Source organism: Adhaeribacter radiodurans (genome assembly GCF_014075995.1).
GTDB classification, from domain to species: Bacteria; Bacteroidota; Bacteroidia; order Cytophagales; family Hymenobacteraceae; genus Adhaeribacter; species Adhaeribacter radiodurans.
Genome location: NZ_CP055153.1, coordinates 692,057 through 749,727, shown reverse-complemented (window position 1 = coordinate 749,727; position 57,671 = coordinate 692,057). Strand labels below are relative to the sequence as shown.

The 57,671-nt window shown below is 43.4% G+C and carries 42 protein-coding genes (2 of these 42 running past the window's edge); 11 read left to right on the top strand and 31 right to left on the bottom strand.

Annotation, left to right across the window (positions count from 1 at the left end; translation table 11 throughout):
* From nuoL to HUW48_RS03530, 3 genes are all read left to right on the top strand, one after another.
* Window positions 1–739 carry the end of an NADH-quinone oxidoreductase subunit L gene (nuoL, locus tag HUW48_RS03540; protein ID WP_246343682.1) on the top strand. 1,214 nt of this gene lie to the left of the window's left edge, so the window shows 739 of its 1,953 coding nt (coding positions 1,215–1,953); its start codon lies beyond the left edge, outside the window; it ends in the stop codon at window positions 737–739.
* Between the two features lie 10 nt (window positions 740–749).
* Window positions 750–2,198, top strand: a complete 1,449-nt coding sequence (locus tag HUW48_RS03535; protein WP_182414360.1) for a complex I subunit 4 family protein — start codon at window positions 750–752, stop codon at window positions 2,196–2,198.
* Window positions 2,199–2,306: 108 nt separating this feature from the next.
* Window positions 2,307–3,686, top strand: coding sequence for an NADH-quinone oxidoreductase subunit N (locus HUW48_RS03530; RefSeq protein WP_182414359.1), 1,380 nt, complete (start codon window positions 2,307–2,309; stop codon window positions 3,684–3,686).
* A gap of 75 nt (window positions 3,687–3,761) precedes the next feature.
* Here the strand turns inward: HUW48_RS03530 and moaA are convergent, their stop codons facing one another.
* Entirely contained in the window at window positions 3,762–4,769 is a 1,008-nt protein-coding gene (gene moaA, locus HUW48_RS03525) for a GTP 3',8-cyclase MoaA (protein ID WP_182414358.1), read from the bottom strand.
* A gap of 107 nt (window positions 4,770–4,876) precedes the next feature.
* Between moaA and HUW48_RS03520 the strand changes: the two genes are divergently transcribed.
* Both HUW48_RS03520 and HUW48_RS03515 read left to right on the top strand, forming a co-directional pair.
* Window positions 4,877–5,119, top strand: coding sequence for a MoaD/ThiS family protein (locus tag HUW48_RS03520; protein WP_182414357.1), 243 nt, complete (start codon window positions 4,877–4,879; stop codon window positions 5,117–5,119).
* Between the two features lie 152 nt (window positions 5,120–5,271).
* On the top strand, window positions 5,272–5,682 hold the full coding sequence (locus HUW48_RS03515; protein WP_182414356.1) for a molybdenum cofactor biosynthesis protein MoaE: 411 nt from the start codon (window positions 5,272–5,274) through the stop codon (window positions 5,680–5,682).
* Window positions 5,683–5,757: 75 nt separating this feature from the next.
* Here HUW48_RS03515 and HUW48_RS26925 read toward each other — a convergent pair whose 3' ends face one another.
* Together HUW48_RS26925 and moaC are read right to left on the bottom strand one after the other, a co-directional pair.
* On the bottom strand, window positions 5,758–6,939 hold the full coding sequence (locus HUW48_RS26925; protein WP_246343681.1) for an NTP transferase domain-containing protein: 1,182 nt from the start codon (window positions 6,937–6,939) through the stop codon (window positions 5,758–5,760).
* Window positions 6,920–7,405, bottom strand: a complete 486-nt coding sequence (gene moaC / locus HUW48_RS03505) for a cyclic pyranopterin monophosphate synthase MoaC (RefSeq protein ID WP_182414355.1) — start codon at window positions 7,403–7,405, stop codon at window positions 6,920–6,922. The genes HUW48_RS26925 and moaC overlap by 20 nt, the downstream gene beginning before the upstream one ends.
* Window positions 7,406–7,675: 270 nt before the next feature.
* Between moaC and HUW48_RS03500 the strand changes: the two genes are divergently transcribed.
* Entirely contained in the window at window positions 7,676–7,999 is a 324-nt protein-coding gene (locus tag HUW48_RS03500; RefSeq protein WP_182414354.1) for a DUF7009 family protein, read from the top strand.
* Window positions 8,000–8,158: 159 nt separating this feature from the next.
* Here HUW48_RS03500 and HUW48_RS03495 read toward each other — a convergent pair whose 3' ends face one another.
* The 9 genes from HUW48_RS03495 to nirB form a co-directional block, all read right to left on the bottom strand.
* Entirely contained in the window at window positions 8,159–9,097 is a 939-nt protein-coding gene (locus HUW48_RS03495; RefSeq protein ID WP_182414353.1) for a Nif3-like dinuclear metal center hexameric protein, read from the bottom strand.
* 187 nt (window positions 9,098–9,284) lie between these two features.
* Window positions 9,285–10,496, bottom strand: a complete 1,212-nt coding sequence (locus HUW48_RS03490) for a molybdopterin molybdotransferase MoeA (RefSeq protein ID WP_182414352.1) — start codon at window positions 10,494–10,496, stop codon at window positions 9,285–9,287.
* Window positions 10,497–10,734: 238 nt separating this feature from the next.
* Window positions 10,735–12,192: a rubredoxin domain-containing protein gene (locus tag HUW48_RS03485; protein ID WP_182414351.1), complete on the bottom strand. Its 1,458-nt coding sequence runs from the start codon at window positions 12,190–12,192 to the stop codon at window positions 10,735–10,737.
* A gap of 333 nt (window positions 12,193–12,525) precedes the next feature.
* Entirely contained in the window at window positions 12,526–16,053 is a 3,528-nt protein-coding gene (locus HUW48_RS03480; RefSeq protein WP_182414350.1) for a nitrate reductase, read from the bottom strand.
* A gap of 465 nt (window positions 16,054–16,518) precedes the next feature.
* Window positions 16,519–17,892 carry a NarK family nitrate/nitrite MFS transporter gene (locus tag HUW48_RS03475; RefSeq protein WP_182414349.1) on the bottom strand — a complete coding sequence of 458 codons (1,374 nt, stop codon included), beginning with the start codon at window positions 17,890–17,892 and terminating at the stop codon, window positions 16,519–16,521.
* A gap of 39 nt (window positions 17,893–17,931) precedes the next feature.
* Window positions 17,932–19,389: an alginate export family protein gene (locus HUW48_RS03470; RefSeq protein WP_182414348.1), complete on the bottom strand. Its 1,458-nt coding sequence runs from the start codon at window positions 19,387–19,389 to the stop codon at window positions 17,932–17,934.
* 71 nt (window positions 19,390–19,460) lie between these two features.
* Window positions 19,461–19,586, bottom strand: a complete 126-nt coding sequence (locus tag HUW48_RS27175; protein ID WP_262891488.1) for a hypothetical protein — start codon at window positions 19,584–19,586, stop codon at window positions 19,461–19,463.
* Window positions 19,587–19,638: 52 nt separating this feature from the next.
* Window positions 19,639–20,010 (bottom strand): nitrite reductase small subunit NirD, encoded by a 372-nt coding sequence (gene nirD / locus HUW48_RS03465; RefSeq protein WP_182414347.1) that lies wholly within the window; start codon window positions 20,008–20,010, stop codon window positions 19,639–19,641.
* Between the two features lie 97 nt (window positions 20,011–20,107).
* Entirely contained in the window at window positions 20,108–22,618 is a 2,511-nt protein-coding gene (gene nirB, locus HUW48_RS03460) for a nitrite reductase large subunit NirB (protein ID WP_182414346.1), read from the bottom strand.
* Window positions 22,619–23,382: 764 nt separating this feature from the next.
* On the opposite strand from nirB, the gene HUW48_RS03455 reads away from it, so the two are divergent.
* Window positions 23,383–24,861: an ATP-binding protein gene (locus HUW48_RS03455; RefSeq protein ID WP_182414345.1), complete on the top strand. Its 1,479-nt coding sequence runs from the start codon at window positions 23,383–23,385 to the stop codon at window positions 24,859–24,861.
* A complete protein-coding gene (locus HUW48_RS03450) occupies window positions 24,854–25,504 on the top strand; it encodes a response regulator transcription factor (RefSeq protein ID WP_182414344.1) in 651 nt (216 codons plus the stop codon). The genes HUW48_RS03455 and HUW48_RS03450 overlap by 8 nt, the downstream gene beginning before the upstream one ends.
* A 257-nt stretch (window positions 25,505–25,761) precedes the next feature.
* Here the strand turns inward: HUW48_RS03450 and HUW48_RS03445 are convergent, their stop codons facing one another.
* The 6 genes from HUW48_RS03445 to HUW48_RS03420 form a co-directional block, all read right to left on the bottom strand.
* Complete coding sequence (locus tag HUW48_RS03445; protein ID WP_182414343.1) at window positions 25,762–34,086, bottom strand: T9SS type A sorting domain-containing protein; 8,325 nt, start codon at window positions 34,084–34,086, stop codon at window positions 25,762–25,764.
* Between the two features lie 38 nt (window positions 34,087–34,124).
* Complete coding sequence (locus tag HUW48_RS03440) at window positions 34,125–35,093, bottom strand: fibronectin type III domain-containing protein (RefSeq protein WP_182414342.1); 969 nt, start codon at window positions 35,091–35,093, stop codon at window positions 34,125–34,127.
* Window positions 35,094–35,321: 228 nt separating this feature from the next.
* Complete coding sequence (locus HUW48_RS03435; RefSeq protein WP_182414341.1) at window positions 35,322–36,104, bottom strand: response regulator; 783 nt, start codon at window positions 36,102–36,104, stop codon at window positions 35,322–35,324.
* Window positions 36,105–36,109: 5 nt separating this feature from the next.
* Window positions 36,110–37,228, bottom strand: coding sequence for a sensor histidine kinase (locus HUW48_RS03430; RefSeq protein WP_262891520.1), 1,119 nt, complete (start codon window positions 37,226–37,228; stop codon window positions 36,110–36,112).
* Window positions 37,229–37,261: 33 nt separating this feature from the next.
* Entirely contained in the window at window positions 37,262–37,933 is a 672-nt protein-coding gene (locus HUW48_RS03425; RefSeq protein WP_182414339.1) for a tetratricopeptide repeat protein, read from the bottom strand.
* Between the two features lie 235 nt (window positions 37,934–38,168).
* Window positions 38,169–38,669, bottom strand: a complete 501-nt coding sequence (locus HUW48_RS03420) for a cupin domain-containing protein (RefSeq protein WP_182414338.1) — start codon at window positions 38,667–38,669, stop codon at window positions 38,169–38,171.
* A gap of 337 nt (window positions 38,670–39,006) precedes the next feature.
* On the opposite strand from HUW48_RS03420, the gene HUW48_RS03415 reads away from it, so the two are divergent.
* On the top strand, window positions 39,007–39,363 hold the full coding sequence (locus HUW48_RS03415; RefSeq protein WP_182414337.1) for a hypothetical protein: 357 nt from the start codon (window positions 39,007–39,009) through the stop codon (window positions 39,361–39,363).
* A 475-nt stretch (window positions 39,364–39,838) separates the two neighbouring features.
* Window positions 39,839–40,834 carry an SMP-30/gluconolactonase/LRE family protein gene (locus tag HUW48_RS03410; protein WP_182414336.1) on the top strand — a complete coding sequence of 332 codons (996 nt, stop codon included), beginning with the start codon at window positions 39,839–39,841 and terminating at the stop codon, window positions 40,832–40,834.
* A 410-nt stretch (window positions 40,835–41,244) separates the two neighbouring features.
* Here the strand turns inward: HUW48_RS03410 and HUW48_RS03405 are convergent, their stop codons facing one another.
* From HUW48_RS03405 to HUW48_RS03355, 11 genes are all read right to left on the bottom strand, one after another.
* A complete protein-coding gene (locus tag HUW48_RS03405; protein ID WP_182414335.1) occupies window positions 41,245–42,459 on the bottom strand; it encodes a cupin domain-containing protein in 1,215 nt (404 codons plus the stop codon).
* A 107-nt stretch (window positions 42,460–42,566) separates the two neighbouring features.
* The gene (locus HUW48_RS03400) at window positions 42,567–44,816 is read right to left on the bottom strand and encodes an outer membrane protein assembly factor BamB family protein (protein WP_182414334.1); all 2,250 of its coding nucleotides are present in this window, start codon (window positions 44,814–44,816) and stop codon (window positions 42,567–42,569) included.
* Between the two features lie 233 nt (window positions 44,817–45,049).
* Window positions 45,050–45,187, bottom strand: a complete 138-nt coding sequence (locus tag HUW48_RS03395; protein WP_182414333.1) for a hypothetical protein — start codon at window positions 45,185–45,187, stop codon at window positions 45,050–45,052.
* A gap of 351 nt (window positions 45,188–45,538) precedes the next feature.
* Window positions 45,539–45,850: an AtuA-related protein gene (locus HUW48_RS03390; protein ID WP_182414332.1), complete on the bottom strand. Its 312-nt coding sequence runs from the start codon at window positions 45,848–45,850 to the stop codon at window positions 45,539–45,541.
* Window positions 45,847–47,169 carry an acyclic terpene utilization AtuA family protein gene (locus tag HUW48_RS03385; protein WP_182416258.1) on the bottom strand — a complete coding sequence of 441 codons (1,323 nt, stop codon included), beginning with the start codon at window positions 47,167–47,169 and terminating at the stop codon, window positions 45,847–45,849. The genes HUW48_RS03390 and HUW48_RS03385 overlap by 4 nt, the downstream gene beginning before the upstream one ends.
* A gap of 57 nt (window positions 47,170–47,226) precedes the next feature.
* Window positions 47,227–48,522, bottom strand: a complete 1,296-nt coding sequence (locus HUW48_RS03380; protein ID WP_182414331.1) for a CitMHS family transporter — start codon at window positions 48,520–48,522, stop codon at window positions 47,227–47,229.
* A 133-nt stretch (window positions 48,523–48,655) separates the two neighbouring features.
* Window positions 48,656–50,278, bottom strand: a complete 1,623-nt coding sequence (locus HUW48_RS03375) for a carboxylesterase/lipase family protein (protein ID WP_182414330.1) — start codon at window positions 50,276–50,278, stop codon at window positions 48,656–48,658.
* A 129-nt stretch (window positions 50,279–50,407) separates the two neighbouring features.
* Window positions 50,408–51,304: an alpha/beta hydrolase gene (locus HUW48_RS03370; protein ID WP_182414329.1), complete on the bottom strand. Its 897-nt coding sequence runs from the start codon at window positions 51,302–51,304 to the stop codon at window positions 50,408–50,410.
* 59 nt (window positions 51,305–51,363) lie between these two features.
* Window positions 51,364–52,230: an alpha/beta hydrolase gene (locus HUW48_RS03365; RefSeq protein WP_182414328.1), complete on the bottom strand. Its 867-nt coding sequence runs from the start codon at window positions 52,228–52,230 to the stop codon at window positions 51,364–51,366.
* Between the two features lie 58 nt (window positions 52,231–52,288).
* Window positions 52,289–52,945, bottom strand: a complete 657-nt coding sequence (locus HUW48_RS03360; RefSeq protein ID WP_182414327.1) for a 3-oxoacid CoA-transferase subunit B — start codon at window positions 52,943–52,945, stop codon at window positions 52,289–52,291.
* A 9-nt stretch (window positions 52,946–52,954) separates the two neighbouring features.
* On the bottom strand, window positions 52,955–53,668 hold the full coding sequence (locus HUW48_RS03355; RefSeq protein WP_182414326.1) for a CoA transferase subunit A: 714 nt from the start codon (window positions 53,666–53,668) through the stop codon (window positions 52,955–52,957).
* Between the two features lie 276 nt (window positions 53,669–53,944).
* On the opposite strand from HUW48_RS03355, the gene HUW48_RS03350 reads away from it, so the two are divergent.
* Complete coding sequence (locus HUW48_RS03350) at window positions 53,945–54,841, top strand: helix-turn-helix domain-containing protein (RefSeq protein WP_182414325.1); 897 nt, start codon at window positions 53,945–53,947, stop codon at window positions 54,839–54,841.
* A 322-nt stretch (window positions 54,842–55,163) separates the two neighbouring features.
* Here the strand turns inward: HUW48_RS03350 and HUW48_RS03345 are convergent, their stop codons facing one another.
* Both HUW48_RS03345 and HUW48_RS03340 read right to left on the bottom strand, forming a co-directional pair.
* A complete protein-coding gene (locus tag HUW48_RS03345) occupies window positions 55,164–57,080 on the bottom strand; it encodes an alpha/beta hydrolase-fold protein (RefSeq protein WP_182414324.1) in 1,917 nt (638 codons plus the stop codon).
* Window positions 57,081–57,172: 92 nt separating this feature from the next.
* A protein-coding gene (locus tag HUW48_RS03340; RefSeq protein ID WP_182414323.1) for an esterase crosses the window boundary here: on the bottom strand, window positions 57,173–57,671 show its 3' portion. Its footprint extends 581 nt past the window's final position; the window shows 499 of its 1,080 coding nt (coding positions 582–1,080); its start codon lies beyond the right edge, outside the window; its stop codon occupies window positions 57,173–57,175.

The following is a 57,671-nucleotide window of genomic DNA, read 5'->3' as shown; positions in this document are numbered from 1 at the left end:
TTTCTTCTCGAAAGATGAATTGTTGGCGCACGTGTGGGAGCACAGTAAAATCATGTGGGCCTTTGGGGTATTTGCTTCATTCATGACCGCTTTTTACATGTTCCGGTTGTTGTATTTAACCTTTTTTGGTTCTTTCCGGGGCACCGAAGAACAACGCCACCATTTGCATGAGTCACCAGCCAGCATGACCTTACCGCTTATTATTCTGGCAATATTATCTACGATTGGTGGCTTTATGGGTATTCCGGCAGTATTTGGTGCCCATCATTATCTGGCAGATTTTCTCTCTCCGGTATTTAATAATGCCCGAATAGCGAATCCAAGCATGTTCGAAGCGGCAGAGTTATCCCACTCAACAGAATACATTCTCATGGCCATTTCGGTAGGTGTAGCAGTATTAGCCATTATTGTCGCTTATGTTACTTACGTTAAAAAACGTACCGTACCTGCTGATGAAGATACCCGCCTCTCTCCTTTGCACAATTTGATTTACCACAAATATTACATCGACGAGATTTATAATGCTCTAATTGTACGACCAATAATGTGGCTCTCGACCAATGTGTACCGGTTTGTTGAGCAAAGTATTATTGACCCAGTAGTAAATGGCTTTGGAAAAACTGTTCTCGGTGGCGGCCGTTCCTTGCGCTTACTACAAACTGGAGATATTGGCTTCTATATTTTTGCCATGGTTCTGAGCATTGCCCTTATTATACTATTAAACTTTAGATTCTGGTAGCAAGAAAAAGATGATAACAGCTTTATTACTTTTCTGGCCCGCGGCGGCGGCCTTATTGGTTCTGCTTTTAAAAGGTAACACCGCCAAAAAATTTGCTTTCGGGGCTGCCATTCTGGAGTTTTTGTTGGCTATATACGCCATGCTGCAGTTTGAACCTTCCGTGGCTCCCCAATTTACTTTAGTAAAAGACTGGATTTCTTCTGCGGGTATTACGTTTAGCATCGGCATGGATGGCATTAGTTTGCTTATGGTTTTCCTGACGACCTTTCTGGTACCGTTAATTATCTTAGCTTCCTTTCCGCATTCGTATAAGAATCCATCGGCTTTTTACGCGCTTATTCTACTCATGCAAACTGGTTTGATTGGCGTGTTTGTTTCTTTTGATGCTTTCTTATTTTACTTTTTCTGGGAGGTAGCTTTAATTCCGATTTACTTTATTGCGGCCGTTTGGGGTGGTGAACGAAGAATTGCCATTACGTTTAAGTTTTTCTTGTATACCATTATTGGCTCGTTGTTTATGCTGGTAGGGTTTATCTACCTGTATTTCCAAACGCCAGGCAATCACTCTTCAGATATTAACGCTTTTTACCAGTTAACCTTAGATGCTAGCAGCCAAAGCTGGATATTCTGGTTCTTGTTTCTGGCTTTTGCCATTAAAATGCCAGTATTCCCTTTTCATACCTGGCAACCCGATACTTACACCGAATCTCCGGCACCAGCCACTATGTTACTTTCCGGTATTATGCTGAAAATGGGTATCTATGGAGTTATCCGCTGGTTACTGCCAGTAGTTCCATTAGGCGTAAGTCAATGGGATGAGTTGGTTTTGATACTTTCGGTTATTGGTATAATCTACGGTTCTATTATTGCTATTCGCCAGCGCGATTTGAAACGCTTGTTAGCTTACTCTTCTATTGCGCACGTAGGCTTAATTGCCGCTGGTATTTTTACTTTAAATGAGCAAGGCCTACAAGGCGGAATGATTCAGATGTTAAGCCACGGGATTAACGTAACGGGTTTATTCTTCATTGTTGATATTATTTACCGCCGTACCCATACCCGCGATATAGAGAGTTTAGGTGGTATTACGCAAAGTACGCCAGCTTTATCCATCTACTTCATGATTTTGCTACTGGGTGCCGTAGCCTTACCTCTCACTAACGGGTTTGTGGGCGAGTTTTTATTGTTAATGGGTGTTTATAAGTACAATGGCTGGTTAGGTGCAGTGGCTGGCTTAACTATAATACTGGGAGCCGTTTATATGCTGCGGATGTTCCAGCGTGTTATGTTTGGTGAACAAAACCCGGCAACAGCTAATTTCAAAGATTTAACCAAAATAGAAAAAGCGGTTTTAATTCCGCTGGTGGTAATGGTATTCTGGATTGGTTTACATCCCAACACATTCTTAAGTATTTCAGAACCATCAATAAATCAGTTATTAAATATTATAAATAGATAGTTATTCATTTACCATTTACCAACTACCATTTACCAATTATTAAAAAATAAAAAATAAAAATTGGTAAATGGTAGTTGGTAAATGGTAAATGTTAAGAACAACTGTAATATGGTATCAATTATTTTACTCACTACTTTCGGTATTATAAACCTATTTTTAGGCTTCCTGAAATCTAACCGGATTCTGCTGCCGCTGGTTTTATTGTTCCTAGTAATCGTATTTGGAGCAAATCTGGCCGATTGGAACCAAACCGAAAGTTATTTCAACAATATGCTCACCGTTGATAATTTTGCGGTAGCTTTCACCAGTATAGTAGTATTAACCACTCTCCTTATTTTACCTTTTTCTGCTCGTTATATCCGGATAAATGATGACAATTTACCGGAGTACTTTGCCTTGCTTTTATTCTCCCTTGTTGGCGCTATTATGATGGTTGCCTACGAAAATATCCTGATGCTATTTATCGGAATAGAAATATTATCTATCAGCATGTATGTTCTGGCTGGAAGTGAAAAGCGAAGCTTGCGTTCTAACGAAGCCGCCCTGAAATATTTTTTAATGGGTTCGTTTGCTACCGGAATTTTATTATTTGGTATAGCTTTAATTTACGGTGCAACCAGTACTTTCTACATTACCGAAATAAGTTCTGCTGCTAACTCCAATACCGAAGGAATGTCGCCGTTGTTAGGAATGGGATTGTTGTTGGTTTTAGTTGGTATTTCGTTTAAAGTTTCGGCGGCTCCTTTCCACTTCTGGACACCCGATGTGTATGAAGGCACTCCAGCTATGTTTACCGGTTTTATGTCGACGGTAGTGAAAACGGCGGGGTTTGCTGCTTTTTATAAATTACTTTCCGTTTCTTTTTCCGGAGCTTATTCTTTTTGGTTCCCCACTTTAGTAGCCATGACCGTAATTACCTTAGTAATAGGTAATATTGGCGCTGCCGCTCAGGATTCCTTTAAGCGGATGATGGCTTATTCCAGTATTTCTCACGCTGGATACTTAATGTTAGCTCTGCTAGCCCTGAACGGTCGTTCCGAGAACGCAATTTTCTTTTACTCCTTAGCTTACTCCGTAGCTACCGTAGCCGCTTTCGGTATTTTAAAAATTGTATCAGACCAACGCGATGGTGACGAAAGTTATGCTGGCTTTAATGGTTTAGGCCGAACTAATCCGCTCTTAGCTTTTGTTATGACAGTTTCAATGCTTTCGCTGGCAGGAATTCCGTTAACAGGTGGTTTTTTTGGTAAGTTCTTCATTTTTGGTAGTGTGCTGGAAAAAGATTTATTGTGGTTAGTGGTAATAGGAATTTTAATGTCGATGGTTGGTATTTATTATTACTTCCGGGTAGTAATTGCCATGTACATGCGCGAGCCTAGTGGCGAACGTTTAGAGGTAGATTCCTTTACAACTTTTACCTTAATTTTTATTGCGGTGCTTACCATAATATTAGGCATCTTTCCAGGACTGTTCAGCGATATATTGTAAAAAAGCTTAATATAAAAGAAAAGCGGCTCTGGTAACAGAGCCGCTTTTCTTTTATATTAAAGTTAGTAGAGGTCTTTAACCTCCTATCATCGACATAGATTCAAAAACTGATAATAATTTAGGTCGTTGGGCTTCAGCTTCGTACCCATCTTTAGCCCGACTATCAAAGGCTTTCAGTAGCTCTTCGGTGAGGGCGGCATCAGAAGCCCCGCTCCGTAGAATATTTTTTACGTTCAGCACATCATTCCCGTAAAGACAAGTTTTTAATCCGCCTTGGGCAGTTACCCGAATACGATTACAGGTGCCACAAAAAGTTCGGGAGAAGGCGGCAATCACTCCAATATTGCCTTTATATCCTGGAATAGCGTAATGGTTGGCCGTAGAGTGCACATCATCTGAAACTTTGTATAAATCCGGAAAAGCAGTTTGTAATTCAGTAATTATCTTGCGGTAATTCCAGGTTAGTACCGGATAGTGCTGGCCTTCACCGTTGAAGGGCATTTCTTCGATAAACCTGACCGAAACCGGATGATCTTTGGTTAAAGCAGCTAAAGGAACAATATCTTCAATATTTTGTCCTTCCATTACTACCGCGTTGATTTTTACTGAAATCTGATTAGCCAGCAAAGCATAATACGTTTGCATTACTTTTTCAAATTCATCCCGACGGGTAATTTTATGGAACCGCTCCCGGTCTAAAGTATCCAGGCTCAGATTAACCGACTTAATTCCTAAATTTACTAAATCCGGAATATATTGTTCGGTAAGTACACCGTTAGTCGTAATATGTATTTCTTCAATACCCGGAATGGCTTTTACCTGACGCAGAAAGTAAGTTAAATCTTTACGCAGAAATGGTTCGCCACCTGTAATACGTACTTTACTAATACCTAACCCAGCCAGCACCTGCAGCAATCGTTCCATTTCTTCGTAGGTAAGCAATTGCTTTTTGGGAAGGTAATCAATGCCTTCGGCGGGCATGCAATAAAAACAACGCAAATTGCACCTATCGGTAACAGCCAATCGCACGTACGTTAAAGGACGGCCGTGATTATCTACTATTTGCGGGCGTGATTTAGTCATAATCTGGTGCTTACTACCGAAAGTACGAGAAAATTTCGAGATTGTAAATAGATAACTAATTCTATTATAAATTAGTTAACTTTAACAAGGATTTATTATTGAAACCTATGCAATTAAAAATTCGCTTATTTGGTATTACAAAAGACATTATTGGTCAGACTTGGTTATCACTGGACATTCCAGAAGCTTCTAAGGTTCAGGATTTGCTTCATAACTTACAAACTACTTATCCGGGTTTAACAAAACTACACTCAGTTCTAGTAGCCGTAAACGACGAATACGCAAAACCTGAAATAACTTTAAAACCCAACGACGAAATTGCTTTAATTCCACCGGTAAGTGGCGGATGATAGTAGCAGGTAATAAGTTTCAGGTATTAAGATTTAGTTTACCTGTTTATTCTTACTACTGCTATTTGCTTTGACTAATTAGGACTTGAAGTTATTACTTATCCTTTAACGTTCAATATCCTGCTACTTAATACTTAATACCTGGTACTATCATGATTGCTTTAACCGATCAACCCATTAATACAGAAGAAATAATTGCGACCGTACAATCGGATGGTGCCGGAGCAATCAATGTATTCATTGGCACCGTCCGGAATAATACCCAGAAAAAAACAGTAGTGCGGTTAGAATTTGAGGCTTACGAATCCATGGCCTTAAAGAAAATGCAGGAACTGGCAGATTTGGCTTCTGAACGCTGGCCGGTGCAAAAAGTAGCTATTGTGCATCGTACCGGCTTATTGCCTATTGGCGAAGCAGCCGTAGTGATTGCCGTTTCTACGCCGCACCGCAAAGCATCTTTTGAGGCATGCGAGTTTATCATAGATACTTTAAAAGAAATTGTGCCTATCTGGAAGAAGGAAATTTTTGAAGATGGCGAAGTCTGGGTAGCCGCCCATCCTTAATTAGTTGAGGATTACAGGTTACAAGGGGCAGGTTTTATTCAATATTAAAATTTATCCTACAAACCGCTATCACTGTTATCTTTTCTGATGTAGGTCGGTTAATACTTCTTTATAAGCCGCTTGGTCATTTACATTACGCAGTTCTGTTACATTTGGAATAGTAAGCAATTTCACATCGGAGTTAATTAAAGCTTTGCGCGGACAGGAATAACCTAAACTTAAAAACTGCAGCAACAAAGCATAGCTACGCGGCTCCCAGATAGTTAATAATGGCTCCGGAAATTTGCCATCCGAGTCATAAAAAGCGGTGGCCATTTTGGTGTGATCGCGGTGCTGTACTAAATAGTCGAGGGTTTCTTTACTTAAAAAAGGCAGATCGCAGGCTACTGCTAACCAAGCCACATTAGGATCGTGCTGCAAAGCCGTTAAAATGCCGCCTTTTGGTCCTAAATTTAAAAAACGATCCTCCAGGTAAGGTAATTTATCTTCTAAATCCGCTGCTTGCGTAGAATTGCACGATACAAATGCTTCCACACATACAGTGCTTAGCAATTGGTGTACGTGCGTACGTTGGTCTTGGTCATGATACTGCAATAAGCCTTTGTCACTTTGCATGCGGGTACTTTTGCCACCCGCTAAAACCAATCCATTTAAAACAGGTATGTTCTGTTGGTAAAATCCAGCTATAAAGTCTGTAATTTTCTCGATTTCGGTGATGGATAAGACTGGTATTTGAGTTATATCTGTTACATGTTTTTGAATAAAATCGGGCACTTCCGTAACGCCTTCTTGTAATAATATCAGTCGTACGTTGGTGAGCTTATCTAGTTTTTTCTCTAATGGCTTTGCCGGATCAATCACGATTATCTGGGCTTGGGCCGGAAAATGGTTACCATTTACCAAAACCAAATCAGCCGACTGGAAGAATGTTTTTTGCTGATATTCGTTCCAGTTAGTCCGGTAATCCAGCCGTTGAAAAGTAATTTTATCGGTATACTCCAGAAAACTACCGTAGGCTAAGGCGGTATTTACATCCGGACCGTTACTTGCTTCGGCATCCGCACTTTTATGATCGGCATCAACGTAAGCAATTTTTAATTTTCCGGATAATTTTGCCGTGATAGCAAAGGCTAACTTTTTGATATTACCGCAGGGTGTACCCAGAATAGCCAATTCTGTTCTGCCGAAATGTCCTAACTTGGGTCGACTTAAAGCAACATGCTTCTGGTGCGCGGGTTTATTTTCGAATGAAGTCACTTTTACCTCCGGTTTTACTAATTAATCTGGTTTCTTTAATAACAATGTCGTGCGAAAAAGCTTTGCACATATCGTAAATAGTTAAGGCGGCAACGCTGGCCCCGGTTAATGCTTCCATTTCAACGCCGGTTTTGCCGGTTAAGCTGGCTGTGCATTGAATAACCACTTCGTTGGCTTCGTTTACCTGAATCTGAAATTTACAGCTTTCCAGACCCAACGGGTGACATAAGGGAATCAAGTCCGAAGTTTTTTTAGCGCCCATGGTACCGGCAATAATCGCCGTTTGAAACACCGGCCCTTTTTTGGTTTGAATATCGCCATTGCTTAAATGCTGCATTATTTCATCGCCCAACACCACAATACTCTGGGCAATGGCTGTTCTTTTTGTTTCGCTTTTCGCACTTACATCTACCATTGCCGGATTTCCGGCCGCATCCAGGTGCGAAAAAGTTTTCTCTGGTTCCATTGTTTAGTTGCAGGTTACAGGCTGCAAGTTACAGGTTGAAATTTAGTTGAAGGTTAGAAAGTTGTAAAGTTAAAAAGTTATCTTGGTGAAAGGTTTTAAGTAATACCTCTAGCGTTTGCGAAAAGAGGGCTTAATGAATTTTATTGATAGCCTAAAAGTAGAACTCTAGTTCTTTTCGTATTTGGTTAACTATAAACTTCAAATTACAAAAATTTAAAAAATTAAGCTATGGTCTATGAACATCGACTCTCGACCATAAACTAAATAACTATGAAACTCAGAATCCAGGGAAACAGTTTGCGTTTGCGCCTCTCCGAAGCCGAAGTTACTCAATTTGCCGATGCAGGTCAGATAGAAGAAACGATTTCCTTCAGTCCCGACAAAACCAATGCTTTGCGTTATCTTTTACAACAAACTTCTGATAAAGAAGTTAGCGTTCAATTTAACCACAACACCATTGTTGTTTCTATTCCTGAGACAATGGCGCAAAAATGGGTAGATACAGATTTAATTGGCTTTGATGATCTAATTGACTTAGGTAATGAAAAACAGCTGAGAATTGTAGTGGAAAAAGATTTAGATTGTAAACATTAAATAACGTGTTGTGTAAAATCTTTTCTCCTTCCGTAAGTTTATACTTATAGTTGGATAGGAGCGCAAGTGTTCAGCGCAACTTCACTCCTACTAAAAGACAAAAGCCAGTCTACCGACTGGCTCCAGTAAAATCTTCATCCACACCAAATTTTTAAAATTTTACATAAATGACAGCGGGTTCCGAGATGCCACATGCGTTACTTTCAAGCCGGGCACCTTTGCTTTGAGCCACGAAGCCATCCATTCGGCTCCGGGCTCTTCGCTCACCGCATGACCCAGTAATACCAACGACAGCTTATCGCCTTTGGCTTGAGCATCCCGCACGTATTCTACCGTTTCCCATTCCTGAGCTTCCCCCACCAGCACTACATCGGGCTTCTCCTTTTCAATTTCCGCTATGTGTCTTTTGGCTCCGGATGCACCGGGCAAAAGTAAAACTTTCCGGCAGGATTGCGTAGGTTCTCCCATGTAGCGCACCATCTGGATGTTTAATTTTGATTTCACATGCGCGACTAAGTCTTTAAAAGAAGTGGCCGGCAAAACAAAACGGGCTTGGGTTTCCGGCTGCACGTATTTTTGCCAACCCAAAGCAGCAATCAGCCCAGCCATTACACCATCGGGTTTGTGGGTGTGCAGGTAATCGTGGTTGCGCCAAACGGCAATATTATGCTGTTTTAGCAAATTAGCTTTGTACTGGTAAACCTCGTCTTTTTGTAGCCAATCCGTATCATCCTGGTGGCTATAAAAAGTAGGTTCATGCGCAATTATAAAGTTAGCTTTTAAGTCAATGGCTTTCCGGATAACTTCTATGGTAGCAAACATCGTAGTAATTATGCCGGTGACCTTTGTATCAGCACTACCTGATTTTAAAGTATCTACGGTTTTATCAAAAGGGGCTTCCGGTATTTCCTTCAGAAACAAGTCAATAATTTGCTTTACCGTATACGATTGCTGCGGATAATTTGAATTTTCCGCCTGAGACACAAACGGACTGGTCAACAATACCGAAGCCCCGACGGCTTTAGTTAACGCATTTATGAAGGCTCTTCTATCGGTAACACTGGTTAAAAAGCTGGAGTTATTTTTCGGTAGGTTCATCTATTTTTTAACAGATTGGAAGCATAAAACAATACTGCATTTTAACTATTAAATTCTAGATTTAGAGACATTCCTAATCCCATTTTTTAAATTTATTTAATCCGAAAGAGTAGTAATATAAGTAACTCTACTTCCTCTATTTACCGTTATGCCTACAAAAAATAGAATTTTTAAAAAATTCAAACAACTACCGTCTGAACCCTATAAACGGGAAGGTGTCACCCGCCGAAAACTTGATTTGATCCGGCGGCAGTTCTAAAAACCCATCGGCGGTTAGTAAGCCCGCAAAATCGCCGGAGCCGCCAATAGTAACCGGTTGAGCCCGCCAGATTCCGGTGGATGCCACGAATAGTTTCACCGGTAAAAAATAAGTAAGCTTGGGGTTGAATGTAACTTCGGTGGTTAAATGCGCTTGCAGCGACCACGTTGGCGCGGCACCCAAAACAGACCGCAACCAAGGTTGGATATATTTATAATAACAAACAAACGTAGAAACCGGATTACCCGGCAACGCAAAAACCACCGGACCAGCCGCATGTTTCCCAAACCAGAATGGTTTTCCGGGACGTTGGGCTACTTCGTGGAAAAGCTGTTGCACGCCTAATTCCTGTAACACCTCCGGAATAAAATCGGCTTTGCCTTTACTAACGCCCCCGCTTAACACCAGCACGTCGTATTTTTTTAATTTTTCCTGGAGTTCGCTTAATAATAAGGCCTTATCATCTATTAAATGAAAAACATCAGCTAACACGTTTTGTTCGCGCATAGCTGCCTGCAACATGTAGCTATTTGATTTCCGAATCTGGTGCGGTAAAGGAGTCTGGGTAACTTCTACCAGCTCATCACCAGTAGAGATAATGGCCACCCGGGGCGCTTGCGTGACTTTTAAACTGGATTTACCAATAGTAGCTGCCACCGCTATTTCAGCAGGAGAAAGTAGGGTACCTTCCGATATTAGTAAATCAGTAGCGCGTCGGTCGGAACCTTGCTGGTGTACATTCTGCAGGCGCATTTTAGGGGCAGCCAGAATATGCGCATAGCGTTTACCTCGCCGTTCGGTAATGGTTACATCTTCGTAGCGGATTACGGTGTCGGTATGGCGGGGCAAGATGGCCCCCGTCATTACTTCCAGACACCCGTCTTTGTTCGTTAAGGTTTGGGCAGGTGCCCCGGCTAATTGCAGACCTTCTATCGGGAAAGTATCTTCCCCAGCTTGGTATGCCTCGTACCGGATCGCAATGCCATCCATAGTTACGCGGTGGAAAGGAGGAAAATCCCGATCGGCGTAAATAGGTTCGCGTAATACTTTTCCAACGGCTTCCGCTAAGCTCACCTCCGTAACAGGCAGCTCCACTTTGTTAGCATTGATTCGGGCAAAAGCTTCTTCTACTGTTATCATAATAAATTAAAAAGCCTCTAACTTACACAAATTTCGGCGAAATTTAGAAGTTTACCCTTTTCAACCTTTTTACGATCAACCGCAAAAGTACCGCATTAATAATTATAAGAAACAATGTTTGCGCTAAGTACTAGATAATCCAGACAAGCTTTGATCAGGATTTTACAGTTTATCTTATACCAACAATTTTTAAAATCAGGGTAGCCTTTTATTAAATAGGGAAGAAATTTTTAAATTTTTAATGCGACGCCTTCTCTAAATGTAGCTTTACAAACTCTTTTTTAGGCGCTTCGCACAGCGAACAAGCGTAGGTTTGGGGCAGCTCTTCAAAAGTTACCCCGGCCGAAATACCTGCACTTTCATCGCCGAAAGCTTGGTCGTAAACCGTTAAGCAATGCGAACATTGGTAAACCGGGTGCAACGATTTTTGCTCTACAGCCGGTTTACTGATTTTTACTTCGGGCTCGTAATCTAATTGTTCGTAGTACAGGCGGCTTAATTCCATGAGCAAGGGTGCCAGGTCTTCCTGCAACACATCTTTGGCGTAAGTCTGGTAATCGCGTTTGTTTGGGTTGAAATCGCGGCAGTACAGCACATTGTAAGTCGGCAGCAGTTCGTACTTATCGGAATATTTCGAAGCTGGTTTTTTTTCGATTACCATGGATGTAAACAAACTCATGGGCACCGTTTTAATCGCGAAAGTTAAACCTTCGGTGCTGATGTCGTTCTGGTCGAAGGTGCGTACCAGGTAACGCTTTAACTGCAAAGCTTCTTCGTCGAGCACCGGCAAGTGCCAGTTTAATTCCAACGATGAATGCCGCATGTTTATCCCGAATTTACCCAGCAGTTTTTCAAATTTAATCTTATCGCGTTCGGCAATACCCTTGATAATAAATGATTTCCAGGGCGTAATGCTGATTTTACCAATATTGGTTTGCACGCATAAATCGCAAAGCGCCTGCAAAAAACTAATGGTGTATTGGTTATTACGCCAGTACAATCCCAGCCAGTATTTATCCCCGGCCATTTTGTTCATGCCTTCGTAGGTTGGGAAAGGGACAGTTGGCAATTCCAGTTCACTTTGCAAAGGCCGGTTATTTGCCTTTATGCTGGCGTTGGTTTGGTCGTACAAACCGGTAATGGGTAGATTAGGTTGATCCTGGTAAACTGCTTCCAGAGCCTTAACCGTACGCACCACATCAAACGTATAAATTAAGGCCGGCCAGCAAACTAATTTATTGTTGTACTCGGGTAAACTCAGATACAAGTACCAGTAATTTTCCTGCTTGGAAGCCACAAAATTTAAATTTCCGGTAAACAACGGCACCAACGTTTGCCGGGGATCAGCAATATTTACTTTTAGTTGAGGCCGATACTTATCAAAATCATCCAGAATATACAAATAGGTATCGGAGTGCAGCCAACTGGTAGCGGGTAAAATATCAGCGGCTACGTACGAGCTAACTATATTTTCGTAATGCTTGCCGCCAAAGTCATAATCCGTGCGAATGTCCTGAAAAGTACTATCCAGAATAGTTTTGCTGCGAATACTTACCGGAAACAAAATATCCTGCCGTGACCCAAAATGAATAACCTCGTTCCCAAACTCATTGGCGGTCGTCAAGATCTGCTTTAAATCTCCCGGCGACACTACTCCACCCCGCGCAAATACCCGCACTAAATCTCTTTTTTCCATATTTTGGTTGCAAGTTGCAAGTTTCAGGTTACAAGTTGTTTTGGTTGGAAAGTTGGAAGGTTTGAAGGTTTAAAAGTTGAAAGGATAGTGATCCAACGATTCTTCTTTTCTCCATTCTCATTTCTATTTTCTATTTATATCGCGAGCGTCCTCGCTCGTGATGATCATCGTCCGGCCTCTGGCCGGTAGTAACCTTATGTGTTGTTTACTACTAATTCAAGTTTAACCGTTCACCCGGCCAGAGGCCTACCAGATAGTAGACACGAGCGAAGACGCTCGCGCCAGCAATAGGAACCAGCAACTGGCCATCTTAGCCACCAAAATTTTAAAAAATCACACCGAAATAGGCTCAGATGGTAGAGCTCGTTCCAGGATAGCTTTTACTTCGGGTTTGCAGGACCCACAGCCCAGACCCGCACCGGATTGCTGACATAGTTGCCGGAAATCGGTGCAGCCGCCTTTTACCATAGCGGTTAAGTTTCCTTCACCTACGTTGTTGCAGGAGCACACCAGTTTACCCATTACCGGCGCAATCGGCTTACCCGACCGAAGCAGTTCCATGCGCTTCTCCGATAATTCAATTTTATTTTCGATGAGGGTTTTAAACTCGGCAAATTCGCTTTTATCGCCCATCAAAATAGCCCCAACTAGCTTATCCTGATGAATAATGCATTTTTTGTAATAGCGCTTGGCTTTATCGGTGAATATTACTTCTTCGTAATCCGGACTGTTATCCGGCACTTCTACCAGCCCTAAAGAACACAAATCCAGATCGGCTAATTTTAAAATATTCATAAAAATAGAGCCGGAATAATAGCTACTAAAATCACCGGCCAGGAACCGAGCGGCGACATCGGCTTGTTGCTCAGCGGCAGCTGTAATTCCGTTTACCACGCCTTTAAATTCAGCTACTTCGCCCATGGCAAAAATGTCGGGATCGGTGGTAGTTTGCAAATAATCGTTTACCTGAATTCCCCGGCCGCAAGCTATTTCGGCGTCCAGCGCCAATTCTACATTAGGTCGCGTGCCTACGGCGTAAACTACGGCATTACACGGCACCGTTTTACCGCTTTTTAAATTTACTACCAGCCCGGGTTCATTTTTATTAGGGAAAATGGTTTGTACCTGGTCGTTGAAATAAACTTTTACGTCCATCTCGTCGATGTGCTCGCGCAGCAAATCGCCGGAAATTAAGTCGAGTTGCCGCTCCATAAGCCGTGAACTCAGTTGCACAATAGAAACCTGGGTATCTATTTCGCGCAGGGAAGCTGCCAGTTCTAAACCTAGCAATCCACCACCCACAATTACCACGTGGCCCTGGTGGTTCAGGAAAGTTTTTAAGCGGTCGGCATCGCCTCGGTTCCGCATGGTAAAAATACCTGGCAGTTCCATGGGTACATCTTTCGGCACAAAGGCCCGGCTTCCGGTGGCAATAATTAGTTTATCGTAGGTATGTACTTTGCCGTGCGTATCGGTAACGGTTTTGGCTACCCGGTTAATAGAACGGATTCCCGTTGACTCGTGCAGGTACACGTCTAACTTAGCCAGTTCACCATTTTTAAATTTTTCGAGCTGTTCCCAGTTCAGGTGGCCGTTCAGGTATTCGGGCAATAACACGCGGTTGTAAAACGGAAAAGCCTCCTGCGAAAACACGTGAATGTCGTCGGTAAGATTTTTCTCCCGATAGGTATTGATAAACCGGTAAGCCGCTGCTCCGGCACCAATAATTACTATTTTCTCGAAGGGCTTCTGATATTTTTGTACTTGTACCGCCGAAAATTTAAAATCCGGCTCTTTCGATTTTGGGTCGACGAGGGTATTGGTTAAGTTATTGGTGCGGCCGAAATCGCGGTTTAATATTTTCCCCCAGTGCATGGGCAAGAATATTACCCCGGTTTTAATATCGGTAGTAACCACGGCGTTTACCCGAACTTTACCGCGCTGACTTACAATTTCCACGGTATCGCCGTCATTGATATCGCGTAGGGCGGCATCGAGCGGGTTAATTTCCAGGAACGGTTTGCCTAAGTGCTGCTTCAGTTTATTTACTTTCCCGGTGCGCGTCATGGTGTGCCATTGGTCCCGTACCCGGCCGGTCGTTAAAATAAGCGGGAACTCCGGACTCACTGGCTCCGATTGGTTATAAATTGTAGCCGGCGTTAAAATTTTAGCGCGTTTATTGGGCGTATAAAACTGTTGGTCGGTAAACAAGCGGGGTGTACCCTCGTGACCCAATGCCGGAACCGGCCATTGAATGCTGCGTTTTTCCTGTAAGGCTTCATAGTTTAAGCCGCTTATATCAATATTAGTCCCTTTGGTCAGGCGGGCGTGTTCTTCGTAAATTTCGTCGGGTCGTTTGTAATCAAACCCGGAGAACTGCATTTTCTTGGCGAAGCGGCAAAGAATCTCTACATCCGGTAAAGCTTCGCCGGGCGGCGATACTACTTTGTTTAAGTAGCTAATGCGACGTTCCGAGTTGGTCATGGTGCCTTCTTTTTCGAGCCAACCCGCCGCCGGCAATACTAAATCAGCGTACTGCAAGGTATCGGCTTTGTTCGAAATATCCTGTACCACCACAAAGCGCGCTTTTTTCAAAGCTTCCTCAATTAAGCCGGCATCGGGTAAACTTACCAAAGGGTTGGTACAAATAATCCAGACGGCTTTTAATTTATCGTCGCGCAAAGCCTGAAACATTTCGGTAGCGGTGAGGCCGGGCTGAGCGGGTACACTGGGTACCCCCCAGTAATTCGCTACTTCCTGCCGATGTACCGGGTTTGCTAAATCGCGGTGCGCGGATAGCAAGTTAGCCATCCCTCCTACTTCGCGGCCCCCCATGGCATTCGGTTGTCCGGTTAAGGACAAAGGTCCGGAACCTGGTCTCCCAATTTTTCCGGTTATCAGCGACAAGTTTAATAAAGCTAAATTTTTGTCTACTCCGATAACGCTCTGGTTCAAGCCCATAGCCCACATCGAAATAAAACCGTTGGCTTGGCCAATGTAAGTAGCCGCTAGCTTAATATCCGAAACCGACACATCGCAGGTAAAAGCCGCTTCTTCCAAACTGGTCTGAAAAACAAAATTTTTAAAATTTTCAAATCCATCGGTATGATTCTGCACAAAAGCATCATCGATTAAATTTTCTTCGATGAGGTAACGGGCAATGGCGTGATACAAAATAATATCGGTACCCGGATTTATTTGCAAATGCAAGTCGGCCAAGGTGCAGGTTTGGGTGCGACGCGGGTCTACTACAATTACTTTCGTATCCGGATGCTGTTCTTTATGCTGCTCCAGGCGCCGGTAAATTATAGGATGGCACCAGGCCGGATTTGCGCCGGCAATCAAGAAACAATCCGCTAGTTCAATGTCGTCGTAGCTGGCGGGTACGGCATCTTCGCCGAGGGCCATTTTATAACCTACCACTGCCGAACTCATGCACAACCTAGAATTAGTATCGAGGTTATTCGTTCCCAAATAGCCTTTTACCAGTTTGTTTACGATGTAGTATTCTTCAGTGAGGCATTGTCCGGAAGCGTAAAAACCTACCGAATCGGATCCGTACTTGTCGATAATGGTTTTAAAAACGGCGGCGGCCCGGTCTAATGCGGTGTCCCAACTTACCCGTTGGCGCGGTTGGTTTTTGGCCCAGCGCATTTCGGGATACAACAAGCGGTCGGAATGGTCCGAAACGACGTAATGCAAATTCAATCCTTTGGAGCAAAGCATGCCTCTGTTTACCGGATGCTCCGCATCGCCTTCTACCCGAATTTTACCTTTTGCGTCTTGCTCCACCACAATGCCGCAGCCCACGCCGCAGTACGAACAGGTAGTTTTAAAACGATGGCTCTTATTCTTTTTCATTTGCTTTAATCTCCATTATTTAAGGTATTTAACCTTTTATTTTCGCTCTTTCGGATTTGTAATCCGAAAGTACTTTAGCTGGGGATTTGCAATCCCCGATTGCTGCGGTGCTATCTAGTTTGAGACTTCAAGTTTTGCCTCCTGGCCGGCGGGCCTCGTTTGGCTATTAGCGAAGGTCTTTTGAATTTTCATTTTTCCTGTCTTTCCTCCTAACTATGGCGCGGAAGTTACTTCCGTGCCTTACTTCTGAAAGTAGCCGAGGTGGCAAGCTTACACGAACGCTCTTTAAAGTAGTGAAGGTAACTCCGGTACAAGACACGGAAGTAACTTCCGCGCCATAGTTATTGCTTGTTCTGAGATTCAAGAGAAATTTTTAAAAATTTACTTATTCTTGAATTCATATAATTCGTAAAATCTGCGATCCGGACATCATCCAGGTAATCCTTTAATCCTATGAATTGAGGTTCAGGCAAGAGCAGGAACGGAGGTTTCTGAACTGGTTTGTACACTGCCTAAAGACTCGTTCATTTCTTGTTGGACTTCGGCTTCGTGGGCTTTGGTGAAACGTACCAGGAACGAGGCGAACGATACGGCCGTCACAACGCAACCAATAATGAATAAGGCATCGCTGTAGGTTAAGGATTCGTCTTTCAGGAGGAAACCGGCTAATACGGCACCTACGTTACCACCCGCTCCCACAATACCGGATACCGAACCAATGGCTTTTTTATTGATGAATGGCACTACCGAATACGTGGCCCCTTCCGACATTTTCACGAACAAGCTAAAGAACAACATGGACGCAATCGCAATCGGTAAAACCGTCATCTGAGAAAATAAAATTAAGGCGATGCCTTCCATGAATAAAGCAAAGGCGAGAAACACCACGCGGCCTTTTAAACCGTACCGGATACCGGCTTTGTCACCGAAATAACCACCCAGGGTGCGGGCAAAAATATTCATCATCCCGAACAGACCAGCAATTAAACCGGCAGTTTCCAGGTTCAGCTTAAATTTATCGAAGTAATAAATAGCGGCAATGTTGTCAATGGTAATTTCAATACCGAAGCAGGCCCCGTAAATTAAGAACAACATCCACACCCGGATATCTTTACAGGCTTTCCAGAAAGCGCCTTTGCTTTCGGCTGCTTTCATGCGGTAAGCCGGGTCGTTCTTTTTTAAATCGGCCATGTTGCCTTCGGGAGTATCTTGGGTAAACTTATAATAGGCAACTCCCATCAGGAATAACAATACCCCCGGAACTACCATGGCATAGCGCCAGGCGGCAGTATCTACGTAACCCAAACTGATAAAACCGGCAAAAATTAAGGGCATAATTATTTGGGTAGCGCCACCGCCCATATTCCCCCAACCCGCGGTAGTAGCATTAGCTGTACCCACCACGTTCGGGGCAAACATTAACGACGTATGAAACTGAGTTACCACAAACGAAGCCCCAATTACCCCAATGGCTAACCGGAACAATAAAAAGGATTCGTAGCTATTGCTTAAGCCAATAAACATAACCGGCAGCGAACCCAAAATTAATATAATGCTGTACGTGATGCGAGGGCCAATTTTATCGCAGAGCCAGCCGATAAACAAGCGGGCAAAAATGGTGATACCTACCGACGAAATAATAATATTACCAATTTGGGCTTTAGTTAAATGAAATTCTTCCCGGATGATGGGCATCAGGGGAGCTACCCCAAACCAGGCCACAAAACAAAGAAAAAAGGAAAACCACGTAATGTGAAACGTACGCATGTGCGGGCCGGCAAAACTAAAAATCTTGATTTTGGTAGCTTTACCGACTTTAGGGCTGGAAAGTAGCGTCATGACTGATGGGTTATGGTTAGTAAATTATTTTAAATTTTTTTAGGCTTTTGGTTGCGCCGTAGCTTTAGTAGCCAGGAATTCAGGTTTTATGTTAATCATGAGGTAAGCCCAGTTGGCCTGGCGCTGTTTGGGCAGGTAAGTATTATTGTTGGCGGGAAACCCGGAAGTTTTAATGCGGTTAAGGGAGTTCGTGCCAAACATATGCGCGTAACCGGCTTCGAAGGTGATGTATTTGCCGTAAGTAAAAGTAGAAATCACATCTACTTCGGTGCCCAGATTAGATTGGTAGCGCGTTAAAGCATCTGCATTATTTTCGCGGTAAGCGATTTGGTTGCCAGATAAAAACTGGTGCAGGTCTACAGCCGCAGAAAAATTACCTTTGGTATAGCGACTTTTTACATAAAAATCTTTCAAGCCCGCCGGTCCGTGCCCATCGGCCGCGTAGAAATAATCCATTAAACCACCAAACTTATGCGGCGTACCGTACAACGGGTCGAAGCGGTGATTAACCCGGGTAGTTTGCTCCCCGTTATTGCCGGAGTAAAAATCAAAACCCGGTCCGGCCGAAAATGCCCCGAAAGAATAGCTGCTGTAAATGCTGGCAAAATAAGCTTTGAGCGGGTTCCCTTCTTTATCTTTATTTCCCTGGTAATAACCCGAAACATTCAGCATCAATTTATTCGTCGGGCTTGGTAGCAAAGCAGCGTTTAAGCCGGTGGTGTAGCGGGCGTTCAGACCCTTCGTGAAAATACGGCCCGTAGTAGTTACCCTGGATTTTTGAAAATAATCGTTAAACAACAAGCCGGATACCTTAAATGCTCCCACTTTTTTACTCAGGTAAGCATAGTGGAAAGCCTTGTACATTTGTCCGATGCCGTTGGTACCAGCGGGGTTTACCGTACCCGTTACCGGAATTTGCCCGGTAGTGGTTCCGGTGGGCACATTACCCGGCACGTATAATCTACCTTCTTTGGTTTCGGCATTTTGGTTATAAGCTACTCCCACATCTAGCTGCACGCCTTTGTGCATTAATTTTAAAATGGCAGCGTCATGGCGGCGGGCTTGCTGCAACCAGTCCAGGTTACCTAATAAGCGTTGATCGTCATAACTAATTTCCTGGCGGCCGATTTTTAATCCTAGATAATCCAAACCTTTAAAGGCCGCGGTTGAATCAGTGGCATTTGCGAGCGCAATCTCGGCCCACATTTCGTGCAGCATTAATTTGTTGCCGTCGGCGTTGCTTATCGTGGAAGCATCTTGTCCCCAGATGCGCACGTCCTGAATAGCCGTAAAAAATTTAATTTTATCTAAGCTGTAGCCCACATTGAGACGGGCACGCTGCGAAGTAAAAAATGCCGGTGACGCGCCTTTGTTCGGCAAATTGCCAAATCCATCGCGTAACTCGGTGCGGGTACGCAATTGCCCCGAAAGCGTAAATTGCGCCTGCGCTTTATAGGCAAACAGGGCAAGGAACGGGATGATGTAAATTTTCTTCATAGGTTCTAAGCGCTTACACTGGTGGATTGATTTGCTGTTTAAATGGATGGCAGTGAAATTTTAAAAAATTTCTATCGCGAGCGTCCTCGCTCGTGATGATTATCGTCCGGCCTCTGGCCGGTTGGAATTTCACTGCTGATTGGCTTTTTTAAATTTGTCGGTTCACCCGGCCGGAGGCCTACGAGATGGTCAGACACGAGCGTGGACGCTCGCGCCAGCAAGGATTTTTTAAATTTTATAGATGAAAGCTTATTCCCGCATACCGATGTACACGTAGCCGTCTTCAATTTTCACCGGGTAGGTTTCAATGTGGTAGCATTCACCGTTTAAATTTTCGCCGGTGAGCAACGAAAAAGTTTTTTTATGAAACGGGCAGGCCACTTTGGGTTCGCCGCACTGGTCGCCGATAAGGCCGCGCGCTAAAATCATTTGCTGTTTATGCGGGCATAAATTCTGGCTGGCGTACCATTCGTTGCGTTTGGCAAAATGAAACACGGCAATTTGCTGGTCCTGGTATTTCACGCAGGCCCCACCATTTTCCGGGAAGGCGCTTACTTCGGCGGCTTTAAACCAGAAAGAAATTTCAGCTAGGCGATCAGCAGAAGGAGGCGTTTGTATCATGATAATAAATTTTAAATTTTTAAAAAACAGACAAGCCGATGGCGGGATAGCCCAAAAACCATCTTGTAAATTTTAGTAAGTAATTGATTAATAGGCCTTAGATAACCGGCACTTTTTGGCCCCGTTCGGGTTTAAAGCGGATAGAAGGATCCGGCTCAGGCGTGTTAATAAAGTGCTGGAAGCGCTGGCGCAGCTCCGGATTATTCACTACTTCTTTCCATTCGCAGGCATAGGTATTTACCATAAACTCCATTTCCCGGTCCAGGTCGTCGCAGATGCCTAACGAATCTTCCACAATTACCTGACGCAGGTATTCCATGCCGCCTTCCATTTTATTTAACCAGGTAGCGGTGCGGTTCAGTGGTTCGGCGGTTTTAATGTAAAACATCAAAAATCGGTCGAGGTATTTAATGCAGGTTTCGGTATCGAGGTCGGTGGCGAAAAGCTGGGCGTGCTGCGGTTTGGCGCCGCCGTTGCCGCAGATGTACAAGTTCCAGCCTTTTTCGGTAGCAATAATACCAAAGTCTTTGGATTGGGCTTCGGCGCATTCGCGCACGCAACCCGAAACGCCACCTTTGAGTTTATGCGGCGAACGCAATCCCCGGTAACGCTCTTCTACCCGAATAGCAAAACCTACTGAATCATGCAGACCGTAGCGGCACCAGGTAGAACCCACGCAGCTTTTAACGGTGCGCAAGCTTTTGCCATAGGCATGGCCACTTTCAAAACCGGCATTTATTAATTCTTCCCAGATATCCGGCAATTGGTCTATTCGCGCCCCGAACATATCAATGCGTTGGCCGCCGGTAATTTTGGTGTATAAGCTATATTTAGCGGCTACCTGCCCGATTACAATTAATTTTTCGGGGGTAATTTCACCACCGGCAATGCGCGGAACTACTGAATACGTACCGCCTTTTTGAATATTCGCCAGGTAGCGGTCGTTGGTATCCTGGATGGTGGCTTGTTTTAAAATAAGCTCGTTCCAGGTGCTGGCCATAATAGAAGCTACAGCTGGTTTGCACACTTCGCAACCATCGCCGCGGCCGTGGTTGTGCAGTAACTCGTCGTAACTGCGGATGTTATTTACTTTTACGATATCCAATAACTCTTGCCGTGAATAATCGAAGTGCTCGCACAGTACTTTTTTCACTTCTTTACCCATTTGCTTTAAGGTAGCATTGAGTAAATCGTTTACCATCGGTACGCAGCCCCCGCAACCCGTTCCGGCTTTGGTGCATTTCTTTATACCGGCTACATCGGTACAGGTTCCGTCGGTAATAGTGGAGCAGATATCGCCTTTACTCACATTTTCGCAGGAGCAAATTAAAGCTTCGTCGGGCAAACTCATTACGCCGGCTCCAGCCGATTCGGCGGCACCGCCCCGCGAACCTAAAATTAAATCTTCAGGATCTTGGGGCAGAATAATTTTGTTTTGTACCGTTTGCAGCAACATGTTGTAGTTGCCTGCATCGCCTACCAAAATACCACCCACTAAGTATTTGCCGTCTTCGGAAATATTAATGCGCTTGTAAATGCCTTTGGCTTTATCTTCGAAAACAATAGAGCGACTCGTGGCTGGGCTGGCAAAAGCATCCCCAAAACTAGCTACATCTACGCCAATCAATTTTAGTTTGGTAGACATATCGAAACCTTTAAAGGTTTTCTCGCCGCCCAATAAGTTAGTTACAACCGTATCGGCCATATCGTAACCGGGCGCTACCAGGCCGTAAATCATGCCACCGTGCAAAGCACTTTCGCCAATAGCGTATATATTAGCATCCGACGTTTGTAAGGCATCATTTACCAGAATGCCACCCCGCGGCCCTACGGCTAAACCAGCTTTAATGGCTAACTCATCCCGCGGCTTAATCCCTGCCGACACAATAATCATATCTACCTCCAGTTCGCTGCCGTCGGCAAAAAGCATTTTTTCAACGCCGGTCTCCCCTATGATGGCGGTAGTACTTTTATTTAAATGGATGCTGATTCCTAAACTTTCTAGCTTTCTCTTTAACATTTCAGAACCCGCTTCGTCGAGTTGCCGCGGCATTAACCGGGAAGCAAACTCGATTACGTGCGTTGTAAGTCCCATATCCACGGCGGCTTTGGCGGCTTCCAGACCTAATAAACCACCGCCAATAACGGCGGCTGTTCTGGCTTTGGGCGCGTATTCCAGCATAGCATCTAAATCCTCGATGGTGCGGTACACGAAAACACCTTCTTTTTCTACCCCATTAATGGGCGGCACAAAAGCACTGGAACCCGTAGCCAGAATTAATTTATCGTAGCTTATAGATTCCCCTTTGTGCGTCGTAACTGTTTGGGTGGCCGCATCTATGCTAGTAACCAATTCGCCCAAATGCAGATTGATGTTGTTCTCGGCGTACCACTCTACCGGTGCCATAGTTAATTCTTCGGCAGAAGTACCTGAAAAATAAGCACTCAGATGTACCCGATCGTATGCGGGACGAGGTTCTTCCCCGAAAACGGTAATTTGGATAGTACTCGGCTGGGCTTTGGCTACTAGTTTTTCGCAAAACTTATACCCTACCATACCATTTCCGATTACTACTATACGTTGCGGCTGTGCTACTAAACTGCTCATACGTTTTATGTTTTCGTGATTTTTACTTTTACTCTCAGGATTTAGGCACTTTCCGGAACCAAGCTAACTTTTAAAGTCTATCTTCCGGATTCTACTACTTCAAGCTAATTATGACTCTCAATTCCCAGGGTGTTTGTTCAAAATACACAACTTTAAACTATTCGCCCTTAATTTCACACCTTAACTTGAGTAAAAGTACTTAATTTTTGATTAGTTGGTTATTTTTTGAGGCATATTGATTAAAATTTCGTTTTTTCACAAAAACAGTATTATTTTTAATAATGAAATTTAAAATTATTTAACCTTTTAAAGGTTTCGTTTGATAATAAACTTATTTTTAAACAGATACTAATCAGTTTAAAGCTTATCTACTGGTTTAAACCTGATTTTTAAAAAAATAGGGAGATTTCAGGCAGCTAAACCTTATTTTTAGTATATTTTTAGACTTAGATGGATAAAAATCAAGGTTCTTTGTATTAATAATTAAGAAACCAACCAATAATTTTTCAATTCATATCTGGTAACTCCGATGGAGGGAAAATATTAATTGGAGGAGGTGCTATAAAACACCTACTAAAGAGAAGGAATACCTAATTAATGAATTGAGTATAATTACTCAATTCTATTTCTAAGCTTCAAAATTCTTTTAAGCCTGCCTGGGTCTGTTAACAAGTAGCATTAAGCTTAAAATTTTAAAAAATTATAAGTTTTCTTCCTTAGAGTGGAGAAACTCGAAATAAAAACGTAACTGCAGTATAGTAAGTATGAATTCTACTATTGATGCGAACATATCTAATAAGATTACTCGTCTTTATTTATTGGCGCTTACCGTTGTAGCTATACTCTTACTAGTTGGGCAGTTATTAGTGCAGCGTTCCTTGCGACGCCAGCTTACCGATTCCCGCATCATAAACATTGCCGGCCGGCAGCGGATGCTAAGTCAGAAGATTTGCAAAACGGTGTTGCTGTTATACCATCAAAAAGATAGAACGACTACTCCTATATATATAACAGATTTAAGGGAAGCTTTAAACCTTTGGGAGAAAAGTCATACGGGATTAAAAAACGGGTATTTAGCTTATCTTAAAATTCCGGTAAATAACAGCGCTATTATCCGAAATAAGTTTTCCCAAATAGACCCGTTATTCCAAAGTTTATACAATAGTGCCAAGGCTGTTGGTACTTATTACCAAACCAACCCTACACCCAATATTCCTTCGCCCGAAATACTTACCCGCCTTAATTACCTCCTGAAGAACGAACGCGCTTATTTACAGGCTATGAACCAGATTGTATTTCAGTACGATGCGGAGGCTAGCGAGCGGGTAAATAATTCGCAACGGATGGAGAACATTGTGTTGTTCTTTACCTTAGGTATTTTGTTACTCGAAGCTTTATTTGTTTTTCGGCCGGCCGTAACGCAGATAAAGAGCACTATTCACTTATTATTAGAAGCAAAGCAGCAAACCCAATTAGCCAACGAGGAATTAATTCGGGCCAATAAAACGCTGGCTGAAACTAAAGAAGCTTTACTGATAGCGACCAACCAGAAATACCAACAAGAAATAAACGAACAAAAGCTTCGCTCGACTTATCTCCTAGAAGGTCAGGAAGAAGAACGCAAACGGGTGGCGCGGGAAATTCATGATGGTTTGGGCCAAATGCTAACGGCTTTAAAGTATGGCCTCGAGAAAACCAGCGATGCGGTGCCAAATACCGAAATTACCCAACAAAACTTAAATGAACTGCGCCAGTTAGTAAGTCAAACCATTACCGAAGCCCGCACCATTTCTTTTAACTTAATGCCTGCCGTATTAAGTGATTTTGGTTTAGCTTCGGCTTTAAAATTGTTAAGCAACCAAGTGGCCTCCGGCTCCAGCGTAAACGTTTCGTTTAACACCAACTGGAACGGAAAAAGATTAGCCAAGAACGTAGAAATAGGCTTGTACCGCGTAAGTCAGGAAGCGCTGCACAATGCCGTAAAATATGCCGGCGCCAATAGCATAACTGTTGACTTGCAGGCCAAAAAGAAGTTTATACACTTATCTATTTCGGATAACGGGCATGGTTTTAAACTGGATACCTTAACTTTACCTACCGGCAAAACTGGTTTGGCGCAAGGTATTAGCAACATGAAAGAGCGCGTTTTTTTATTAAACGGCCACATACAAATAAACTCTAAACCCGGACAAGGCACCCAAATACACGTAAAAATACCTTTCCTGACTACTGACCATGACTAAAATAAAAATATTACTCGCCGACGACCACACCTTAGTCCGGAACGGCATTCGCTCGATGCTGGAGAACTCCGCGGATTTAGAAATTGTAGGGGAAGCCCAAAATGGAGCTGAAGCACTGACCAAAGTAAAAGAGTTAGCCCCAGATGTGTTGCTCCTAGATATTGCTATGCCCATAATGACCGGCATTGAAGCCACCGCCCAGATTAATAAATTGTATCCGGAAACCCGCTGCCTGGTACTATCCATGCACCACGACGAAGATTACATTTTAAAAGCCGTAGAATCTGGTGCGTATGGTTATTTATTAAAAGATAATACCCGCGAAGAAATGTTGCAGGCCATTCGCCGGGTAGCCGCCGGCGAAAAGTATTTTGGCCCTTCAGTTTCGAATGTAATTGTAGCATCTTACCTGCAAAAATTAAAAGAACCCGAAACTACCCTGGCACCTAAAAATAAATTATCAAAACAGGAAAAAGCAGTACTTGCTTTTATTATAGAAGGCTCCAACAGCCGCGAAATTGCCGAAAAACTAAATTTAAGCGTGCGTACCGTCGATAATCACCGCGCCAGCATGATGAAACGGTTAAAAGTTAAAAATGCGGTGGAACTAGTGCGAAAAGCATTGGATGAGAAGTTGGTGTAGTTTAAAGTTAAGGAGAATTTATACATAAGGGGTAGTTACGTCATCTTCTAAAAATAGTCCGTGACTTACTAATTTTTTACCGGTATAAGCTTTAACCAGGAAATATACCTGGCTAAAGCTTTAGGTTGGCTGGTGGTTGTACCGGTTTTAGTTGGTTGGTAGTATTTGCTGCCTTGCCTCCTGTTCTTCGGTTGTAAAATTTTTAAACTTTTAAAATTTAAGCTTACCCAGTCAATTAAAACGGGTATGCCTAAATTTTAGTTTTTGATTACTTTAACGATTTCCTGCTTCGAACCCTGCGTAATACGTAGCAGATACACGCCAGCTTTTAAGAATGCTTGCTGTTGCGCCGGACAAGTATAGGAACCCTGTTCAGCGGCCAGTTGCCCTTGCCAGAGCTGTTTCACCTGCCGGCCGGCTAAATCGTACAGGTCCAGGGTAACCGTTTCGGCGGGATTGTTTTGCCATTCCACGGTAAAGGTTTCGGTAAACGGATTAGGATACACCTGGGCTGCTTTTAAGATAGCTGGTGCTGGTTTTTCCCAGGTTCCGTTCGTGGTAAACCGAAAAGGCTTTTCAATACTTCCGGTAATCTGCTCACTCTGGAACACCAAAGTTTCTTTCAAGTTCACCAGCAGGTTACCTTGGGCATCGTGGTAAGTAAAACGCACTTCCTGATTTTCCTGGTTCGAGAACACCGTAATGAAAAACAAAACTTTGTTTTCAACCGGATAACCGGTGCCCCAACCTATTTTTTCGCCGGTAGCCGCATTGTGCACCAAAATTCCGGTTTCTTCGACTATTTGATCCGAGGTAATTTCAGCTACCATGTTCATGTTGTACCGGAATACTCCCGGATTTACTAATTTCGCTAGCGGCGACTCCTCGTTGGCCAAACGATTACCCGAGTTAACGGACGTTCTCGGATAAGCAAATTTAAGATCGGCATTTTGCGACGATTGGACGCGGTAACCTTGCCCCGTTTTGAGGGTTTTTAAACTACCTATCCAACCTTTATTCTTGTCGTACACGGCAAAATCGGTTTGGCTCTTAATAATATCGCCATCGGCCAAGGTTACGCCCGCTAAAGCATCGGGCACTGGCATACTTACCTGCGGGGTATAACCAATCCAGTTCCAACCTTTTTTGAGGGTGATAATCTCATTAGCCGGATTTAATAAGCTACCTTTTACCTTTAGCTGCTTGGCTGCTCCTACTTTTAGTAAATAGCTGGCTACGTTATTAACCTGCTTGCCGGCCGGCGACCATACACCCGCCGAATAATCGGCTACCCAATCCTGCGACATAAACACCGAACTACGGTCAATAACGGCTTGGTCCAACACAGAAGCAAGGTCTTTATTTTTCACATCCACGTTAAAAGAAATCCAGTTCCAGCCGGCCTTTAAATCCAGTTCCTGGTAAACAATGTTGTTGGCCGTTAATACATAAGGACTAGCCGTAGAGCCATGCACCATGCCGTCCTGAAAAGCCAGCGAAGAAGGTATCACATCGGTATGAGTTACCCCTAAATCGGCATTCCAAATCTGGAAGCTTATTTTCTCGTTGGTGGTACCTTGCCCGTATACTTGCATAAAAAACAAATAGCGATCATAAGCGGGTACGTACTCCAGGTGCGCCACTCCGCGGCATTGCCCGTTCACAAAAGCCGCCACTTTATCATCGGGGTTAATGGAGAACTGATTATTGATTTTTATCTGCCCGATTATGCTCATGGATTTACTAAAGTTGCGTGGATTTACTGTCCACTCCGGAGCTGGGGTAAATACTTTCAGGTGCAAGGCCAATTTCTCGTCGTAGCCAAAGTTCGTGCGGAGTAAAATATCTTCGGTATACCGGCCCCGGTTTAAGCTTTCGCTTACGGTAAACACCAGCGTTTTACGACTGTTTGGCTCTACGGAACCACTGGCGGGGTTAACCGTTAACCAACCCGGCAGCCCATCGATTTGAAAGCTTTCCTGGTTACCGCCCAGATTGGTAATTTCCACTTCGAACTGCAAAGGTTGGTTTACCTCTTTTTCAAAACTCCGGTTAGAATCTACCCATTTTACTTGATTTTTATCCACGAACACCGACCAGGTTTTAGCGCCGGGCATTACGTTGCTGTTTTTATCCATTACGCCTTGTACCGTTACATCCAGAATGGTTTTTTCTACTAATTCCTGCGGCTCGTTCAGGGTAATCAGCATTTTATCATTGTTGATGACGTAGTTAAAATCTACTTTTTGCTCGGGTTGCGGCCAGTCAATCTTCGGTGATTCGTTGGTGTAAGTTGCATTCACAAAAGTGGCTTGATCCGTAGTTTTACCGCTTTGTTCCTTATCCGATTCTACCGAAAGCATCACGCCGCTATTGTCCTGGTAAGCTTCAAACGGATAGTAAATTTGTAAATCGGCCAGGTCGTTGGGTTGCTTACTGGTGAGCGAGCGGTTTATTTGTTCGGTAGTCCGGGCCGAGTTCCAGAAGCGGATTTCATCTAACTGGCCTTTAAAATAATTGGTAAACGAATTTTTAGGAGTACCACCCGCGGTAGAAGTTTGGTCGAAATACACCCCGAAGTACAAAGCCGGAGCTGTTAATTTGGCCAGTACATCGGCCTTGCGGTAATTAGTAAGCGCCCCATCCAGCAAGAACGATAAATTACCCCGCCGGTCTACTACCATGGCCAAGTGGTGCCATTTTCCATCCAGCGTATTTTCATCCACGGCAGGAATAAGCAGATCATTTTGTTTAAGGGTAATAGCGCCTTGATCGTCGAACTTTAAGGCCCATTTCACATCGGTATTGAGTAAAGCGGCCGAGAACAAGGCGGTTCCGGCGGCATTGGTGCCCGCTTTGTACCAGAACTCCAAGGTAAAATCACCGTCCTGGGTTATGGGAGTATGGCCGCTGTTTACCTTTACGTAGCCGTTACCATTAAGCGAAATGGCTTTGGAGGCAGGTTCGGCTACCCACTGGGCGGCTACTTCGGCGTGCAAGGCCCGGGCCAGATCTTTCGCGGCGGTTCCTTTTAAATCGTTGAAGGGCCAGTAACCAATTAACCCACGTTCTCCACCGTTTGACCGGATGGATTGGCCGGCATATACTTCGTCACGGGTTTTATATTGATCCCAAACCCGGAGCGCGTGCAAATCTCCCTGGAAAGCATTGCCATTGTCCGGCAAAGAACCCACATAAACTATTCCTTGCACGGCAACTACTTCTACCTGATTTTTTTCGGCTAACAGCTGATCGTTACCATAAAGATTTACTTTACCAGCCGTTGCATCATAAGATACCGCGTAATGTTGCCAGCTTGTGGCCGGTAAAGTTTTATCGGCTAATACCCGCGGCGAAGTTCCCCAACCGGCAAACAATTTGCCCGTTTTATCAAAGCCAATAGTTACGGCATCTGTTCCGGTACCTTGGGTAAAGATAATCCGGTCATTAGTTGCTGTGTTTGTTTTAACCCGGGCCCAGAACTCCACGGTAAACGAACGGTTGTTGAGCTGTAAGCCTTCCGGAATCCTAACATTGCCTTGTTTGCCATCAAAATGCAGGAAAGCACCGTGCGCCAAATCCGAGCCGTTCAAAACTCCTCTTACGGTAATGTTGCTCTTATTGATTAAGCCAGCTTCTACGGGATCCGCAAACTGAATCATAATTTCATCGTTCGGCGATAAGATACCATCGGCGGGTTGCGGGGCACCAAATACCAGCGGCGGCACCACGTCTTTTAAGCCTTTTTTCACTTCGGTATAACTTACCGAGCCATCAGTGCAATTAGATTTAGCGCGTAATTCGTAATTCCGGTCGGGCAAGTCGGTAATATCCCAATTGAAGTTAATGGTGGTTTTACCATTAATTTTAGAAACCGCGGCATCTTTGTTCTGTGCTTTTGCGGCATCATAATCCGCTGCTTTGTTAAAAAATGTATGAATAGTAGCCCAGGAGTTAGAAGCCGTAGACTTGTATTGCAGCTCGATGCTCTTAAACGATCGCAAATTTACGTCGTAGCCCGATAACTGCACGGGCACTTTTCCTTGGGCATCTACATTCACGAGCCAATTATCCAGGGGAGCCAGCATGGTAACGGGGGTACAGGCCGGTGCGAAAAAAGCCGAGATTTTTACTGTGTCTGCCACCATACTGGATTCGCAAAGGGAGTGCAGCACAATGCCCAGGTTCTCGTAATTAAATACGGCGCCTGGCCCTTTTTTTACGGTTAGTATTTTTTCCACTACTTCGCCGTGCGGTACCCGGAAAGCCCGGTTGGGAGTAGAACCATCAATGGTGATAACCGCACCGCCGGGATTAGAGTTTTCATCGACCTGCACGCCGTACCAGATATCTTCGTCGGAGTCGCCGTTATTTTGGAGTAATAATTTAAATACCGCCGCATTGGTTTCCGGCACCCCGGTAACAATATTGCTCTCTACATTTAGTTCTGGTTTTTCGCGGCGCAAAGTGGCAGCATTTAATATTTTACCGGGTTGGTAGTATTGGGTTTTCTCGTCACCTTCATACGGACAGGAGGTTTGTCCGCCGCGGGTGTAAAACATCGGCGAGAAAAAACCATTGTTGTAATCGGCCTTACGGTCAGCAAAATCATCTTTTAACTTGTAGTAATCGGCCCATACCACATGATCGCCTTTATCATTTAAAAATTTTATAGCCGAAGGATCAATGACATCCACACTATAAAAATCGCCTTTATCGCCATCGGCCAATACGTAGCCAAAGGTTAAAGCTTCGTTGGTGGACTCACCGGATGACCCGGAAAAGTTATCAAAGAAGTTAGCTTTTAACCGCATGGATAATCCGAACTTATTAAAGGTGTAACCAGTAACTAGTTCAATAGAAGCATCAGCAGTTACTTCTACGGTAGTATTAGTGCCCCAAAGCGAGTTCAAGCTTTTTTCCCAAGTTTGCGTTACCCCACCATCGAAGGAAACATTGTTAATGCCTTCGGCGGTACTTTTGGTTTTAGCGTCTAGTTTATTTTGTTCATTATCACGTAATGAATTTTCCCAAAGCGCTATTTGCTGATTAAGGAGGTACACCGAATCCGGATCGCTCGCTTTAATTGGTTTAAAGCTATAACTCGGACCGGTGTAAGCCCCGCGCGTAGCTACGCCTTCGTCAGATTTTGGCAAGGCCGCGTTTCCAAATAAGTTCTTGTTGTAGTTATCGGCTCCGAATTTAGAATCACTTTTGTTAATGTTAGAAGTATACACTCCATCGCCGCGCAGCAACAAATTATTACGGAACTTTTTCAGCTCTGGTATCAGATTCTTTTGAATGTGCTGCTGTGTGTACATAAACCGGGTGCTGAAATTATCTTGGGCAGCGGCAATACCTTGCCGACGCACCAAAGCATAAGTTTTGCCTTGGTAATTAAAAGTTTCCGAATGCGGCAACTGGTCGAACGGTGGTTTTAGTTCTAATAACTCCAGGGTTTCGGTTTTACCCAGAATAAAGTTCATGGCCCGACCCACGAACAAATCGGCATCACTGCCTACTAATCCGGGATCAGCGCTGGTTTTCCAACTTTCCGTTACACTAATACTTTCAACCAACTGGCCAGTTTCTGTGCGTTTTTCGGTAATTTCTTCCTGATTGGAGAGAATGTGTTTTGCTTCCGATTCATTCAGCACAGCTACTCCAACACCGGTTGCCACCGTGGTGCTTATTCCTAAGTAAAAACTTGGATTTATGGTTTGGGTGCTACCGCCCGTGTTCGTGATAGACATGGTTTTAGTAGTGGCAGATCCCTTACTTAGATAGGCATAACTGTTCGTACCCGGCGGATCGCGCAAAATAAATTCTACTACATCCGGACCTTTCGTAACAAAACCAGAACCCGACGTAACCTGCCCCAAAATATAGCCTGGTTGAGTTCCTAAATCGGCATAAGACTGGTCGCCAATTTTAATAGCAGCCGAAAAGTTATACGTATAGCTACCGCTTAAATTAGGACTGCCTGCCCGGAATTTATAATTATAAACTCCCTGCGGATTATTTAAAATTAGTTCTTCATCGGGGCTACCCTGCTTCCAGTTATTAACCAGTTTAATTTTCGCGCTGGTTACCGGCACCAGTTCTTTCTCGTGATCGTCGGCATTTTCGTATTCTTCGAAGAACCGTAAAGGAAACTCGTACTGGGCATTCATGTTAAACACTGGGGCACCAAATGGTTTACCAGCCAAATCAATCTCGGGCCCGTTTTCACTTAGCTTTATTTTCTTTTCGCCAATAAGCTCATTATTGTTAATAGTCCATTTAGTTTGATTGTGCAGCACAAACTTTTTACTAAAATGGTAACTGGCCGAATCTATTTTTTTTCCTTTATCATCTATTTGGTACTCCCAGCGTAAATTCTGCACGGGCAAACTTAAATCCAGGATGGGTTGTTCGCCGAAGGCATAACGCGAGCCATCAGTAAGGGTATTGTTGGTTTTTACCTCTTTTACGATAAACCGCTCCGGTATTATCCAGGCAGTATATTCACCGGTTTGGGGGTTGGTAGATAACTCAACAGTTTTTTTAAATTTTGTGGGTGATTCGTCTAAGTCGCCCCCTTTTTCGGGTTCTAAAATAATTTTAGCCGTACCCAGATTATTTTTAGAAAGACCCATGCCCAGAGGTTTATCTCCTTGCACCTGACCACCAGCAACCCGGCCGATTAGTTTTACTTTAGTGGTATCCAAAATTTCGAGTTGGCCGCGCAAATGCTCCTGAAAATCGTGGGTTTGATTTTCGGCGGGCCAATACGCATTCTGAAAAACGTGCCCGTTCTTCACAAATGACAGTACGTGCTGGCCAATGGGAACCCGGGCTTCAAACTCCCCTTTGGCATCTGACATAACCGGCACGTTACTGGCATTAAGCAACGTTTTGCCATCCACGAGCATTTGCACGCCCTGTACCGGAAAAGAAGTTCCTCGGTACCGCACGCTGCCTTTGGTAATAAATGAAGAGATATCTTTAAAATCTTTACTATTGTGGCTCAAAGCACCCTCGCCAATAAATAACAAAAGTGAATTGGGGTCAAAAGTATGTACTCCCAACAGCGGGGTTATCTCAAAGCTTTCGCCGGAGCCCCGAAATTGAATGTTGGTAAGCCGGTAATTTCCTTTGCTATCGGTGTAAGCCACATTAGCCAGTTGGTCTTCCGAAGGAATGATAGTGGTCCATTCGTAGCTGCCTTTTAGTTTTGCGTGATTTTCGTTGTATTTCCGGTCTACGCGCGAGCCATCAAAAGCAAAATCACTAAAGCCTTCGCTTAATTTCCAGTAAGCAATTAAACCGGGTTCGCTACCTTCTAAAAAGCGGCTGTAATCCTGCACTAATTGCGCAGCGGTACGGGGTTTATTCCATATTCTTACTTCGTCTATTATTCCCTGAAAACCTTGCTTATAGGTGCGGCTGTTCCCGAAAACTAAAGGCAGATCGGAGTTGCTGTTCGGTTGAAAGGCATTGGTTACTTGCTGCGGGGCAAAAACCGAATCGTTTACCACCCATTGCACTTGCCGCGAGATGGTATTTAAGCTAACTGACAAATGGTGAAATTCATTATTTTTTAAAAAATTGCCGGGATTTATGCTTACCTGTTCCGCTCCGGCAGATAATATATAACGACCACCTTCGTAGCTAATTTGCAAACCCTGGCCATTCTGGAAATGATCGTAGAGTACATAATTAGTAGAAATATCACTTGGCCGCAACCAGGTTTCTAAGGTCCAACCTTCCTGACTGGGCCAGAAAATGCGCGATGCATTAATATCAAAAGCGGCAGTGTTATTAGTAAAAGAAATAGCTTTACCCGCAGCACCATCCGAATTCCGGGCTCGTACCTGCACATTTTCTACTACCTGGCCACCTTCAAAAAAGATCCGGCCACTTACGGTACCAAAAGGCGCCCGAAAACCCAAAGCTTTTGCTTCGCGGCTTTTAATGGGTTGCCCGTTACAAGTGGCTACTCCTTCAATGGTGTACTCGTACATGGTATTGGCTTCAGCAAATTCGTCGAGCCATTGGGTAGAGCTGCCGCCTTCGGCTACGTGCACCAGTTCCCGGTTATTATTAGTACCGGCAATTTTCCGGTAAATTTCATAACTCTGGATGCGGCTTTTGTACTTGGCATCCCACTGTAATTGTATATAACTGGTGAAAAACCCTTTGGAGGCTTTAAACTTATAATCGTGGTTATAAAACGGGTTTTGCGAATTGTTTCGCTCGGCTACGTCAGTGCCCCATTCCAGCGCATCGGCAATTTGATCCGGTACGGCTTTGCTTACTATATTACCGGCTACTTCGGCGTATGGGTTAACGGCTACCAGTTGGTACTCGTAAGTGTTACAGGCTTGTAGCTTTTCATCGGCCCACGCACCAAGCTTTGGGTCAACGTTACTAGTGGTATTTTCAATGATTTTACCTGCTTGAACTACCTTCCGGATAAGTTTGAAATTGGTAACACTCGCACAGGAATAACCGGACCAGATAATTTTAAAATAAGTACCATAATCGGCTAAACTTATTTGCGGGGCTGCCGGACTTAGATTGGGAGTAATACTGGCCACTTCCGAAGTTAGTTCCGTAGCTACCTGCTTATCGGGCCTTATGACTTCTGGTGTTGCAAATTGGTATCATCGAAATAGGAAAGGGTGTTCAGGCCGCCGTTTACGTCAAAAGTATTCGTGATAGTACTAAAGTCAGGTCGGGCACTTCGTAATATTTTGTATGAATAAGCACCATCCAGGTTAGGTTTAGGCCAGGTTAAGGTAATGCCGGTAGCACAGGGCGCGAAGGTGGGAGTCAGAACCAGTTTACTATTTTTCCAGGCTGTTATATTGTTGCTCCATACATCAAAATAATTAGGATTGTTTGATAAAATTTCGCGGTTTAAACCTACTCGGGCAACTATCCGGTAATTGTAGCGGTACCCGTATACCGAGTTAGGATCGATGTAACTGGTGGTATTATAATCTAAGCCCGCAAGGAGTTGGTCGTTCTGGTAAATATAATACCTGATTTTTTCGGGGGCATAACCGTTCGCTCCCGGCTTGTCCCAGGTAAGTTTTATTTGGTTTTGTTCGCCGGTTGGGAATGCCGTTATAATAGGGCTACCCTGTAAACCCGCAATAGCATAAGTATCTTCTTTGTTACCTTCTTTATCGCTGTTATCTCCCCAGTAATAATGCGTTCTGATAGTTACCGATTTACCAAACCACGCACTGGGAATATTAATGTAATAACGTTGTTTGTCGAGTTTACCGTCCCAGTTAGAATTGTTATTAACCAGTAATTCATTTTTGTAATTCCCGTTACGATTCCTATGCGAACCATCAACCAACAGATTAGTAGTATTGTTGTTAATGGTATAGGTAATATCCAAGTCTTGTAATTTATCAATCTTGCACGTAAAGCATTGATCTCGTTCATCCACCGATACAGTAATAAAAATACGACCCGAACTCTGGTCGTAACCAATCTCGTAGAAAAATTTTTCGGCAAAAACGGAGGTGCTTCCTACTCCCAGAAAAAACAGGAAGAATAAGCCTAAGAAGCGGAGGTAATAGTGTTTCATGACCAATGAGTTAAAAGTAAGTATATGCGAATGGCACAGGTAAATCCCCCGCATACGGACGCGGGTACCGGAATTTGCACGCTGGCAGCTGGTGCGTAAATAATTTCTGCCGGCTTTGCTTTAACTAGTAGCCTGAATGTAGGAAATGAAGAAAGGGAGTAGGAAAAATAGTATGCTAACTACGCTGGTTTGTATGCGAAGCAAGCAAGGTTGTATGTAAACGGAGGCTTACAAAAAATTAAAATTTTTAAAAAATTCTTCTTTGTAGTTGCGGCCTAAAGGCACCTCGTGTTTGCCAATTACCACAAAGCTATCGTTAAAGGTTTCCAGGTGCTGCATATTCACAGCAAAAGACCGGTGTACCCGCACTAGTTGCGGTAAGTTTATTTTTTCAATTACGTGCTGCAAACCGTGGCGCAAAACAAACTTATTGTCGCGGGTGTAGATGTAGGTAAAATTGCTGTCAGCTTCGAGCAGCAGAATGTCGGTTAAAATTATTTTTAAAAAACGGTAGTTCTGCTTTAAAAAAATGGCGTCGTTAATAGCCAAAATGGTTTCGCCGCTTAAGTTATTTTTATCTTTCTCAACGGTTTTGTTTAACGGGATTACTTTGGCCTCATTTTGTTTGCGGTAAGCAAACTGGTGCAAAGCCATTTCAATAGCAATGCGCAGGTTAGTTTGTTGATAAGGTTTGGTAAGGTATGCCGCCGGAAAAGTATCTTTGGCCCGGTTAACAGTACCTTCGTCGGCAAAGGCAGTAAGGTAAATAAACGGAATATCTTTTAGCGCCCGAATGTGCCGCGCCGTTTCAATGCCGTCCCAGTCACCTTTAATGTGAATATCCAGCAAAATCAGATCTACAGGATTTTCTTTAATTAAGCTAATAGCTTCCGGACCGTTATCGGCAATTCCTACTACTTCGTACCCATCCGTAGTTAGCGTATCTTCCAGCCCTAGCGCCAGTATGCCTTCGTCTTCTACAATTAGAATGCGTACCTCACCATCTGCCATAGGGTTTAGCTTGCTTTTTTAAGGGTAGTTTCTGGTACATGCAGCGTAAAAGTAGTACCGTTCTGATTCTGTACGCTGCATGTACCATTTAATTGTTTGCTGAGTACTTTTACTAATTTTAAACCAAAGGAAGTTTGCGGTTTTTCCCAGACCGCAGCCGGCAATCCGGGTCCGTTATCCTGAATGAGTAATTGCAACCCATTATTATCTTGCAAGTTAATGCTTAAATGTGGCTCAGGTACGTTGGGGTAGGCGTATTTAAAAGCGTTGGTAACCCATTCGTTAATAATCAAACCAATGGGCAAAGCTTTATCTACATCCAATTCGGCAACCGAAATGCACAAGTCTAGCTTTAGTTCTCCTTTACTAACGCCAAAGCTCTCCATTAAACTTTCGGCTAAGTCGGTAATGTACTCTCGCATATTTACTAAATTAGGATTGTCTTGCTGGTACAAACTCCGGTGAATTAACGACATGGCTTCGATGCGCTGCCGTCCTACTTTCACCGCTCTCCGGGCGTCTTCGTCTTGTAAACGATTCGATTGCAAGCTTAACAGGCTAGATACAATTTGTAAATTATTTTTAACCCGATGGTGCAGTTCTTTCATGAGCAGTTTTAACTTCTCGGCCTGCTCATTAATTTGTTCATTTTGAGTGTTCAGCAAGATGTTTTTTCGCCGGATAGTCCGGAACTGCAAGCCAAAAACTATTCCTGAAATTATTAAAATACCCATAATGCCCAACGTAGCATACATTTGAATGGCGCGGGTTTTACTTTTCTGAGTAAGTACGTTAATTTCCTGATCTTTTTGGCCGGCTTGGTACTGTACTTCCAGCTCATTCATCAACCGCAGATTTTCCAGCAAAGCCAAGGAATCGCGCAGCAAGTCGTAGCGGGTAAAATAAGTTAAGGCTTGCTGGTAGTTGCCCATTTGCTGGTTATAACGCGCTATTACCTGGTAAATTTCCATGGCGCGGTACGGGAGTTTTATCTGATGGGCAAATTGCAGAGCTTGTTGCAAATAACGCAACCCTTGCGCTTGTTGTCCCAATTCAAAATAAGACTCGCCTAACCAGTTATAAGTATAGGTTAACGAAGAAAACTGTTTATATTTTGTAGCAATGGCTAAAGCTTTTTTGGCATAAAAAATCGCTTTTTAATAATCTTTTTTATCAGTTAAGTAAATCTGAGCAATGTTATTATAATAAGCTATCCGGTCTTTTTCGAATGCCGGCGAGCTCTCCGCTAATTTCAGTCCGTTTAAATAAATTTTAAATCCTTGATTAATTAAAGTGGAGTCTTTGACTTCGGTGCCGTAACTGCGGGTAAACAGGGCTTTTAACCGGATATGAAAAATAATATTACTGGTATCCTGAAGGGTCTGTGCCGCCTCCAAGCCTTTGGCCGTTGACTCCAGTGCTTTGAGATAGTTCTTTTTTTCTTTGTAAAGATTACCAATAATAGAATATATTACCGGCAACTCCGGATTAATGCTAGTATGCTGAGCCAGTTCTAAAGCCTGCAAAACGGTAGGCATGGCACTTTGGTAATTGCCTGTTAGCCAATAGTACTTCGCTTTTAAAATTTTTCCTTTTAAGCGCGCATCAGGGTTGGTTTGGCCCAAACGCAGCAAAGAGTCGGCCAAGGCCCCTACCGTGTCCATGCTTCGCAGGTTTTGGTAGCCCAAGTCGTACAACTTTTTAATCTTATCCGGATGAACTGTTTTTATAATTGGCTGGGCTGTACGCGTTTGGGTACAAGCTGCTATCAGGCACAGCCCAACTATCCAAAAAATTACCTGTCCAAAAATGGGTAGTATTTTATTCAAGGCGAATGACTTACACCCCGGGAATATACATATTTAGTGTATTATTTAACAAAGGAAAGGCCCTAAATTCTCTAATTTTAAGATTCCGAATCTAAGTATAGCGCGCAACCTGCAAGGAAATAGCTAATAATATCTATCGGGCAGCCAGCAAGCCTTACCCACCCAAAGCTACTTGGACGGACCGACTAAAACGGGTAGTTAGCAAAAAATTAAATTTTTAAAATTTCAGCTATTTCTACCGCCCGAAATCATCCTGTACCCGCACAATATCTTCTTCATCCGAAGGATTAGTTGCATCCGTGTGTTGCCAGATTTCGGCCAAAACGCCCCAATCATCCAAACCCACTAACCGGTGGCGCTCGCCTTGCTTTAAGGTAATTAAACCACCTACTTCGTACGTTTTTAGTTCCCCTTCATCGTCGGTGGGGCTGGTGATTACGCCCACTTTCCCCTGAATAACTTTCCAGATTTCGGCCCGGCGAAAATGGTACTGCCACGAAAGGCGGGTTTGCGGGGCTACCACCAGAATCTTGGGACTGAGTTTCCCCGATATTTTTAAATTTTCGATAGCCATGCCATCAAAATACGTATCGGCAAAAGCTTGAGCCTGGTCTTCATTAATCACAAAAAAACCACCCCAGGGCCGGGTTTGATCTTGTTTATCGATGGTAAACTCTTGCTCTGTTAATTGATGTTCGATTTTGTTAAAAATAGCTTCCTTGTTTCCTTTTGACATACTTTCTGTTCTATTATATTCTATTGGTATAAAAATAAGAACTGCTCATGAATTAAGTTAAAACTATTTTTATTTGAGTAATAATTTAATCAGGCTAAATAGAATAATTATGATAACTACCTCGCTTGGTGTAAAATTTATAAATGAAGAAGCTGTTTAGTAAAGAAGAACCTCCAGAAGAATAACAGGTAAAGCAATGGGGGAGAATGCGTGGGATATCAGAACAGTAAAACAGCAAATAGCGGGAATAGCTTATTTTTAAGGATAATAAAGGATTGATGCTTGCTTGTAGGGGCCGGTAGCCGGGCAACATCATAATTTATTTCAAATAAAGCAGTTGTTTGAACAATTATGTGGATTATTAAAGGAACCTGGTATTCCAACCGCTGGCTTATTTTTAAATGCCGACGCTGGATTTGATAGCCCGGAGTTTAGAAACCGATGTTCTCAAATGCAAATAGAAGCTAATATTTCCTTTAATCTAAGATATAGGGAATTCACTTCGGAGTATGTGTATTTTGAGGAACTCTTATTCAAAAAAAGAAAGGGCATTGAGCAAGCCAATGCTTGGGTGGATAGCTACAAAGCGCTACTCATCCGATTTGAAGCTAAAGCGCCACATTGGCTTGCCCTCCATTTTCTTGCTTTAGCTGTTCAACTTATTCGTAAAATCAACCAAAAACTCGTTTACTAAACAGCTTCTTTACTTAGAATAAGTTTTCTGCAATAAACTGCATCATAAGTTTACTATAAGCAATTCAACCTCTAGGTACCTTTAATTAATTCACTGCTTACTAATACCAAAGTTTATTTAGGCAAGACCGAGCTTTATTTATAATGTTTGATTTTTTAGAGTCCCTATAGCTGACTTTAATCAATGTAAATCATAAAATAGCATGGCCATTTAACCCCGATCTTGTAAATACTTGTGAATAAGGTGAAGGAATGGCTAGTGCAGAAAAAGAAATTTGATACTTAAAATAGAATAACTATTTTTCCTTTTAATTATAAATGAAAGCTGAAGTATTATCGCTGCATCAACAGCTAAGACTTATGCATTCGCCCTTAATTCTTAAAAATTTGGCCAGCATCCAAATACTATAATAGGCAAAAATTTAAAAATTACTTCTGCGATTAGTGCCGATTTTTTATTCAATCAAATATAATATATGAAGAAGTGTACGCTTATTTTACTTTTAGTTTCCAACTGTTTTTCGGGATTTCCCCAAGAAACCAAACCTAATATTGGTACTATTGAGTTTAGCTCGAATGAACTTTCCAGGGTTATAAAAAAAGACGCCAAGATTGAGGTACTAGCGGAAGGATTTACTTTTACCGAAGGCCCATTATGGGTGGAGAAAGATAAAATGCTTTTGTTTTCGGATGTGCCGGCTAATACCGTTTACAAGTGGACCGAAGCTAAAGGGAAAGAAGTTTTTTTAAAACCTTCGGGCTATACCGGCCAGGAATCTCGGGGTGGTTTTTTGGGGTCTAACGGGCTTCTTCTTGATAAGGATGGAAAACTACTACTTTGCCAGCACGGCGACCGAAGAATAGCCATGATGGACGCACCGCTTCATGCGCCAAAGACTAACTATGTTACGGTAGCAGGAGAATATAAAGGCAAGAAACTAAATAGCCCCAATGATCTTTTACTTACTGCCGCCGGCGATCTGTATTTTACTGATCCTTCTTATGGTTTTGAAAGCGGTAATACTGACCCCAAGAAAGAATTATCCTACCAAGGCGTTTATAAAATGAATAAAGCCGGACTGGTAACACTTTTAACCGATTCGATTGAGCAACCCAACGGGATTGGAATCTTCCCTGGCGGTAAATCATTACTCATATCTAACTCTGCTGATAAGAAAAATGGATGGTATACGTATGATATTGCGGCGAATGGTTCCTTAACAAATGGCAAAAGTTTTTATAATGTAAAACAGGAAAAAGCACCGGGTGGCTGCGATGGTTTAAAAATAGACAAAGCGGGCAATGTGTTTGCTACCGGACCGGGAGGGCTTTGGATATTTAATAAAACTGGCAAGTTGCTCGGAAAAATAAAGCTGAACGGAATAGTAGCGGCAAACTGCGCTTTAACTCCCGATGGTAAAACCATCTATATTACTGCTTCTAATTACCTGCTCCGCGTAAAAATGCAATAATCTTTTTCTACTACTAAGTTCTTAAGCCTAGTATTAGAAACGTGTAATTATATAAATACCTATAATCTTATTTTTTAAAATATTTTGTTTAAGGGTAAATATGACGAACAGTAATAAAAGCTTCCTTAGCATTTACTAAAGCTGAACTTTAGAGACGGGAACCGGCTCTAAAGTTCAGCTTTAGTAAATGCTAAGGAAGCTGCTGTGGTATTACTACACAATTCGAAGTAGTTATTAAAATAAGAAGTCTCCTTAATATTGAAGGAGACTTCTTATTTTAATAAAATTTATTACTGTTTTAATGGGATTACCTCTCAATAATGACTATAAATTCTAAAGCATTAATGTCTAAAATTTACCAGTTTACATAATTATGATTTATAGCAGTATCTTAAAATAACTTAAAATGTTTATCGCTGGTCATCGGCACCCATAACATCATACCCGCGCCACTTAAATTCTTTGCCAATTTTGGAGGCAGCCGGCCAGGCAATCTGGTGTTGGCCGCTGGCTACCCATTTGCGCCGGTTTTCTTCCGTGTCAAACGAGATCTGGATCTGGTAATTATAAGTAGTTGCTTCGGCCTGGATTTCTTTCGCTAAGTTTTCCGGATAAAGGCGCAGCAGTTTAGATCCTAGATAGCCGGTTTGCACCTTCATGGCGGGTACATAAACGGTGTTATACATTTTTTCAAAAGCTTCGCTTTCTGCTTTCGGAACTTTAAAATCCATCTGCAACACCATGGCTTTTGCTTTACCCGGTGTTGTTTGCAAGCTGGCTGTATTTGGTTTAGAAGCAGCTACCCCTATCACCAGCAATTCCAGATCTTCCTTTCCATCATTGGAAATCGTGGCCTTTTCTCCTAATAAGCCATAAAATGAATCATCGGCTTTAATAGCAACTTTCTCATTGTTGAGCGCTACCGATCCCGAGCCTTTTATCACGTAGTAAACTTCTTCGATACCATCCAGTTCCCGGGGTCCGGCGGTACTGCCGGCCGGAATAACTACATGGTCCACGTGGTTCCAGTTGGTACGGAAAATATCGGAGTTCAATACCCGGCGGTAAAGCACGCCATTACCCAGATAAGCCGGATTGTTGATTTTAAGCGTGTTTCGCTCCATGCGGCCGGATACAAAAACCGGTATAGGATCCAGGGTGGCGCCAACCCGGGCATCGGCTAAATCAAAATTATCGGCCTGGCCTTTTACTTTACTTACCGCAAAATTCAGCCATTTTAGCTTTTCACCGGTGGGGTTGTAAATAGCATGCGCATCTCCCATTTTACAAGGCACTACCGCCGGTGCTTTTATTTTAGAAGTGCGGCCGTTTACGGTGAATTCGGCTTCTCCGGTTAGCAGTACATACATTTCCTCGATGTTGTGGTGAAAATGATGCCCAATGCCGGATTTAGGATCAATAATCCCGGAATGCAGGTAAAGGAAGTTCGTTGATAATTCAGTGCGCCCGATTAATTGGGTAAAGCCCATTTTACCGGCGCCGGCATGTACGGCTGATAATTGTCGGTATTTAGCCGGATCGTTGGGAACAACACGATTTTTTGTAGGCTGACCGGTAGCCGGAACCATCATAAAAGTGAATAATAAGGCAAGCAAATGGTTCATGATTCGCAGTAGATTTAGTTAACTAAAAAGTGGTAAGTATTAAATTATATTTTTTTAAAAATAGATACAAGTATTCCAAATGGAGTCTATTGGCAAACCTGGGTTTCTCATTTTTTATCCGGCAGTGCATACACTACATAACCCCTTGGTAAAGCTCCCGGCTTTTTGGCGTGGTTAATACCATCCCGCCCAAAGTTAGATGTAGCATTCACCACCAGATATTGTTTACCTTTAATTTCATACATCATCGGCTGCGCGTTCGATTCGTGGCTCAGCGTAGTTTCCCATAACAGCTTGCCCTTATCAGAATCAAAAGCATATAACTTTCCGCCCTTGGCCGTACAAAACAGCACCCCATTAGAGGTAACCACCATGCCTTTTCTTTGCGCTCCGCCCGGAGTACCTAAATTTTTCGTTTCTTTATTAAGTGCCAGGGTATCTTCCCCAATAGTATGCTCCCATTTTACGGTGCCGGTGTTCAGGTCATAGGCCATCACCCTCGACCATTTTGGATTTAATAAACCTGGCCAGAAGGTACCATAATCGGTGGTATAGCGATCCTGGGGATGTTCCACATCTTCGGGGTAATCCGACATAGGCGCCACAACTCTGGCATCTGGGTTAACCTTGGCTCCACCTGACGCCACTACCGGGCCTTCCGGCATTTTTGAAGAGTCATTTTTTCTGCCAAAACCAACTCGCATGGCTGGGTTACCGCCTAAGAAACGGTAAATAGCGGTTACCTGTTCTTCCTGGATATGCGCAAAACCCGGCATTTGTCCGCGGCCGGCGGCCAATAAACCTTTAAAGTCATCAATGCCCATGCGTTGTCCGGCGTTAACAATAGAAGGCGCAATGCCCGCACCCGTCATATTTTCGCCGTGACAAGACTTACAGGTACTCGCGTACAGCGTTTTTGCTTTTAGTACATCATCCTTCGACATCATTTCGGTAGGTGCTTTAATTTTTTCGAGCTTGTAAACCGAAGGATATTCCTGCGCTAAAATGTACACCATTCCTTTTGTGGGATCGGCGGCGGTATTACCAAAATTTACCCCGCCCAGAGCACCAGGCACGGCAATGGTTTCATATTTATCGGAAGGCGGAATGTACAGACCCGATTTAGCAGCGGCAATACGCTTATGCCATTTATCTTTTTCTGCCTGGGAATAATAAGGGTTAAGGGTTTCTTTGGTAACCTCGTGCCGGGTAAAGCTGGATACCACCGTCGGAATGGGTTGCGTAGGCCAGGCTTGTTCGCCGGGCATCTCACTGGTCGGAAACGGTTTTTCTTCAATAGGAAATATAGGTTCCCCTGTAACCCGATCAAATACAAACATAAAGCCGTGCTTGGTAGCCGCCGCCACCGCATCAATGCGTTTGCCTTTATGTTTTACGGTTATTAATTGCGGGGCAGAAGCCAGGTCATAGTCCCACAAATCGTGGTGGACTGTCTGGAAATGCCACAAGCGTTTGCCGGTGCGGGCATCTAAAGCTACCAGGCTATTGCCAAATAAGTTGCTGCCTAAACGGTCGGCCCCGTAATAATCATAAGTAGGTGAACCTAAAGGCAAATAAGCAATACCCCTTTTAACATCTACCGATATTTCGCTCCACACATTTACCGCACCCACGTACTTGTAAGCATCTTTCGGCCAAGTTTCGTAACCAAACTCCCCCGGATGGGGAATGGTATGGAAGATCCATTCCTGTTTACCCGTTACTACATTATAAGCTCTTACGTGGCCCGGCGGCGAGAAATACCCTTCACCAGGCGCGGACCCCATAATTATTAAATTATCATATACTACACCGGGCATCATGGGTTGAATCCGACGGATGCTCGCTACTTCCCGGTCCAAACCTTCCCGCATATCTACATATCCATCCGTACCGAAGGTCAGGATCGATTTTCCGGTTAGGGCATCAATTGCCTGCAAGGAATTATTCAGGGTAAACAATAACCGGCGGTCTTTGCGATCTTTGCTTTCCCAATAGTTAATGCCCCGGCGGGTTAACCCCTGTAAGTTGGCATGTATCCAGATTTCTTTCCCTGTAAGGGCATTAATGGCTACTAAAGAATAATTCTTAGCCATCACGTACATGATGGTATCTACCACTATCGGACTGAAAAAATTAGGCACGGAATCGGTGGTTGGATAAACCCAGGCCACCTGCAACTTGTTTACATTCTTTTTAGTAATCTGAGAACCTTTAAAATAGCGTGATTGATCAGGTCCGCCGCCGTATTGCTGCCATTTGGTATAATCATCGTACAGCGAGGAATCAGGAGTAAAGCTTACATAAGCAAATAAAAATAACAGGGCAATAAGAACACCGGTAATCTTTTGTTTCATTGAGTATTAGTTATAATTAGTTGTAGTGAATAGGTAAGGATAATTCTCTTGCCTATTCGTGTGGCAACAGAATTCCATGATAAGGCAAATTATTGGTTAATTATTAAAAACCAACTATAATTTGATAAATATAAATGCATTATTTAGAGCGTGATTGCCATTAACTTTAGAAGGGACCAGCTACCATTAATTTTGTTCCATAAGAGCGGCGCAAAATTATACAGGTTATTGCGTCAAACCAGGCAGGAATGCCAGCCAGAAGATTCGGAGTAGGTGTATCTGACCTTCATTTGGTCAAACTTGGCGAGCAGTTCCTTCCAGTTTTGGTTAGCATTATCTTCTTTTCCGCCCATGGATAAATCAGCCAGCACGCAGATTTTAGCATCCGGTAAGGTCCGGTGATTTTTATCTAATTCCGGAATAAATACCTTTTTTTAATTCCTTTTAAAATTCTAAAAGCATTTTCATTAAATCCGGACATTCTCCTATTGCCATCGAGCATGACAACCAGCATGGGCTTGGCTTTTTTCCCGGCAATGAGATTATCCAGAATTAATACGTTTTTATGTTTGGTGATATAGCCTCTTTCGAAAATTTTTAAGCCCGTTAATTTTTAAATAATCAGTTGCCATCGATGGTAATGCTTCCGCCAATAGCCTTTGTTGGATTATTACAAACTTCCTTTGGTTGGATTTATAACGACTCTATGTGATGTGTAATTCTTATCCTTCAATCTCCATTTCCAATAACGCAAAGCTTAAAGTTTTGCCGTGCGGGTCCAGGGAGAGGGAGGTGGTCACGCCGCCCAGTAAGGCATCCTGACAAACAAATTGAAGGGCCGCCAAATGGGGTAGTTCGTAGCGGGTTATCTCTCCGGAAACAATTTTTTGCAGATGGCTCTTTACGGCGGCGGCCGTTACTTTTTCCACTAATAAAGTATAATCTTCTTCATGGTAAGCAATCAGCGATAAGGTTAAGGTATTTCCTTTGTCGCCGGCTCGGCTGTGGGCAATATCGTATAATTTTATTTTCATGAGCGCTGAACGGTAACCGTGGGATTAACTTTATTCCGGGGAAGCAGGATTGAAATAATGCCGATTACTTCCTGTACGTATTTCCGGGCTCCGCCGCCACCGGCCGCGCCGTTGGTGTAAAGCGCTTCTACTTCTTCCCCTACCCGGGCAGCCATTTCGGGGGTAATAGCTTTACCGGCCACCCGTAATCTGATTTCATACGGTTCCGGGTAATTACCCAATTGGGTGCGGTGCACCGAGGTGCTGCCAATATAATCCACGCGGAGTTCTGGAAAATGAGGGCTTAACCTTTGCTTGATAATAGCACCGGAGAGTTGCGCCCGCCCCAAGGCATTGGGGCCAGCATATGAAATTTCGCCTTCGCCCACAAAACCAGCCTGGTAGCCCACGCTCACTTTTAAAGTAGCAGGTTTGTTTTCGCCACGGCCGCCGGTTACCTGCACCTGGTTCGGACCAACTTCCTGTAAACGGACCTGGGTGAAGTCCGCTACCACATCGGGAGTAAAATATTGCTGTGGATTCATTACTTCGTAAAGCAATTGTTCTTTGACCGTAGCCAGATTTAAGATACCGCTCGTTTCTGCTACTTTACTAAAAATGGCTTTTCCATCGGGATAAATATCTACAAAGGGATGCCCTAAACTGGCCATATCGGGTACCTCTTTTTTACCCGGGTCGGCAAAGTAACCCCCGGTTAACTGACCCGCACATTCCATTAAATGCCCGATAACCGTAGCCTGGCCCATTCTATCAGCATCATCCAAAGACCAATTAAATTCATGAATAAGCGGCGCTACAAATAAAGAAGGATCAGCCACCCGGCCGGTAATAATGATATCGGCCCCGGTTTCTAAGGCTGTTAAGATAGCATCTGCTCCCAAATAGGCATTGGCAGAAACAATTTGCCCGACGGTATGGAGTGGTTTGCCAGTTTCTAAAGTTAATTCTTCCCCAGAGAGCAGGTTCAAGACATCATCCCCGGTAACGGCCGCCACCGAAACGGAGAGGCCTGTTTTTCGGGCAATGCAGCAAATTAATTCAGCCGCGGCAATTGGATTGGCGGCCCCCATGTTGGTAATTAACCGAATATTTTTACTTTTCAGAATTGGCAGCAGCATTTCCATGCGGCGTTCCAGTAAGGGGTCGTATCCTTTGGTTGGGTCCTGTAACTTTCGTTTTTGGGCCAGGGCAATGGTTCGTTCCGCTAAACATTCCAGTACCAAGTAGTCGAGCTCGCCTTTTTCGGCCAGAATTACGGCTGGTTCTAACCGGTCTCCGGAAAAGCCGGCGCCACACCCAATGCGTACTTTATTTTTTATCATTTTAAAAAAATTACTTTTTTAGGGATCTTTACCTCTGAAAATAACTAACTGTTGCTACATAGTTATAGAGCCCGTAAGTACCGCCACGATGGTCATTACCAAGGTTGTGCCAAAAGCCCATTTAAAAATAAATTTCTGATGATCCCCCAGATCTACTTCTGTGAGTCCCACTAATAAAAATGTAGAGGCCGTTAAGGGGCTCAAAGGAAAACCAACCGTCATTTGCCCCAATAAAGCAGCCCGACCAATTTGCAGAGCATCCAAACCATAATGTTGTGCCGCCTTGCTCAGTATGGGAACCACACCAAAGTAATAAGCATCCGGGGTAAAGAGCATGCTGGCCGGCATACTGGTAAGAGCCGTCAGTACTGGCAACAGGCTGGCGTGTTCAACCGGAATCAGAGCTACCAGGCTATTCGCCATAGCAGTAATCATTTGGGAGCCGGTTAATATACCCGAGAATACGCCGGCCGCGAAAATCATACTACTCACTAAAAATATATTGGCCCCGTGGGCTTTTAAGACCTGTTGCTGATCTTTAGGTTTGGGATAATTAACCAATAAGGCCAAGGTACTGGCAAGTATAAATAATACCGGCGCTGGTACCCAGCCTTTCATCAGGATAATAATGAGTGAAACCGTTATCAAAGCATTGAACCAGATTAATTTAGGTCTTTGCTGAGCAGCCTGTTCTGGAGTGAGTATGGCTTGATGGTCGTAGGTGAACGGGATGATACCTAACCGTTTCCGTTCTTTTTTACCGAACCAATAAGCCACGAATAAAACCCACCCGATGCCCGCTAAAATGGCCGGAATATTAGGATTAAAAATATGGATGGCATCGGAATTCAAAGTAGCGATGGCGCGGGCCGAAGTACCGGACCAGGGCACCAGGTGCATCGGCCCGACACTTAAGGCCACAATACCCGCCAACACCAGTCGGCTCATATTAAGCTGCTTGTACAAAGGAAGAAACGCGGAAATAACAATCATGAAGGTAGCGGTACCGTCGCCATCCAAATGCACGATCATGGTTAAGATAGCCGTACCCATTACAATTTTTAACGGGTCGCCTTTTACATACTTCATAATAAGGCTGACCAGCGGATTAAATAAACCCACATCCAGCATCACACTAAAGTAAAGCACTGCAAAAATTAGTAGAATACCCGTGGGCGCCACTTGCTTGATACCGGTCAATATCATTTCGGCTAATTCCTGAATGGTAAATCCGGCGAATAACCCGAAAGCCAAAGGAACTACCACCAACGCCGTAATGACCGACAATCTTTTGGTGATTATCAGTAATAGAAAAACCACGATGGTGGCAAAGCCCAGGATTGCTAACACTTAATAGGAGCTTATTTTTTTAAATTTTAAGATTAAAAGCTATTTGAAATTACCAGGATGCTGCTTCGACCAAATCATTCATGGGTATACTTCCTGATTAGCTACCTGCTTTAATTGTACTTACTAACTGGAATTATTTCGCAGTAACTAATTGAATCAGCTCTTTGTCATGATTATTTTTAACCGCGCACGTATTGTCGAACAGCATGGTAGCGCCATTTCCTTTGCTGTATTTGGGCCAGGTAGGCAAACCTTTGTGATTCGGGTTACCCGTTTTAGCAAAATTTATCCAGGCGGTGCTCATTTTATCGGCTAAGACGTGCGCCTCTCGACCCCCACCCGTCATTTCTTCACAACGGTTAATATTATCGAATACAAAAGGCAATTCCATACAATGCATGGAACTATAAGCGCCATCGAGCACCGGTGATTCCCAGGTAAATAGATACATGTAAACCGGAGCCGTACCTTGCTGGGCCTTGTTATTTGCCTGGTCTATGGCTAATGCACAAAAACCAAAATCAAACAATACGAAATCAGACGGCTTTGAACTTTCAGGATAAGCCTTTTTAACCGCCGATAGATACGCATCGGTTTTAGCTCCGTACTGTTTGGTTAAATTTGTCTTGGCGGCTTCCATGGTTGGTACCCGATTAGCCGGATTGAATGGGGCGAACTCGGTTTTGGTGGTGCCTACCAGTAACGGGATATCTTTGGATAAAAAAATAGCCTTCGGATCGGATGGTTGATAAGGTAAAAAATTACCATCCAATACGGGTCCCCAACCTAAATTGGTATTGGGTTTACCTTCGGCTTTCAAGGCCTCCTGAACTTTGCCAATGGCTTTTTTACCGGCCGCGTTCAGACGTTCGTATGATATTTTTTGCAGCGAATCTATCTGGTTAGGTTGCAATTTTAGTTCTTCCAACAAAGCGGCACTTATGCGCTTAGTTACGGCCGGTTCAGTAAAATTGGTAATGTAACTACCACTTTGCACAATGGCTTTGTGAAATAAACCTTTCACGGACGGCGCATTCATTAAGGAGGTAACTTTGCCACCACCTCCCGATTGGCCAAAAATGGTTACGTTATTCGGGTCGCCGCCAAACTGGGTAATATTTTGCTTCACCCATTGTAAAGCCATGGCTAAATCCGTTAAACCAGCGTTGGCCGAACCTTTGTATTTGTCGCCGTAAGCCGACAGGTCCAGAAAGCCCAGAATATTTAGCCGGTGATTTACCGTAACCACTACCACATCTCCTTTTTGGGCCAGGTTTTCCCCGTCGTAAGAAGGTAGTTCTACCGCAGAACCGGCCGTAAACCCGCCGCCGTGTAACCAAACCATTACCGGGCGTTTTTTGCCATCGTTTATTTTGGGCGTCCACACGTTCAGACTTTGGCAATTTTCGTTGGTGTACCCCCAGTTGTGCTGAAATGGAAATTCAATTTCGTCATAAACAGTAGTGGTAGGATCGGTAGGGCAAACCGGACCATACGACATGGAACTGCGCACTCCTTCCCAGGAAGCTGGCTTTTGAGCCGCCTGAAAGCGGTCTGATTTAGCGTACGGAATCCCTTTGTAAGTGAATATACCATGATGAATATACCCCCGCACTTTGCCGTATTCGGTTGGCACAATGGCTTGGGTGGTACTGGCAATTAATGGTGCAAGAGCTTCTTCTGCCTTCTTCTGGGCCATTGTCGCCAACGAACCATTTAGTAATAAAGCAGAAAAAAGTAAAAGTTTAATTTTCATGTATTTTAATTAGGATGGATTTTAAAAAATAAAGAATAGTTATCGCCTGTTGGATTTGGCTAAAGAGTTTTAAGTCGAAGAAAATTTAAAAAAATGTCATAACCGATAAGCTATTTTAACTTGCGATAGCTACTGAATAGCCACGCCATTTTCCTGTAATACTTTGTGCATAAACAGCATTTGGTCGGATAGGGCATTTTGCCAGTAGTCCCAGGTATGTCCGCCGGGCCTTTCGATGTATTCGTGCGAGGTTTTATTGGCAAGTAATAGCCGGTGAAGTTCCCGGTTTGGTTCAATCAAAAAATCATCCACGCCGCAATCAAATATCAACTTCAGACCGCTGGCTTTTATCCGATCGGTTAAGCCAACGGCGGTATAATTTGGGTAAGGCGAAAATTCATTTTGAGGGGGGCCTAACAACTTGGCAAAATTCTGCGCCCGGGATTGGGCAAATTCAGCAGGCACTTTCCAGGTGGCCGTGTTGATGTTCATCACGCCGCTCATACTGCCGGCGGCACTAAATAAATCCGGATGTTTGGTAGCAATATAAAAGGCCCCGTGACCACCCATGGAGAGACCAGCAATCAGGCGGCCTTTTTTATCCTTTATTGTTTTATAACTGGCATCTATTTTTCCTATTAACTCCTTAGAAATAAAGGTTTCGTACTGGCTGTTTTTATCTAAGGGGCTATCGAAATAGTAACTGGTGGGTCCGCCATCGGGGGTAACAATAATGAGGTTGTAAGTATCGGCCATGCGATGCAGCAACGTTTTATCCGGCGTTTTACTTAACCAATCGCTATACTTTCCGGTACCGCCGTGCAGCAAATAAAGAACCGGAAAAGATTTTTTATTTTTTTTATAGGAAGCCGGTAGTACAACGGCCGCCTTAATTTTTCTTTGCATCACCTGACTAGCCACTTGGATAGTATCTACTTTTGCCGCTATCGCTTGGTTGGCAAAAATTAAAAAACAGAGGCAAAGGAGGATGAGTGGAAGGAAGGACTTTTGAGTCTTGAGCGCCATTACTATTGATTTTAGAATAATAAATTATTTCGGACTAAGTTGTAAATTCTAGGCAGAGCTTACTTGGTAACACTTAGACTTTCAAAAGCTTTGGCAAAAAACAAAGCGTGGTGAGGTAGCGAATTCTGCCAGTAGTCCCAGGTATGCCCGCTGGGTCGTTCGGCATAGTCGTGCGGCGTTTTATTGTAAACCAGGCGGCGGTGCAGTTCCCGGTTCGGCTCAATTAAGAAATCATCCACGCCACAATCGATGATAAGCTTTACCCCATTAGCTTTCATTTTATTGTACATATCCACTACAGAATGGGCATCGTATACCTCCGGCAAAGTTTCAACGGGGCCCAGGAGGGATTCAAATCCTTTCTTAACATTGTTAGCCGTTTCGGGTGGAAATTTCCAGTTATCCAGGCGTAAGTCAATCGCCCCACTCATGCAGCCGGTCGCCCCATATAAGTCCGGTTGCCGGGTGGCCAAAAATAAGGCGCCGTAGCCACCCATAGAAAGTCCGGTAATGGCTCTGCCTTTCGCATTCCGGATGGTTCGGTAGGAGTTATCTATTTTGGCAATAACTTCCTGCGTGAGGTAAGTCTCGAACTGGCTGTTTTTATCTACCGGGCTATCGATGTAATAACTAAATACTTCGCCTTCCGGCATTACAATGATCATGTTGTATTGGTCGGCAAGCTCGGGAACCAGATTTTTATTAGGGGTCTTGATAGTCCAATCGCTGTGGTGCCCAAATCCACCGTGTAACAAGTACATGACCGGGTAATTAGTTTTACTTTTGGCGTAGGTTTTGGGGAGCACTACCACGGCTTTGTAGGATTTACCCATGGCCGCACTCGGAATGTCTAGGGAGTCAATTCTGGCACAATAAGCAGCAATTGTGAAGCATAAAAAGAAAATTAGCAGGAATAATTTCTTCATGTAGAGTTATTAAATAATTTGGCGATTAAGAATGATGTAAGGCAACTTTTAATGTAGATTAAGTGGCAATTTCCGGAATTTCTCCTTCCACGATAAGCTTTCCGGTGGTAGCTTTTATAATATCTTCCACGGTTACGCCCGGCGCTCTTTCTAATAGTTTAAAACCATTCGGTGTTATATCCAGCACCGCTAAATCTGTTACAATCTTTTTTACACAACCCAAACCGGTAATAGGGAGGGAGCAGGAAGGGAGTAGTTTGGATTGTCCATCTTTAGAGGTATGCTGCATCGCCACAATAATGTTTTTGGCCGAAGCTACCAAATCCATCGCTCCCCCCATGCCTTTTACCATTTTGCCTGGTATTTTCCAGTTAGAAATGTCTCCTTTCTCCGACACTTCCATGGCTCCTAAAACCGTAAGATCCACGTGCTCTCCCCGAATCATGGCAAAGCTTTCGGCGGAACTGAAAATAGAAGATCCGGGTAAGGTAGTAACGGTTTGTTTACCCGCATTAATTAAATCGGCATCCACTTCTTCTTCCAACGGGAACGGCCCCATCCCCAGCAGGCCATTCTCCGACTGAAGTACCACATTTATTCCGGCTGGAATATAATTGGCCACCAACGTTGGAATGCCTATTCCCAGGTTCACATAATAACCATCTTGTAATTCCTGGGCAATACGCCGGGCAATTCCGTTTTTATCTAAGGGCATTTTAGTTTTTTAAACAGTGGTGGAGATTGCTTTTCTGGTTGTTTTCTGTTCAATGCGCTTTTGGTATTGTTGCCCCTGAAAAATACGCTGCACATATATACCCGGAGTATGGATATAATTCGGATCTAACTCGCCGACTGGTACTAATTCTTCTACTTCGGCAATGGTAATTTTGCCGGCAGTAGCCATGATGGGGTTAAAGTTGCGGGCACTGCCTTTATAAATTAAGTTGCCGGCTGTATCACCTTTCCAGGCTTTTACCAATGCAAAATCCGCTTTTAGCCAGCTTTCTCTGATGTACATTTTCCCATCAAATTCCTGGGCTTCTTTGCCTGCGCCTACTTCAGTGCCATAACCCGCCGGTGTATAAAAAGCCGGGATGCCCGCTCCACCGGCCCGAATGCGCTCCGCGAGCGTACCCTGGGGAATAAGCTCCACTTCCAGTTCTCCGGATAAAAGCTGGCGCTCAAATTCGGCATTTTCGCCCACGTAAGAAGAAATCATTTTTCTTACCTGACGGGTTTGTAATAGTAAACCAATTCCAAAATCATCTACCCCGGCATTATTGGAAATACAGGTTAAATTTTTAACGCCTTTGCGCAAGAGTTCCGCGATAGAATTTTCCGGAATTCCGCACAAACCAAATCCTCCCAACATAATGGTGGCGTTATCCGGAACGTCCGATAATGCCGCTTGCGCATTTACTACAACCTTATTAATCATAAACTTAACAGTTAAGTAAAAGTAAGTTTATAAGAGGTTAGGTTTATGATCATTTCGATTAAATACATGGATAAATGAAACATTTTTACGTCCTATTATTTAATCAGAACTCTTAAATAAATTTAAAAATTTGTCAGAATTGGTCCAATAAACTAAGCTTAGTAGCAGATATTACTTAAATAAAGGGCTATTTATACTATAATATTCATTTTGGAATGCACCGAAAGAACTTATTGTTTTTACAAAACATACATTATTTAAACGTATATTACTTTCATGTATAAAGAGAAATTTGATAATTACCACCTATATGGGGAGCGTAGTAAACCCATACCCTCTGACTTCATTCATGTACAATCATTTGATTCCTTAATTGAATTGTACGACGGGCAAATCAAACCGCATTTGCATACTTTGTTAATGCATATTCTGGTTATTAAGGCAGGAAAGGTGATGGTAACTTTATCAAAAAAAGAAGTTGAGGTTACGGGTCCCTGTTTAGTTCTTATTCCGGCTAATATTGTACATGGCTTTCTATATGACAAAACCAAGGGTTGGGCTTTTACTATTTCCAGTAATTACCTGGATGCAATTTTAAAACCGCTGCCTGCCTTCAAGCTGAAATTTAATAAAGTACATATTTTAGCCGCAGAACTGGCTGGTGCCAATTTTTTAAATTTATCGCTTATGGCGGATAAGATTGCCCAGGAACTGAATGCTGATCTGGCAGGAAAAGCTTTGGTTTTACAATCCAGCCTAACCCTATTGCTAGTTGAAAGCTTACGGGCGCTTTACCACCAAGAGAATAAGTCTTTCACCCAGGATAACCGAAAATTAAAGTACTACCAGGATTTCCAGAATCTCATTAAAGAATCGCTTTTAACCGACACTAAAAACATTTCTCAGTACGCGAAGGAATTGGGAGTTACCACCATTCATTTAAACCGGATTTGTCAATCGGTGGCGGGCAAGTCGGCGTTACACGTCGTGCAGGATTTTTTGATACAGGGAGCCCTAAATTATTTGAATAACACGGATTATTCTGTTTCTGAGATTTCGTTTATATTAAAAATAAAGGACCCGTTCTATTTCTCGCGTCTTTTTAAAAAACACATTGGTGTCTCGCCCAAGGTTTATCGGAAAAACCCTTCCCATTCCCGGTTTGAAAATTGATTGTTGTTTATGCTGATTTAGGTATTCCGTAGTCAATCTATTAGGGATAAGTTTACATTAATTCGAGATACGAAAAGAACACCTGGGAAAAAGCTATTCTACTCTTACTCGGTCCTCCAGGAGGAAACTATTTAACTACATAGCCAAATAGTTTCTTACTGAAGAAACCTAGACAGACAGTAAAAAGCAGCAGAAGTATATTTTGACATTGCTACTAATACGGCTATTGGCTGTTTGTATAATAAGTGCTTATGTCGAATGCACCTTAAGTTAGCAAATGGTTGTACCGTTTTTCGACCATTTTTTCTCCAATCCTGCTTACTTATTTAAATAAAAGCGGTGCAAAATTATACAAGTTATTGCGCCACACCGGCCAGGTATGTCCACCGGGATATTCGGAGTAAGTGTATTTCACCTTCATCTGGTCGAACTTGGCGAGCATTTCCTTGCAGTTGTTGTAAGCAATATCTTCTTTGCCGCCCATGGCTACCCACAGCAGTTTCAGGTTGTTGTTTATGGTGGCCATATTATTTTGAATAAATTCGTATTGCGGATTCGATAATGCCGGTTGATTACTAAACCAGCCGGAGCTGAATACGCCCAAATAATTAAATAATTGCGTGTTCCGCATGCCAGCGTGTAACGTTTGCAAACCGCCCATGGATAAACCGGCCAACGCCCGGTTTTTAGCATCCGGTAAGGTCCGGTAATTTTTATCTACTTCCGGAATAACCACCTGCTTTAATTCATTTTCAAAAATCCGAAAAGCATTTTCATTAAACCCGGACATACCCATATTGCCATCGAGCATGACGACCAGCATGGGCTTGGCTTTTTTCCCAGCAATTAAATTATCCAGAATTAAATCGGTTTTACCTTGCGTGGCCCAACCGCGTTCGTCCTCCCCGCCCCCGTGTAAAATGTACAGTACCGGGTATTTTTCGGAAGTATTTACATCGTAACCAGCCGGGGTATAGAGGTAAAATCGCCGCCAGGAGTTAGTTACCGGCGAAAAATAGCGTTTCATGCGTACTTCGCCGTGCGGCACCTCTTTTAAAGCATAATAATCTCCTCCTCGGAAAGGTATCTCAATGCCACTGGCCATGCGGCCCATACCGTAAAAAGTTTCGCTGGCGGGGTCAGCTAAGGCAATGCCATCTATGAGTAAAGAGTAATAATGAAAACCTTCGCTAATAGAATCAGTGGTTGCTTCCCAAAAGCCATCGGCTTGCTTTACCAGGTCGTATTTTTTACCTAAATCAATTTGTACTTTTTGAGCTTTGGGTGCTTTTATCCGGAATATTACCCGGTTGTCAGGTAAAATTTGCGGGTACTTCGCCGAACGGATGTTGGTAGAAGCTGGGCTTCCTAAAACGGAATACTTAGGCAAAGAGGCCGTATTCACTGGCTTAAATAAGAACTGCGAGAACATATACAATCCGTTTTTCCAAACTTTGAAGTCGTGCCCGCCCGGTTCCACGTAATAAACGTGTGGTACATTATTAGTAAACAAATAATCGTGGGTCCGTTTGCTGAAGGTAATCAGGCCATCATTATCGCCGCAGGAAATCCAAAGCAGTTTTAATTTCTTTTTCGCTTCTTCGGGGTTAGCTACTAACACTTCTGGTTTTTTGGTATTGGGCGCTGAAGAGAATCCGCCTACCCAGGCAAATTTATTTAAATTCCCTAAGCCAAAATTCAAGGATTGTCCCCCTCCCATCGACAAACCGGCAATGGCCCGGTTTTCCCGTTCTTTCCGGACTGGATACTTTTTCTCGACGTACGGAATTAGGTCGTTCAGTAAATCTTTTTCAAAAGTAGCAAAGGCTTGCACCTTAACGCTGTCGAAAACATTGCCTACCGGCCGGTCGTCTTTCATGGCCCGGCCGTTCGGTAATACCACAATCATGGGCTGTACTTTTTTCTGGGCGTACAAATTATCCAGAATCACCTGGGGTTGGCCGCCTTTCAGCCATTCTTTTTCGTCGCCGCCAATGCCGTGTAATAAATACAGCACCGGGTATTTTTTACTTTTTGAATACCCTGGCGGCGTGTATACTAAAGCCCGGCGTTTGGTGCCAACCGTTTTTGAATCGTAAGTAATGGTGTCTATTTTACCATGTGCAATATTGGGTTGTACCACGTCGAAACCCGGGGGAGCTTCTTTTTCAATGTTCTGGGCTTTGGCCGCCCCACTAATCAGCATAAAAACAGCGAATAGTGTATGTAAATGCTTCATTTTTAAAATTTTATTAATTTTTATCAGAGATTTTCTGTAGACAGCTTTTCGGGTAATACTAGCCTCAGCGTTGCCCGAAATGCTTATATGCTTTAATTTTTAAATAATTGCGGTAGCGAATTAGCCAGGAATAATTTACAATTCATCCAGGTATGGCCACCCGGTACAATGAGTGTTTCCAGCTTCACATTTTTTTCTTTGAAGAAAGCAATGTTCTTTTTCACCGGTTCAAATAAAAAGTCTTCGGTGCCTACACTAATCGTAAATAATTTTAGTTGCTTGTTCAGGGCAGTTGCATCCGGGTTCCAGTTAGTAAAGTTTTTCTGGAATTCTTCGGTGGCCGTATAAGGGGCATAAGAACAGACATAAGCAAACTTATCAGGGTTCGTCAGGCCGATATTCAGGGTTTGCCCGCCGCCCACCGAAAAGCCAGCTACTGCGCGGTTTTTACTATCGGTTAGTACCGGGTAATTAGCTTCGATAAAGGGGATGATATCTTTCGTAACATCTTGAGTAAAATCGGGCATGGGTGCTGGCCTTACGTTCCCGTAGGGCATGACTATAATCATGGGTTTGGCTTTTTTCTGGGCG

Excerpts from the sequence above, each read along its gene's own strand:
- HUW48_RS03535 (WP_182414360.1), top strand. The coding sequence starts at position 750 with ATGATAACAGCTTTATTACTTTTCTGGCCCGCGGCGGCGGCCTTATTG.
- HUW48_RS03530 (WP_182414359.1), top strand. The coding sequence starts at position 2,307 with ATGGTATCAATTATTTTACTCACTACTTTCGGTATTATAAACCTATTT.
- moaA (WP_182414358.1), bottom strand. The coding sequence starts at position 4,769 with ATGACTAAATCACGCCCGCAAATAGTAGATAATCACGGCCGTCCTTTA.
- HUW48_RS03520 (WP_182414357.1), top strand. The coding sequence starts at position 4,877 with ATGCAATTAAAAATTCGCTTATTTGGTATTACAAAAGACATTATTGGT.
- HUW48_RS03515 (WP_182414356.1), top strand. The coding sequence starts at position 5,272 with ATGATTGCTTTAACCGATCAACCCATTAATACAGAAGAAATAATTGCG.
- moaC (WP_182414355.1), bottom strand. The coding sequence starts at position 7,405 with ATGGAACCAGAGAAAACTTTTTCGCACCTGGATGCGGCCGGAAATCCG.
- HUW48_RS03500 (WP_182414354.1), top strand. The coding sequence starts at position 7,676 with ATGAAACTCAGAATCCAGGGAAACAGTTTGCGTTTGCGCCTCTCCGAA.
- HUW48_RS03495 (WP_182414353.1), bottom strand. The coding sequence starts at position 9,097 with ATGAACCTACCGAAAAATAACTCCAGCTTTTTAACCAGTGTTACCGAT.
- HUW48_RS03490 (WP_182414352.1), bottom strand. The coding sequence starts at position 10,496 with ATGATAACAGTAGAAGAAGCTTTTGCCCGAATCAATGCTAACAAAGTG.
- HUW48_RS03485 (WP_182414351.1), bottom strand. The coding sequence starts at position 12,192 with ATGGAAAAAAGAGATTTAGTGCGGGTATTTGCGCGGGGTGGAGTAGTG.
- HUW48_RS03480 (WP_182414350.1), bottom strand. The coding sequence starts at position 16,053 with ATGAAAAAGAATAAGAGCCATCGTTTTAAAACTACCTGTTCGTACTGC.
- HUW48_RS03475 (WP_182414349.1), bottom strand. The coding sequence starts at position 17,892 with ATGACGCTACTTTCCAGCCCTAAAGTCGGTAAAGCTACCAAAATCAAG.
- HUW48_RS03470 (WP_182414348.1), bottom strand. The coding sequence starts at position 19,389 with ATGAAGAAAATTTACATCATCCCGTTCCTTGCCCTGTTTGCCTATAAA.
- nirD (WP_182414347.1), bottom strand. The coding sequence starts at position 20,010 with ATGATACAAACGCCTCCTTCTGCTGATCGCCTAGCTGAAATTTCTTTC.
- nirB (WP_182414346.1), bottom strand. The coding sequence starts at position 22,618 with ATGAGCAGTTTAGTAGCACAGCCGCAACGTATAGTAGTAATCGGAAAT.
- HUW48_RS03455 (WP_182414345.1), top strand. The coding sequence starts at position 23,383 with ATGAATTCTACTATTGATGCGAACATATCTAATAAGATTACTCGTCTT.
- HUW48_RS03450 (WP_182414344.1), top strand. The coding sequence starts at position 24,854 with ATGACTAAAATAAAAATATTACTCGCCGACGACCACACCTTAGTCCGG.
- HUW48_RS03440 (WP_182414342.1), bottom strand. The coding sequence starts at position 35,093 with ATGAAACACTATTACCTCCGCTTCTTAGGCTTATTCTTCCTGTTTTTT.
- HUW48_RS03435 (WP_182414341.1), bottom strand. The coding sequence starts at position 36,104 with ATGGCAGATGGTGAGGTACGCATTCTAATTGTAGAAGACGAAGGCATA.
- HUW48_RS03420 (WP_182414338.1), bottom strand. The coding sequence starts at position 38,669 with ATGTCAAAAGGAAACAAGGAAGCTATTTTTAACAAAATCGAACATCAA.
- HUW48_RS03410 (WP_182414336.1), top strand. The coding sequence starts at position 39,839 with ATGAAGAAGTGTACGCTTATTTTACTTTTAGTTTCCAACTGTTTTTCG.
- HUW48_RS03405 (WP_182414335.1), bottom strand. The coding sequence starts at position 42,459 with ATGAACCATTTGCTTGCCTTATTATTCACTTTTATGATGGTTCCGGCT.
- HUW48_RS03400 (WP_182414334.1), bottom strand. The coding sequence starts at position 44,816 with ATGAAACAAAAGATTACCGGTGTTCTTATTGCCCTGTTATTTTTATTT.
- HUW48_RS03390 (WP_182414332.1), bottom strand. The coding sequence starts at position 45,850 with ATGAAAATAAAATTATACGATATTGCCCACAGCCGAGCCGGCGACAAA.
- HUW48_RS03375 (WP_182414330.1), bottom strand. The coding sequence starts at position 50,278 with ATGAAAATTAAACTTTTACTTTTTTCTGCTTTATTACTAAATGGTTCG.
- HUW48_RS03370 (WP_182414329.1), bottom strand. The coding sequence starts at position 51,304 with ATGGCGCTCAAGACTCAAAAGTCCTTCCTTCCACTCATCCTCCTTTGC.
- HUW48_RS03365 (WP_182414328.1), bottom strand. The coding sequence starts at position 52,230 with ATGAAGAAATTATTCCTGCTAATTTTCTTTTTATGCTTCACAATTGCT.
- HUW48_RS03360 (WP_182414327.1), bottom strand. The coding sequence starts at position 52,945 with ATGCCCTTAGATAAAAACGGAATTGCCCGGCGTATTGCCCAGGAATTA.
- HUW48_RS03355 (WP_182414326.1), bottom strand. The coding sequence starts at position 53,668 with ATGATTAATAAGGTTGTAGTAAATGCGCAAGCGGCATTATCGGACGTT.
- HUW48_RS03350 (WP_182414325.1), top strand. The coding sequence starts at position 53,945 with ATGTATAAAGAGAAATTTGATAATTACCACCTATATGGGGAGCGTAGT.
- HUW48_RS03345 (WP_182414324.1), bottom strand. The coding sequence starts at position 57,080 with ATGAAGCATTTACATACACTATTCGCTGTTTTTATGCTGATTAGTGGG.